Annotated in this window: 48 protein-coding genes and 1 pseudogene; 48 read left to right on the top strand and 1 reads right to left on the bottom strand. The window is 37.6% G+C overall.

Annotation, left to right across the window (positions count from 1 at the left end; translation table 11 throughout):
- Positions 1–18: 18 nt before the first annotated feature.
- The 23 genes from dxr to dapA all read left to right on the top strand — a co-directional run bounded on the left by dxr (position 19) and on the right by dapA (position 27203).
- Positions 19–1170, top strand: coding sequence for a 1-deoxy-D-xylulose-5-phosphate reductoisomerase (gene dxr / locus LRP81_RS02255; RefSeq protein WP_230499620.1), 1152 nt, complete (start codon positions 19–21; stop codon positions 1168–1170).
- Positions 1171–1183: 13 nt separating this feature from the next.
- Positions 1184–2443 (top strand): RIP metalloprotease RseP, encoded by a 1260-nt coding sequence (rseP, locus tag LRP81_RS02250; RefSeq protein WP_230499619.1) that lies wholly within the window; start codon positions 1184–1186, stop codon positions 2441–2443.
- Between the two features lie 359 nt (positions 2444–2802).
- Entirely contained in the window at positions 2803–4497 is a 1695-nt protein-coding gene (locus tag LRP81_RS02245) for a proline--tRNA ligase (protein WP_230499618.1), read from the top strand.
- Positions 4498–4630: 133 nt separating this feature from the next.
- Positions 4631–8932: a PolC-type DNA polymerase III gene (locus tag LRP81_RS02240; RefSeq protein WP_399206967.1), complete on the top strand. Its 4302-nt coding sequence runs from the start codon at positions 4631–4633 to the stop codon at positions 8930–8932.
- 264 nt (positions 8933–9196) lie between these two features.
- A complete protein-coding gene (gene rimP, locus LRP81_RS02235) occupies positions 9197–9667 on the top strand; it encodes a ribosome maturation factor RimP (RefSeq protein ID WP_230499617.1) in 471 nt (156 codons plus the stop codon).
- Between the two features lie 81 nt (positions 9668–9748).
- Positions 9749–10870, top strand: a complete 1122-nt coding sequence (gene nusA, locus LRP81_RS02230; RefSeq protein WP_230499616.1) for a transcription termination factor NusA — start codon at positions 9749–9751, stop codon at positions 10868–10870.
- Between the two features lie 23 nt (positions 10871–10893).
- Positions 10894–11169, top strand: a complete 276-nt coding sequence (rnpM, locus tag LRP81_RS02225) for an RNase P modulator RnpM (RefSeq protein ID WP_230499615.1) — start codon at positions 10894–10896, stop codon at positions 11167–11169.
- A 4-nt stretch (positions 11170–11173) separates the two neighbouring features.
- On the top strand, positions 11174–11473 hold the full coding sequence (locus LRP81_RS02220) for a YlxQ family RNA-binding protein (RefSeq protein ID WP_230499614.1): 300 nt from the start codon (positions 11174–11176) through the stop codon (positions 11471–11473).
- A 17-nt stretch (positions 11474–11490) separates the two neighbouring features.
- Positions 11491–13638: a translation initiation factor IF-2 gene (gene infB, locus LRP81_RS02215; RefSeq protein WP_230499613.1), complete on the top strand. Its 2148-nt coding sequence runs from the start codon at positions 11491–11493 to the stop codon at positions 13636–13638.
- A complete protein-coding gene (locus LRP81_RS02210; RefSeq protein WP_230499612.1) occupies positions 13635–13913 on the top strand; it encodes a DUF503 domain-containing protein in 279 nt (92 codons plus the stop codon). The genes infB and LRP81_RS02210 overlap by 4 nt, the downstream gene beginning before the upstream one ends.
- A 14-nt stretch (positions 13914–13927) precedes the next feature.
- Positions 13928–14287, top strand: a complete 360-nt coding sequence (gene rbfA, locus LRP81_RS02205) for a 30S ribosome-binding factor RbfA (RefSeq protein ID WP_230499611.1) — start codon at positions 13928–13930, stop codon at positions 14285–14287.
- Between the two features lie 72 nt (positions 14288–14359).
- Positions 14360–15274 carry a tRNA pseudouridine(55) synthase TruB gene (truB, locus tag LRP81_RS02200; protein ID WP_230499610.1) on the top strand — a complete coding sequence of 305 codons (915 nt, stop codon included), beginning with the start codon at positions 14360–14362 and terminating at the stop codon, positions 15272–15274.
- Between the two features lie 125 nt (positions 15275–15399).
- Complete coding sequence (gene ribF, locus LRP81_RS02195; RefSeq protein WP_230499609.1) at positions 15400–16371, top strand: bifunctional riboflavin kinase/FAD synthetase; 972 nt, start codon at positions 15400–15402, stop codon at positions 16369–16371.
- 103 nt (positions 16372–16474) lie between these two features.
- Complete coding sequence (gene rpsO / locus LRP81_RS02190; protein ID WP_010193305.1) at positions 16475–16744, top strand: 30S ribosomal protein S15; 270 nt, start codon at positions 16475–16477, stop codon at positions 16742–16744.
- Positions 16745–17069: 325 nt separating this feature from the next.
- Complete coding sequence (gene pnp, locus LRP81_RS02185) at positions 17070–19187, top strand: polyribonucleotide nucleotidyltransferase (RefSeq protein ID WP_230499608.1); 2118 nt, start codon at positions 17070–17072, stop codon at positions 19185–19187.
- Positions 19188–19321: 134 nt separating this feature from the next.
- Complete coding sequence (locus LRP81_RS02180) at positions 19322–20287, top strand: polysaccharide deacetylase family protein (protein ID WP_230499607.1); 966 nt, start codon at positions 19322–19324, stop codon at positions 20285–20287.
- A gap of 30 nt (positions 20288–20317) precedes the next feature.
- Complete coding sequence (locus tag LRP81_RS02175) at positions 20318–21553, top strand: M16 family metallopeptidase (RefSeq protein WP_230499606.1); 1236 nt, start codon at positions 20318–20320, stop codon at positions 21551–21553.
- 79 nt (positions 21554–21632) lie between these two features.
- Positions 21633–21878, top strand: a complete 246-nt coding sequence (locus LRP81_RS02170; RefSeq protein WP_230499605.1) for a YlmC/YmxH family sporulation protein — start codon at positions 21633–21635, stop codon at positions 21876–21878.
- A gap of 392 nt (positions 21879–22270) precedes the next feature.
- The gene (gene dpaA / locus LRP81_RS02165) at positions 22271–23179 is read left to right on the top strand and encodes a dipicolinic acid synthetase subunit A (protein ID WP_230499604.1); all 909 of its coding nucleotides are present in this window, start codon (positions 22271–22273) and stop codon (positions 23177–23179) included.
- Positions 23170–23772, top strand: a complete 603-nt coding sequence (locus tag LRP81_RS02160) for a dipicolinate synthase subunit B (protein WP_230499603.1) — start codon at positions 23170–23172, stop codon at positions 23770–23772. The genes dpaA and LRP81_RS02160 overlap by 10 nt, the downstream gene beginning before the upstream one ends.
- A 100-nt stretch (positions 23773–23872) precedes the next feature.
- Positions 23873–24910, top strand: coding sequence for an aspartate-semialdehyde dehydrogenase (asd, locus tag LRP81_RS02155; protein WP_230499602.1), 1038 nt, complete (start codon positions 23873–23875; stop codon positions 24908–24910).
- A gap of 144 nt (positions 24911–25054) precedes the next feature.
- The gene (gene dapG / locus LRP81_RS02150; RefSeq protein ID WP_230499601.1) at positions 25055–26326 is read left to right on the top strand and encodes an aspartate kinase; all 1272 of its coding nucleotides are present in this window, start codon (positions 25055–25057) and stop codon (positions 26324–26326) included.
- Positions 26319–27203, top strand: a complete 885-nt coding sequence (dapA, locus tag LRP81_RS02145) for a 4-hydroxy-tetrahydrodipicolinate synthase (protein WP_230499600.1) — start codon at positions 26319–26321, stop codon at positions 27201–27203. Before dapG ends, dapA begins: the two co-directional genes overlap by 8 nt.
- 240 nt (positions 27204–27443) lie before the next feature.
- On the opposite strand, the gene LRP81_RS23435 is transcribed toward dapA, so the two are convergent.
- The gene (locus LRP81_RS23435; RefSeq protein ID WP_399206866.1) at positions 27444–27776 is read right to left on the bottom strand and encodes a class I SAM-dependent methyltransferase; all 333 of its coding nucleotides are present in this window, start codon (positions 27774–27776) and stop codon (positions 27444–27446) included.
- Positions 27777–28277: 501 nt separating this feature from the next.
- Between LRP81_RS23435 and LRP81_RS02140 the strand changes: the two genes are divergently transcribed.
- The 25 genes and pseudogenes from LRP81_RS02140 to LRP81_RS23430 all read left to right on the top strand — a co-directional run.
- Positions 28278–29942 carry a ribonuclease J gene (locus LRP81_RS02140; protein WP_230499599.1) on the top strand — a complete coding sequence of 555 codons (1665 nt, stop codon included), beginning with the start codon at positions 28278–28280 and terminating at the stop codon, positions 29940–29942.
- Positions 29943–30246: 304 nt separating this feature from the next.
- Positions 30247–31002 (top strand): ClpP family protease, encoded by a 756-nt coding sequence (locus LRP81_RS02135; protein ID WP_230499598.1) that lies wholly within the window; start codon positions 30247–30249, stop codon positions 31000–31002.
- Entirely contained in the window at positions 30999–31211 is a 213-nt protein-coding gene (locus LRP81_RS02130; protein ID WP_230499597.1) for a YlzJ-like family protein, read from the top strand. Before LRP81_RS02135 ends, LRP81_RS02130 begins: the two co-directional genes overlap by 4 nt.
- Before the next feature lie 273 nt (positions 31212–31484).
- Positions 31485–33830, top strand: a complete 2346-nt coding sequence (locus LRP81_RS02125) for an FtsK/SpoIIIE family DNA translocase (RefSeq protein WP_230499596.1) — start codon at positions 31485–31487, stop codon at positions 33828–33830.
- Positions 33831–34115: 285 nt separating this feature from the next.
- On the top strand, positions 34116–34841 hold the full coding sequence (locus LRP81_RS02120; RefSeq protein WP_230499595.1) for a GntR family transcriptional regulator: 726 nt from the start codon (positions 34116–34118) through the stop codon (positions 34839–34841).
- Between the two features lie 296 nt (positions 34842–35137).
- Positions 35138–36421, top strand: coding sequence for an EF-P 5-aminopentanol modification-associated protein YfmF (gene yfmF / locus LRP81_RS02115; RefSeq protein ID WP_230499594.1), 1284 nt, complete (start codon positions 35138–35140; stop codon positions 36419–36421).
- A complete protein-coding gene (gene yfmH / locus LRP81_RS02110; protein ID WP_230499593.1) occupies positions 36421–37704 on the top strand; it encodes an EF-P 5-aminopentanol modification-associated protein YfmH in 1284 nt (427 codons plus the stop codon). The genes yfmF and yfmH overlap by 1 nt, the downstream gene beginning before the upstream one ends.
- Before the next feature lie 64 nt (positions 37705–37768).
- Positions 37769–38485, top strand: a complete 717-nt coding sequence (gene ymfI, locus LRP81_RS02105; RefSeq protein WP_230499592.1) for an elongation factor P 5-aminopentanone reductase — start codon at positions 37769–37771, stop codon at positions 38483–38485.
- 67 nt (positions 38486–38552) lie between these two features.
- Positions 38553–38810, top strand: coding sequence for a DUF3243 domain-containing protein (locus LRP81_RS02100; protein ID WP_230499591.1), 258 nt, complete (start codon positions 38553–38555; stop codon positions 38808–38810).
- A 164-nt stretch (positions 38811–38974) separates the two neighbouring features.
- The gene (locus LRP81_RS02095; protein ID WP_230499590.1) at positions 38975–39766 is read left to right on the top strand and encodes a DUF3388 domain-containing protein; all 792 of its coding nucleotides are present in this window, start codon (positions 38975–38977) and stop codon (positions 39764–39766) included.
- A 20-nt stretch (positions 39767–39786) separates the two neighbouring features.
- On the top strand, positions 39787–40662 hold the full coding sequence (locus LRP81_RS02090) for a helix-turn-helix domain-containing protein (RefSeq protein ID WP_230499589.1): 876 nt from the start codon (positions 39787–39789) through the stop codon (positions 40660–40662).
- Positions 40663–40931: 269 nt separating this feature from the next.
- Positions 40932–41513 (top strand): CDP-diacylglycerol--glycerol-3-phosphate 3-phosphatidyltransferase, encoded by a 582-nt coding sequence (pgsA, locus tag LRP81_RS02085; RefSeq protein WP_230499877.1) that lies wholly within the window; start codon positions 40932–40934, stop codon positions 41511–41513.
- A gap of 91 nt (positions 41514–41604) precedes the next feature.
- Complete coding sequence (locus LRP81_RS02080) at positions 41605–42852, top strand: competence/damage-inducible protein A (RefSeq protein ID WP_230499588.1); 1248 nt, start codon at positions 41605–41607, stop codon at positions 42850–42852.
- Between the two features lie 517 nt (positions 42853–43369).
- Positions 43370–44413: a recombinase RecA gene (recA, locus tag LRP81_RS02075; protein WP_230499587.1), complete on the top strand. Its 1044-nt coding sequence runs from the start codon at positions 43370–43372 to the stop codon at positions 44411–44413.
- Positions 44414–44796: 383 nt separating this feature from the next.
- On the top strand, positions 44797–46362 hold the full coding sequence (rny, locus tag LRP81_RS02070) for a ribonuclease Y (RefSeq protein WP_230499586.1): 1566 nt from the start codon (positions 44797–44799) through the stop codon (positions 46360–46362).
- A gap of 129 nt (positions 46363–46491) precedes the next feature.
- Complete coding sequence (locus LRP81_RS02065) at positions 46492–47286, top strand: TIGR00282 family metallophosphoesterase (RefSeq protein WP_230499585.1); 795 nt, start codon at positions 46492–46494, stop codon at positions 47284–47286.
- A 133-nt stretch (positions 47287–47419) separates the two neighbouring features.
- On the top strand, positions 47420–47680 hold the full coding sequence (gene spoVS / locus LRP81_RS02060) for a stage V sporulation protein SpoVS (RefSeq protein ID WP_010193268.1): 261 nt from the start codon (positions 47420–47422) through the stop codon (positions 47678–47680).
- A 180-nt stretch (positions 47681–47860) separates the two neighbouring features.
- Positions 47861–48841 carry a dipeptidase gene (locus LRP81_RS02055; protein WP_399206964.1) on the top strand — a complete coding sequence of 327 codons (981 nt, stop codon included), beginning with the start codon at positions 47861–47863 and terminating at the stop codon, positions 48839–48841.
- A gap of 256 nt (positions 48842–49097) precedes the next feature.
- Positions 49098–50831: a 2-oxoacid:acceptor oxidoreductase subunit alpha gene (locus LRP81_RS02050; protein ID WP_317987025.1), complete on the top strand. Its 1734-nt coding sequence runs from the start codon at positions 49098–49100 to the stop codon at positions 50829–50831.
- Entirely contained in the window at positions 50832–51698 is an 867-nt protein-coding gene (locus LRP81_RS02045) for a 2-oxoacid:ferredoxin oxidoreductase subunit beta (protein ID WP_230499584.1), read from the top strand.
- 381 nt (positions 51699–52079) lie between these two features.
- Entirely contained in the window at positions 52080–53120 is a 1041-nt protein-coding gene (gene tdh, locus LRP81_RS02040) for an L-threonine 3-dehydrogenase (RefSeq protein ID WP_230499583.1), read from the top strand.
- A 23-nt stretch (positions 53121–53143) separates the two neighbouring features.
- The gene (locus tag LRP81_RS02035; protein WP_230499582.1) at positions 53144–54322 is read left to right on the top strand and encodes a glycine C-acetyltransferase; all 1179 of its coding nucleotides are present in this window, start codon (positions 53144–53146) and stop codon (positions 54320–54322) included.
- Between the two features lie 644 nt (positions 54323–54966).
- Complete coding sequence (miaB, locus tag LRP81_RS02030; protein ID WP_230499581.1) at positions 54967–56499, top strand: tRNA (N6-isopentenyl adenosine(37)-C2)-methylthiotransferase MiaB; 1533 nt, start codon at positions 54967–54969, stop codon at positions 56497–56499.
- A 3-nt stretch (positions 56500–56502) separates the two neighbouring features.
- Entirely contained in the window at positions 56503–56937 is a 435-nt protein-coding gene (locus LRP81_RS02025) for a RicAFT regulatory complex protein RicA family protein (protein ID WP_230499580.1), read from the top strand.
- Positions 56938–57064: 127 nt separating this feature from the next.
- Positions 57065–57546 (top strand): annotated as a pseudogene (locus LRP81_RS23430) (transposase zinc-binding domain-containing protein); the annotation flags it as partial.
- Positions 57547–57671 lie beyond the last annotated feature (125 nt).

Below are 57671 nucleotides of genomic sequence, written 5' to 3'. Positions count from 1 at the left end.
TTGGAGAGGTGAGTGTTGGTGAGAAATATTAGTTTACTTGGTGCATCAGGATCAATTGGTATACAAACGATTGATGTGATTAGACAGCATCCAGAACATTTTCAATTAGTTGCATTCAGTGTAGGTAAAAACATTGAAATTGTTCATGAATTATTGAACGAATTCACCCCAAAGATTATTTCCGTTCAATCCAGAAATGATTATGAGACATTAAAATTTCAATATGCTGCAAAAAATATTCGGTTTGTTTACGGTGAAGAAGGTTTGATTGAGGTAGCTGTTGCTCAAGAAGCGGATGTTCTTGTAAATGCAGTAATGGGAAGCGTTGGCCTTGAACCAACACTTCATGCAATTGAGCTTGGAAGAGTCATTGCATTGGCAAATAAGGAAACACTTGTAACAGCGGGACATATCGTCATGGAAGCTGCTAAAAAGTATAATGCAACTATTTTGCCAGTGGACAGCGAGCATTCTGCCATCTTTCAATGTTTACAAGGCGAAAAAGAAAAAAATGTCCAATCAATCATTCTTACTGCCTCTGGGGGAAGTTTTAGAGATAAGTCAAGGGAAGACTTGAAGGGAGTTACAAGGAATGAAGCGCTCAATCACCCAAATTGGTCGATGGGGGCAAAAATTACGATTGATTCTGCGACTATGATGAATAAAGGGCTCGAAGTTATAGAAGCCCATTGGTTATTTAATACCTCTTATGAAAATATTCAAGTAGTTTTGCATAGGGAAAGCGTTATTCATTCTATGATAGAGTTCCATGATACTAGTGTTATTGCCCAATTAGGAACTCCGGATATGAGAGTACCTATTCAATATGCTTTAACTTTCCCGGATAGGTTGCCACACCCAACGGGTAAAAGGCTAAACTTTACGGAAATTGGCAAACTGCATTTTGAAAAGATGGATTTTAATCGATTTCTTTGCTTGCAATACGCCTTTGATGCAGGAAAAGCAGGTGGGACGATGCCAACTGTTTTGAATGCTTCCAATGAAGTCGCTGTTGAGGCATTTCTTACAGGAAAAATCGATTTCCTGACGATTGAACAGCTAATTGAATCTGCAATGGCTAGGCATAGCCTGCAGATCAATCCTGACTTGTACACAATTAAAGAAGTGGACAAGGAAACGAGGCAATTTGTTCGTTCACTATTAGATTAGAGGTGAAGATCTGGTGAATACAGTAATCGCGTTTATCATTATATTTGGAGTACTTGTATTTGTTCATGAACTAGGGCACTTAGTATTTGCTAAAAGAGCAGGTATTTTGTGTAGAGAATTTGCAATAGGTTTTGGTCCAAAAGTATTTACTTTTAAGAAAAATGAAACCGTCTATACTATAAGGCTTTTGCCTATCGGTGGATTTGTTCGCATGGCCGGGGAAGACCCTGAAACCATAGAATTAAAGCCCGGCTACCATATTGGCTTGTTGTTTAATGAAGCAGGGGAAGTTAACAAAGTAATTGTAAACAACAAAGATAAGTATCCTGATGCAAAAATGCTGGAAGTAGAGCATGCTGATCTGGAGAAGGCGCTTGTTATTAAAGGGTATGAATTGAATGAAGAAGAAACTCTGAAGGAATATAAAGTAAGTGAGGAAGCGTATTTTGTAATGGATGGACAAGAAATACAAAACGCGCCTTATAACAGACAGTTCGGGTCTAAAACTTTATGGCAACGGACAATGGCCATTTTTGCTGGTCCTATGATGAATTTCATTCTTGCCTTTTTAATCTTTGCTTTTCTAGGAATCGTACAAGGCTACCCAGTTAATGATGCTTTAATTGGAGAATTAACTTCTGATGGCGCTGCACAAGCTGCAGGATTACAGGAAGGCGACAAAGTCCTTGCGATTGATGAAACAAATGTTTCTTCTTGGGAAGAAGTAGTAGGAATCATTCAACAGAGCCCAAATGAAGAGCTGAATTTTAGTATTGAAAGGAATGGGGAAATTCTAACCATTCCAATCACTCCTAAATCAGATACTTTTGAAGGTGAGACTAGAGGGATCATCGGTGTTTATCAGCCGATGGAAAAATCCTTCTGGAATACCATACCGAAAGCTGCAAATGAAACGTATTTTATAACTGGTGAAATCATTAAGGCGTTGGGTAAGATGATTACCGGACAATTTTCAATTGATATGCTCTCAGGTCCAGTTGGTATATATAAATCAACAGAAGTAGTTGCAGAATCTGGTATATTCTTATTAATGAGATGGGCTGCTGTTCTTAGTATAAACTTAGGAATTATTAACCTGTTACCAATTCCTGCTCTTGATGGTGGAAGGCTGATGTTCTTCGCAGCAGAGGCAATTAGAGGGAAACCTGTAGATCGACATAAAGAAGGACTTGTTCATTTTATCGGTTTTGCATTATTAATGTTGTTAATGCTCGTCGTAACTTGGAATGACATTCAAAAGTTTTTCCTGTAAAATAAAATAGAATTCGCACTGACTTGCACCATTTATTGGTGCAGGTCAGTGTCTAGACAAAGTTATTTTTCTTTAGAAGATTGCTATTACTATATCGAAGTGGAAGACGCGAAGACTCCAGCTGGAGTATGGGACAAGGGAAATCCCACAGGGTCAGCCCGAGGAGGTTCCCCCGGACCACCCGCGGAAAGAAAAGCGTCTACAACGAAGATATACCGTTCTATGCAAATCTTGAAAAATTGTGTTTGTCAACAGTCTGACTTGCACCGTTTATGTGGTGCAAGTTCTCTTCATTTATGGCATTCTTTTTATTAGAAAGCTACAAGATATTATTACATATTTATTAAGAGGTGTATGAAATGAAACAAAGCATGACACTAATTCCAACATTAAGAGAAACTCCTTCAGATACAGAAGTGAAAAGCCACCAACTTCTGTTAAGAGCAGGATATATCCGTCAAAATACAAGTGGAATCTATAGTTTTCTTCCTCTTGGAAAGAAAGTGCTTAAGAAAGTGGAGGAAATTGTTAGAGAGGAAATGGATAATGCAGGGGCTGTCGAATTGCTTATGCCAGCTATGCAAGCAGCTGAGCTCTGGAAAGAATCCGGAAGATGGTATTCTTATGGACCTGAATTAATGCGACTGAAAGATCGTCATGACAGAGAATTTGCATTAGGTGCCACACACGAAGAGGTTATTACGACACTTGTAAGGGATGAAGTCAAATCCTACAAGAAGCTCCCTTTGTCTTTATATCAGATTCAAACGAAGTTCCGTGATGAGTTGCGTCCACGTTTTGGATTATTAAGAGGAAGAGAGTTCTTAATGAAAGATGCGTATTCCTTCCATGCTAACCAAGAAAGCCTTGATGAAACATATAACAAAATGTTTACTGCATATTCCAATATATTCACACGTCTTGGCCTGAATTTTCGTGCAGTTATTGCAGACTCAGGTGCAATGGGTGGAAAAGATACACACGAATTTATGGTCCTATCCGAAATTGGAGAAGATACAATCGCTTATTCGACTGAATCAACTTATGCGGCAAATGTTGAAATGGCACCGTGTCTTGTAGCTTATGAGAAAAAAGCCGAGAAAGCTCTAGAGTTGGAAAAAGTAGAGACTCCAAATCAAAAAACAATAGGTGAGGTAGCGGATTTTCTGAACAAAGAAAAGACCGACATAATTAAATCTATTGTTTTTAAAGTGGATGAAAAGTATATTTTAGTTCTTATAAGAGGCGATCATGAAATTAATGATATAAAAATTAAAAATCTCTATCAGGCATCTGTAGTAGAAATTGCAACACCTGAGGAAGTGCAGAAAGTGATAGGCTGTAGTATTGGTTCTATCGGGCCAATAGCACTATATGATAAGGTGGAAGTAGTTGCTGATAGTGCGGTAGAATTTATGGTAAATGCGGTATGCGGAGCTAATGAAGAAGGACATCATTATCAAAACGTAAGTCCTTCCCGAGATTTTGAAGTTGCACAATACGCAGATCTTCGCTTTATTGAAGAAGGAGATCTTTCTCCAGATGGAAAAGGTATTATTAAATTTGCTAAGGGAATAGAAGTAGGACATATCTTTAAGCTTGGAACTCGGTATAGCGAGGCGATGGGTGCGACATTCCTTGATGAGAATGGAAGAGCAAAGCCGATGATTATGGGCTGTTATGGAATTGGGGTCTCTAGAGTATTAGCAGCTGTCGTTGAACAGTATCATGATGAGAATGGTATTGTGTGGCCAAATGCGATAACTCCTTATGATGTGCATGTGATTCCAGTCAATATTAAAAATGATGCCCAAGCAGCACTTGCAGAAAAAATATACAACAACCTCAAAAATGCTAGATTGGATGTTTTATTTGATGACCGTCAAGAGAGACCAGGAGTAAAGTTTGCAGACGCAGACCTAATCGGATTGCCAGTTAGAGTAACAGTAGGCAAGAGAGCTGATGAGGGAATTGTAGAAGTGAAATGGCGAGATAGCGGAGAGTTGGAAGAAATCTCTGTAGAAGAATTAATTCAAACTCTGCAAAAAAAATAGTACAATAGAAAAGAAAGTAATTGGAAGGTACCTCGGTTTTGAGGTACCTTCCATCTTGTCGAAACCTATTATTGAGTCTTCATTACATATAAATTAGGGGAAAGGAGACCTACCATTGCTAGAGCTAGATCAAATCTCACAAGAGAAAAAAGATAGATTTCGCCTTCTTCTTCAGCAGATTGATATGACAAGTGACGAGTTGTTTCCTTACTTTGCAGAAGGAGCCATTGATAAGTTAACTGTTGAAAAAGTAACAAAAAGATGGCATTTTCACTTTATTCTGCATAAAATTCTGCCTTCCCATGTCTATCAATTATTTTATGAAAAACTAAACTCAGCTTTCTCACATATTGCTAATGTTTCCTTTAATCTATCTGTACAAAATCGTTCCTTTGACGAAACTTCTATTAAAGAATATTGGCCATTATGCTTAAAAGAGCTTGATGGATGCTCACCACCATTAATCATGCTGCTTCAAGGCCAGACCCCTAGTATACAAGGGAACAAACTGGTCTTAACTGCAAGAAACGATGCTGAAGCGATCGCAGTAAAAAAGAAACTTACCTCCACGATTTGTACAACTTATGAAGGATTCGGATTTCCTGCATTTCAATTGGAAATAAGTCTCTCCCAATCTGACGAGGAGTATCAACATTTTGTTGAGCAAAAACAGCTTGAAGATAAACAGAAAGCTCTTGCAGCTGTCACTGAAATGCAGAAGAAAGATTCCGCAAAAGAGGACAATACAGTAAGCGGCCCAGTAATGATTGGGTATTCAATCAAAGATGATATGGAAATCAAAACACTCGCTGAAATTGTGGAAGAAGAACGACGAGTAGCTGTTCAAGGATACGTTTTTGATGCGGAAACAAAGGAACTTAGAAGTGGAAGGACTTTGCTTACGTTCAAAATTACGGACTATACAAATTCAATAATGGTAAAAATGTTTTCTCGAGATAAGGAAGATGTTCCTCTTTTACAAGCTATTAAAAAAGGAATGTGGCTGAAAGTAAGAGGAAGCGTGCAAAATGATACTTTTGTCAGAGACTTAGTCATGATGGCAAATGACATTAATGAATTTAAGGGAAAAGAAATAATTGATACTGCACCTGTAGGAGAGAAAAGGGTTGAACTTCACTTGCATTCTCCTATGAGTACGATGGATGCTGTAAGTTCTATTTCGTCCCTTGTAAGTCAGGCGAAAAAATGGGGACATGAGGCGATAGCTATTACAGACCATGCTGTGGCACAAGGTTATCCAGAAGCATATGCAGCGGGTAAAAAAAATGGAATAAAAATATTGTATGGACTAGAGGCAAACTTAGTAGATGATGGAGTCCCGATTGCTTATAATCCTGCACATCGAGAACTTGCCGAAGACACCTATGTTGTGTTTGACGTAGAAACAACTGGTTTATCAGCTATGTATGATACCATCATTGAACTTGCTGCTGTAAAAATAAAAGGTGGAGAAATCATTGACCGATTTGAGTCTTTTGCAAATCCACACCATCGTCTTTCAGCTACTACTATCAATCTCACAGGTATTACCGATGACATGGTAAAAGATGCGCCAGAAGTGGAAGATGTTCTGAAAGATTTTGCAAAATGGATGCAGGATGATATTTTGGTTGCCCATAACGCAAGTTTTGATATGGGATTTCTGAATATCGGGTTCCAAAGGATAGGCATAGGGAAAGCAAAGAATCCAGTAATAGATACGTTGGAACTTGGAAGATTGCTTTTTCCAGATTTGAAAAACCACCGTCTTAATACCCTTTGTAAGAAGTTTGATATTGAATTGACTCAGCATCACCGTGCCATTTATGATGCAGAGGCAACAGGCTATTTATTAGTAAAAATGTTGAAAGACTCTCATGCAAAAGGCATTATCTATCATGATGAATTTAATGAGCATTCCGGAAAAACCGATGCATACAAACGAGCAAGACCATCACATGTTACCTTAATGGCAGTTAATGAAACTGGTTTGAAAAACTTATTCAAGATTGTTTCCATCTCACATATGAATTATTTCTTCCGAGTGCCTAGAATTCCAAGATCTCAGCTTCAAAAACATCGTGAAGGTCTAATTGTCGGAACAGCATGTGATAAGGGTGAGGTTTTTGAAGGGATGATGCAAAAGGCACCTGATGAGGTGGAAAGTATTGCTGAATTCTATGATTATATTGAAGTACAACCTCCAAGCAATTACGCCCATCTCATTGAACTGGAATTAGTTAGGGATGACAAAGCATTAAAAGAAATCATCACCAACATCGTAAAACTTGGAGAGAAAATGGAAAAACCAGTTGTTGCAACTGGAAATGTACATTATCTAAAAGAACAGGATAAAATCCATCGTGAAATTCTTGTGCGTTCTCAATCTGGGGCAAATCCTCTTAATCGACACAAATTGCCTGACGTTCACTTCAAAACAACGGATGACATGTTGGCAGCATTCTCTTTCCTTGGTGAAGAGAAAGCAAAAGAAATAGTTGTGAAGAATACACAGAAAATTGCCGGAATGATTGATGATATTAAGCCAATAAAAGATGACCTCTATACCCCAAAAATAGAAGGTGCAGATGATGAAATCAGGGATATGAGCTATTCGATGGCACGTCGCATTTATGGCGATGAATTACCTGAGATTGTAGAAAAAAGGATTGAAAAAGAATTAAAAAGTATTATTGGACATGGGTTTGCCGTCATTTATTTAATTTCTCACAAACTTGTAAAAAAATCTCTTGATGACGGTTATCTAGTAGGCTCTCGTGGATCTGTCGGTTCTTCTTTTGTTGCAACTATGACAGAAATTACCGAGGTTAATCCATTGCCACCACACTATGTATGCCCATCTTGTAAGCAATCGGAATTTTTTGATGATGGATCTGTTGGATCAGGGTTTGACCTTCCAAATAAAGACTGTCCAAACTGTGGAGAGGCTTATACAAAAGATGGCCATGATATTCCATTTGAAACATTCCTAGGATTTAAAGGGGATAAGGTGCCAGATATAGACCTTAACTTCTCAGGAGAGTATCAGCCAAAAGCTCACAACTATACGAAAGTTCTTTTCGGTGAGGATTATGTTTTTCGGGCAGGAACAATCGGTACAGTTGCAGATAAAACTGCTTATGGATATGTAAAAGGATATGCAAATGACCGTAATCTAATTTTACGTGGAGCGGAAATTGATCGACTTTCTTCAGGTTGTACAGGTGTAAAGCGTACAACCGGTCAGCATCCTGGTGGAATTATTGTTGTTCCGGACTATATGGATATCTTTGATTTTTCACCGATACAATATCCAGCAGATGATCAAAATTCAGAATGGAAGACGACCCATTTTGATTTCCATTCTATCCATGATAATTTATTAAAATTGGATATACTTGGACACGATGACCCTACCGTTATTAGAATGCTTCAAGATCTTAGTGGAATCGATCCTAAAACCATACCTACAGACGACCCTTATGTCATGAAAATATTTAGTGGTACTGAATCTCTAGGTGTAACAGAAGAACAGATTATGTGTAAAACGGGTACGTTAGGGATTCCGGAATTTGGAACACGATTTGTACGTCAGATGTTAGAAGATACAAAGCCATCTACTTTTTCAGAGCTTGTACAAATCTCTGGACTTTCTCATGGTACGGATGTTTGGTTAGGGAATGCACAAGAACTTATTCACAACAATACGTGTACGTTAAGTGAAGTTATTGGATGTCGTGATGACATAATGGTATATCTTATCTATAAAGGTCTTGAACCATCCATGGCCTTCAAGATCATGGAATCTGTCCGAAAAGGAAAAGGTCTGACGGAAGAATTTAAGGAAGAAATGATCAAGAATGATGTACCAGGATGGTACGTTGATTCCTGTCTGAAAATAAAATACATGTTCCCTAAGGCGCATGCTGCCGCTTATGTATTAATGGCTGTGCGTATTGCCTACTTCAAGGTTCATTTTCCGCTTATGTATTATGCGGCATATTTTACTGTTCGAGCAGATGACTTCGATATTGATAATATGGTGAAAGGTTCAGCTGCAATCAGACAAAAAGTTGAAGAAATCAATGCTAAGGGTCTTGATGCAGCACCGAAAGAAAAATCACTTCTCACTGTTTTGGAGCTTTCATTAGAGATGACTGAACGTGGTTTCTCTTTCCAAAAAGTAGATTTGTATAAATCAAGTGCAACTGATTTTTTTATTGAGGGCGAGACACTGATTCCTCCGTTCAATTCTATACCTGGCCTTGGAACGAACGCAGCTATTAATATTGTGAATGCTAGGAAAGAAGGAGAATTTCTTTCAAAAGAAGACCTTCAGCAAAGAGGTAGAATTTCAAAAACCATTCTAGAATATTTAGATAATCATGGTTGTTTGTCTGGTCTTCCTGATCAAAATCAGTTATCACTGTTCTAATTGAAAAAGTGACTTATCCTAGAAACATTTGCATATAGACTCGGGATATGATATATTAACATTGGGAATGCTATATACAGGTAATTAACTAAGAGTGGGGAAACCCACTCTTTCGTATTGTGTCCCCATTATTCTTAACCGATCTGGTTGGAATGCGCATCACTTGTACATAAGCTTGCTTGTTTATGATGCCCTGCTTTTTATAGCAGGGTCTTTTGTTCAGATTTTAAACACATCGTCTCGCTTTTGCGAAGGAGGAAAATGATGAGCAAAACAGTAACAGAAACGGTGGAAGAATTAGCACTTCCAATCGTAGAACAATTGAATGTAGAACTTGTGGATATTGAGTATGTAAAAGAGGGTTCCTCTTGGTTCCTCCGTGTTTACGTGGATAAAGAAGGCGGCATAGATATTGAAGAGTGTGGAAACGTGAGTGAGAAATTAAGCGAAAAGCTTGATGAAATCGATCCGATTCCTCATAATTATTTTCTTGAAGTTTCCTCTCCCGGTGCCGAGCGTCCTTTAAAAAAGAAAGAAGACGTGGAAAAGGCAATTGGGAAATACGTAAACATAAAAACCTATGAACCAATTGATGGATTAAAATCGTTTGAAGGTAACTTACTGGAATTTGATGGTGAAACGGTTAAAATCCAGGTAACGATCAAAACGCGTAAAAAAGAATTCTCGATACCTTACCAAAAAGTTGCCAAGGCAAGATTGGCAGTAAAATTTTAATTTTTTTATATGGATAATCCGTAAAGCTAAAACGGAAACAAAAAATGAAGTAATGGAAATTATTAAGGGGGACATGGTTGTATGAGCAGCGAGTTATTTGATGCTTTAACCCTGATGGAAAAGGAAAAAGGCATTAGCAAAGATATAATTATTGAAGCGATAGAGGCTGCACTTATATCTGCTTACAAACGAAACTTTAATCAAGCACAAAATGTACGAGTGGACATGAACCTTGAAACAGGTACAATGCGCGTATTTGCAAGAAAAGATGTGGTAGAGGAAGTATTTGATTCCCGTTTAGAAATCTCTGTCGGAGAAGCACGCCAAATTAACCCAAACTATCAAGAGAATGATGTGGTAGAGATTGAAGTCACTCCAAAAGATTTCGGTCGTATAGCTGCACAAACCGCAAAACAAGTGGTAACTCAACGGGTAAGGGAAGCAGAGCGAGGAGTAATCTACTCCGAGTATATTGAACGCGAAGAAGATATTATGACTGGTATTGTTCAACGTCTTGACTCTAAATTCATCTATGTAAGTCTAGGCAAAATTGAGGCATTACTCCCTATTAATGAGCAAATGCCTAATGAACATTACAAGCCTCATGATAGAATAAAAGTATTCCTTACAAAAGTAGAAAAAACAACGAAGGGGCCACAGATTTTTGTGTCTCGTTCACACCCGGGACTTCTTAAACGATTATTTGAACTTGAAGTTCCTGAAATCTATGATGGAACAGTGGAAATTAAGTCTGTAGCACGAGAAGCTGGAGACCGCTCAAAAATTTCAGTCCATTGTGACAATCCAGAAGTTGATCCAGTGGGAGCATGTGTCGGGCCGAAGGGTCAAAGGGTTCAAGCAATTGTAAACGAATTGAAAGGGGAAAAGATTGACATTGTCCGTTGGTCTAAAGACCCTGTAGAATTTGTAGCAAATGCCCTTAGCCCATCTAAAGTGTTGGAAGTGCAAGTGAATGAGGAAGATAAAGCTACAACTGTTATCGTACCTGATTATCAACTATCTCTTGCAATAGGTAAGAGGGGTCAGAATGCACGACTTGCCGCCAAGCTAACTGGATGGAAAATCGACATCAAGAGTGAATCAGAAGCAGAAGAATTAGGAATCTATCCAAGTCTTTCATTAGCTAAAAACAATGCAGATGACATGGAAGATTTCTATGATGAAGACTACTCGAAAGAATGATTGGTAAAAGAGGGTGAAGCCAGGTGAACAACCGCAAAAAAATCCCGATGCGAAAATGTGTGGCGAGTCAGGAAATGAAGCCTAAAAAAGAGCTGATTCGAATTGTTCGTTCAAAAGAAGGCGAAGTTACCATTGACTTAACAGGGAAAAAATCTGGCAGAGGAGCTTATCTAGCAAGAAATAAAGATAGCATCCTACTTGCTAGAAAGAAAGATATATTATCCCGACATCTAGAAGTTGCGATTGATGATTCATTGTATGATGAATTACTTCAACTGGTAGAAATGGAGCAAGAATAACATCATGAATAATCAATGGCTATCATTAGTTGGGCTTGCAACGAGAGCGAGAAAAACAATTACAGGTGAAGATCTGGTCCTTAAAGAAGTCAGGGCTGGAAAAGCCAAACTCGTATTGATTGCAGAGGATGCCTCCGCAAATACGAGGAAAAAATTACATGATAAATGTTCGTATTATAATATACCGATAAGAACGGTAGAAAATCGGTATGAACTAGGTCGGGCACTTGGCAAAGATGCAAGAGTATCCGTCGCCATAGTAGATGAAGGATTTGCAAATAAGCTTCTATCGATGCTCGATTAATCTTTGGGGGTGAATGTATGACTAAATTACGCGTGTACGAATACGCTAAACAAAAGAACGTATCAAGTAAAGATGTCATTACAAAACTAAAAGAAATGAATATTGAGGTATCAAATCATATGGCAACATTAGATGAAGACACAATCAACAAACTAAATGGTTCAGGTAAAAAAGAAACACCAAAACAACCTGTAGCACAAAATAGCACATCGGCACCAAAGAATAAACCGACTCAAGGCAATAGCCCAGCTCAAGGGAAAGGTAAAAATAAACCTTTCGCTAAAAAGGGTAACCCAGGCGGAAATCAACAAAACAACAACTTCTCCAAGGGGAAGAAAAAGTCAAATAACAAACAAAACCGTGGGCAACAACACCAAGCACCACAGCAACCAGTAAAAAAGAAAGAGACTCCATCTAAAATTACTTTTACAGGATCTCTTACAGTTGGTGAATTGGCGAATAAACTAAACAAAGAACCATCTGAAATTATTAAAAAATTGTTGATGCTTGGAGTAATGGCTACAATTAACCAAGACCTTGACAAAGACTCCATCGAATTGATTGCAGGTGAGTATAACGTAGAAGTGGAAGAGGAAATTGTATTTGAAATTACAGACTTCGAAGGATATGATTCTGAAGATTCTACAGAAGTGCTAGAAGAACGTCCGCCTGTAGTAACAATCATGGGACATGTAGACCACGGTAAAACCACATTGCTTGACTCCATTCGTAACACAAAAGTGACTGCGGGAGAAGCAGGGGGAATTACGCAACATATTGGTGCTTACCAAGTAGAAGTGGATCAAGGTAAAAAAATAACATTCCTTGATACTCCAGGACATGCTGCATTTACAACAATGCGCTCCCGTGGAGCACAAGTAACAGATATTACGATTCTAGTTGTTGCTGCAGATGACGGAGTAATGCCTCAGACTGTAGAAGCAATTAATCACGCTAAAGCGGCAGAGGTTCCAATCATTGTAGCAGTAAACAAAATGGATAAAGAGGCTGCTAACCCTGACCGGGTTATGCAAGAATTAACAGAGCATGGATTAGTTTCTGAAGCATGGGGTGGGGATACTATATTTGTACCACTATCTGCATTAAGTGGAGAAGGAATTGATACATTGCTTGAAATGATCCTCCTAGTAGCAGAAGTGGAAGAATACAAAGCGAACAAAAATCGTGCAGCAACTGGTACTGTAATCGAAGCCCAGCTTGATAAAGGTAGAGGTTCTGTAGCGACACTCCTAGTTCAGAAAGGTACTCTTCGTGTTGGTGATCCAATTGTTGTTGGTAACACTTACGGACGTGTACGTGCCATGGTGAACGATTTAGGACGCAGAGTAAAAGAGGCAGGTCCATCAACTCCTGTAGAAATTACAGGACTTAATGAAGTTCCTCAAGCAGGTGACAACTTCCTTGTTTTTGCTGATGAGAAAACCGCACGCAATGTTGGGGAAGCACGTGCCCAAAAGCAGTTGCAAGAACAACGTAGTGAAAAATCTCGTGTAACTCTTGATGATTTATTTGAACAAATCAAACAAGGCGATATCAAAGAAATCAATCTTATTGTCAAAGCAGACGTACAAGGTTCTGTTGAAGCGATGGCAGCTTCTCTTCAAAAAATTGATGTAGAAGGAGCTAAAGTGAAAATTATTCACACAGGTGTAGGTGCTATTACAGAATCTGACATCATCTTAGCTTCTGCTTCCAATGCAGTTGTCATTGGCTTCAATGTTCGTCCTGATGCTGGAGCAAAACGTACCGCGGATGCTGAGAATGTTGACATTCGACTTCATCGTATTATCTATAAAGCGATTGAAGAGATTGAAGCAGCTATGAAAGGAATGCTTGACCCTGAATACGAAGAAAAAGTAATCGGTCAAGTAGAGGTTCGTCAAACATTCAAAGTATCAAAAGTAGGGACAATTGCGGGCGCATATGTAACGGAAGGTAAAATCACACGTGATTCTAGTATCCGTTTAATCCGTGATGGCATTGTTATTTTTGAAGGCGAATTAGACACACTAAAACGCTTTAAAGATGATGTTAAAGAAGTTGCTACAAACTATGAATGTGGTGTTACAATTAAAAACTTTAATGATATTAAAGAAGGCGACATCATCGAAGCATATGTTATGCAAGAAATTGAAAGAAAATGATTGGATATGTAGAGTGTGACTGTCATATCTATGATGCCCAGTCTTTAAAAGAGAAAAGAGCTGTGTTGCAGCGTGTTATGACGCGTATGAAGCAGCGGTTTAATATTTCCATTTCAGAGATTGATCATCAGAATGTTTGGCAGCGAACGAAGATAGGGATCGTTTCCGTATCTTCCTCGAAATCCATCACTGAGAAAGAATTGCAAAGAGTGCTTGAATTCCTGGATTCTTTTCCAGAAATTGAACGGGCAGAAACTTCGCTTGATTGGCTTTAAAGAGGTGAAAAAATATGACACTAAGATCAAATCGTGTTGGAGAGCAAATGAAAAAAGAGCTTTCAGATATTATTGGTCGTAAAATTAAGGATCCACGCGTAGGATTTGTAACCGTAACAGATGTGCAGGTTACCGGTGATCTTCAACAAGCAAAAGTGTTTATTTCTGTGCTTGGAGACGATGAAAAACGACAAGATACACTCATTGGCTTGGCAAAAGCAAAAGGGTTTATCCGAAGTGAAATTGGCCGTCGTATCCGATTGAGAAAAACACCAGAGCTTATTTTCGAGTTTGATGAATCTATTGACTACGGAAACAGAATTGAAAGTCTGATACATGAACTAAATAGAAAAGACTCTGATCACGAAGAGTAATAAACAAAAAAAGGATAGGCAGTTATTGTCTATCCTTTTTCTCGATATAAAGAGTTAGGGGGCAGTTCATAAATGGATGGTATTCTCATTTTGAATAAACCAAGAGGGTTAACCTCTCATGATTGCGTATATAAAGTAAGAAAGATATTAAAAACAAAAAAAGTGGGCCACACGGGAACACTAGATCCAGAAGTAACAGGAGTGCTTCCGATTTGTATTGGGAGAGCAACAAAAGTAGTGGAGTTTTTGACGGCAGAAGAAAAAACTTACATAGCTGAAGTAACAATAGGATTTTCTACGACCACAGAAGATCAAACAGGTGAAGTAGTGGAACAGAAGGTGATCGATCAACCTATTCCAAAAGAACAGATTCTTTCAGTTTTACAGAGATTAAAAGGAGAGCTGGAACAAACTCCACCCATGTATTCTGCGGTCAAGATAAACGGGAAAAAGCTATATGAATATGCGCGTGAAGGAAAAGTGATTGACAGACCATCGCGTAAAGTCTTTATCCATGATATCTTCCTAACTAGTGAAGTAGAATATAAAAATGACAATCAAATAACGTTCTCCTTTCAAGTAAATTGCAGTAAAGGTACATATGTAAGGACGCTTGCGGTACAAATTGGAGAAATGTTAGGTTACCCTGCCCATATGTCTCGTCTGAGCCGAATCTCTTCAGGCGATTTTACAATAGACAAGGCAGTTTCTCTTGAAGACTTAACGCAACTAACAGAGGAAAATCGTGTACATGAGGTTCTGTTGCCAATGGAAAACGCATTAACTTCATTGCCTAAGCTTGAAATAAATGATAAAGTAGCAGAGAAAGTAAAGAATGGAGCAGTTTTGCCACTCCCTCAACATTTTGATGAAAATAATGAATTCGAATTCTTTAGTGTTTTTCATAATAACCATTGTTTAGCTATCTATATGAAGCACCCGACAAAACAAGGGTTAATGAAGCCCAAAAAAGTAATTCATTTATAAACGGCTAGTTATCAATGTTTCTTTATCGACACTCGTTAAAGACGACAACAAACATTTATAAAAGAGCCGATAAAAAATGGCTAAAAGCATACTTTTGTATGATCAAATAGACTTAGGTGATAAAAATGAAAGTTGTTTACTTAGAGCACCCTCACTCATTGAAGAATCATAATTGTCCACCTTCTTGTGTTGCACTTGGATTTTTTGATGGAATCCATCTAGGGCATCAAAAGGTTATCTTAGGAGCTCGTGAAAAGGCAAACGAATTGAATCTGGAGTGTGCAGTAATGACATTGGACCCTCACCCTTCTGTTGTTTTAAGAAGGACGGTACAACATGTACGTTATATTACTCCGCTAACGGAAAAAATTCGACTTTTAGAGCAAATGGGTGTAGACACTTTATATGTTGTCAAATTTGATCTTTCCTTTGCTTCCCTTGTACCACAAGATTTTGTAGATCAGTATATAATCGCTTTGAATATAATGCACGTTGTTGCAGGCTTCGATTATTCATATGGTAGTTTGGGGAAAGGAACCATGGAAACATTACCGTTTCATTCCCGAAACCAGTTTGATCAGACGGTCATCGAGAAATATACAACGAATGATTTAAAGGTCAGCTCTACATATATCAGACAACAGTTACAAGAAGGCAATGTTAACGATCTCCCATCTACTTTAGGACGCTTTTATCAAATTAGGGGAAGAGTAGGGCATGGAGAAAAAAGAGGTCGAACTATCGGATTTCCTACCGCCAATATTACACTTACAGAAGATTATGTGATTCCTAAAACAGGAGTTTATGCAGTTCGCATGTACGTATTGGGAAGGTGGCATAATGGTGTCTGCAATATTGGATATAAACCGACCTTCCATGAAAATAAGAAGGATGTCGTTCCCTCCATTGAAGTACATCTCTTTCATTTTCAAGATGTTATCTATGAGGAAGAAGTTACTATTGAATGGCATCAAAATATAAGAGATGAAAAGAAATTCTCCGGAATTGAAGCCTTAGTCGAGCAAATTACGAAAGATAAAGAGACAGCAGAGGACTATTTTCAAAAAAACACATGTGATACTTGCTTTTTAACCTGAAAAGTTGTATGCTAAAAAACGTACGAAAACCATTGCTTGGCAAGTCGAATCACCAACGCTTGCTCGGTAATTGGGGTTTTTAAACGAAATGGAGGTGAATAGGATGGCTATTACACAAGAACGTAAACAAGAACTAATCAATGAGTTCAGAACTCACGAATCTGACACTGGATCTCCAGAAGTACAGATCGCTGTCCTAACAGAACAAATCAACAACCTAAACGAGCATTTACGTACTCACAAGAAAGATCACCACTCTCGTCGTGGTCTATTGAAGATGGTTGGTAAGCGTCGTAACTTACTTACTTACCTTCGTAACAAAGACGTTACTCGTTACCGTGAACTAATTAACAAATTAGGTCTACGTCGATAAGTTTTTCAGAAGAAAGCGGGAGAATTCCCGCTTTTTTATTAGTGTTTAAGAAAATGATATGCAAAATTGCTAATATAGAGCAGTTTTTTCCTATAGATGATGGAAATCTATTGATATGTAATAGTTGTTTCGTTCATACTATACATAATAGCGATACCTTACTTAATTTATTAATATAATTAATAATTGAAACTTGTGCAAGCATTTGATTAGTGATAAAAAGGAAAAAGACACTAGGAGTGCCGGGTAACCAAACATTATCAATAGCCAAGATTAGCAAAGTAATTTTTTACATATGAAAGCTAGAGAGGGGTTTATAAAACTCATGGGACAAGATAAACAAGTCTTTTCTATCGATTGGGCAGGAAGAGAACTATCGGTAGAAATCGGACAATTAGCGAAACAAGCAAACGGTGCTGTAATGGTACGTTATGGAGACACAGCAGTTCTAAGCACAGCGACGGCTTCAAAGGAACCAAAAAAATTGGATTTCTTTCCATTAACAGTTAATTATGAAGAGAGATTATATGCTGTAGGAAAAATTCCAGGTGGATTTATTAAAAGGGAAGGGCGTCCTAGTGAGAAAGCAGTTTTGGCAAGTAGACTAATTGACCGTCCAATTCGCCCATTGTTCGCAGATGGTTTCCGTAATGAAGTTCAGGTTATCAGCATTGTGATGAGCGTGGATCAAAACTGTTCTTCAGAAATGGCAGCGATGTTTGGCTCTTCTTTAGCATTGTCCGTTTCGGATATTCCTTTTGAGGGTCCAATTGCTGGAGTAACTGTGGGAAGAATTAATGATGAATTCATCATTAATCCCAATGTAGATCAATTAGAAAAAAGTGATATCAATCTTGTAGTTGCAGGAACTAAAGATGCAATAAACATGGTAGAAGCAGGTGCAGATGAAGTTCCGGAAGAAATCATGTTGGAAGCAATCATGTTTGGACATGAAGAAATCAAACGTTTAATCGCTTTCCAAGAAGAGATTGTACAAGCTGTTGGAAAAGAAAAACTTGAAATACAACTTTATGAAGTAGATAAAAACCTTGAGCATGAAGTACGTGCATTAGCAGAAGAAAAGATGACAAAAGCTGTACAAGTACACGAAAAGCATGCGCGTGAAGCAGCAATAAAAGAAGTAAAAGAGGAAGTAGTTTCACGATACGTTGAGCAGGAAACAGAAGACGAAACATTAAAACAAGTAAACGAAATTCTTGGTATGCTTGTAAAAGAGGAAGTTAGAAGGCTAATCACAGAAGATAAAGTCCGCCCAGATGGTCGTAAAAGTGATGAAATTCGTCCTTTAGCTTCAGAAGTCGGTTTACTGTCTCGAACTCATGGTTCAGGTCTATTTACTCGAGGTCAAACGCAAGCATTGAGTATTTGTACACTTGGAGCGTTAGGTGATGTACAAATTCTAGATGGTTTAGGGATTGAAGAAGAAAAACGCTTCATGCATCACTATAACTTCCCATTGTTTAGCGTAGGGGAAACAGGTCCAATGAGAGGTCCTGGTCGAAGAGAGATTGGTCATGGAGCGCTAGGTGAGCGTGCACTAGAACCTGTCATTCCTTCTGAGAAAGATTTTCCTTACACAGTAAGGCTTGTTTCAGAGGTTTTAGAATCAAATGGTTCTACTTCCCAAGCAAGTATTTGCGCAAGTACTCTTGCCATGATGGATGCGGGTGTCCCAATTAAAGCGCCAGTAGCTGGTATTGCAATGGGGCTTATCAAGAAAGGGGAGCATTATACAGTACTTTCTGATATCCAAGGTATGGAGGATCATTTAGGGGATATGGACTTCAAAGTTGCCGGAACATCAAAAGGTGTAACAGCACTTCAGATGGATATTAAAATTGATGGGCTTTCCCGTGAGATTTTAGAAGAAGCTCTTCAACAAGCAAAGGTAGGCAGAATGCATATTCTAGATTCAATGTTGGCTACTCTAAATGAGTCACGTAAAGAGCTTTCACCATATGCACCTAAAATCTTAATGCTTTCTATCAATCCTGACAAAATCCGTGATGTTATTGGACCGAGCGGGAAACAAATCAATAAAATCATTGAAGAGACCGGCGTGAAAATTGATATCGAGCAAGATGGTACAGTATTTATCTCATCAATAGATATGGAAATGAACGAAAAAGCCAAAAAGATCATTGAAGATATTGTACGTGAAGTGCAAGTCGGAGAAATCTATCTTGGTAAAGTAAAACGAATTGAAAAGTTCGGAGCATTTGTTGAACTGTTCAGTGGGAAAGATGGCCTAGTACACATCTCAGAACTTGCAGAAGAGAGAGTGAAGCAAGTGGAAGACGTTGTTAAGCTTGGAGAAGAAGTACTTGTGAAAGTAATGGAAATTGACAAGCAAGGCAGAGTAAACCTTTCACGTAAAGTTCTTCTGAAAGAGAAAAAAGAGAAAAACGAACAACTGTCTTAATAACGAAGCCTGGTTTTAATGCCGGGCTTTTTCCAGTATGCTTTTTTCACATGGTGAAAGAATTTTGAAAGGTTTTATTTGTTCTACCTTGTCCCTTTTCTACATAAATTCTAAGTAGAAAGGAGATGGGTAGAATGAAAAGAACAACATTTCAACTATTGGCATTTATTATGATTGCATTTTTTACATATAAAACGGTGAGTCCCCCTTTTCCAGGTGATATAGCTAGTATCTTTGCTGATGACCTAGAAATAGTATCAAAAAATCAAGATGCACTCATGACAGAGATTAGGACTAAAGCACCTGAATATGAGGCGGAACCACAAGATGCAAAAATAGATAAAATTTGGAAAGCACAGCCGGGACTGAACGGTCTTAGGGTAAATATAGAGAAATCCTATGAAAGCATGAAAGAAAACGGTGAGTTTGATGAGAAAAAGCTTATCTTGGAGCAAATTCCTCCAAATGTCCATCTTTCTGACCTGCCACCTTCACCTATTTATCGTGGACATCCTGAAAAAGAGATGGCTGCATTTCTAATTAATGTTGCGTGGGGGAATGAGCATATTCCTGGGATGCTAGAAACGTTGAAAAAACATAATGTGAAGGCAACTTTTTTTCTTGAAGGAAGATGGGTGAAAGAAAACCCCTCCATGGCAAAAATGATTATTGATGCCGGCCATGAAGTTGGAAACCATTCCTATACTCATCCGAATATGAAAACACTTGGGAGTAATGCAGTTAGAGATCAATTGCTAAAAACAAATGAAGTGATTGAGGCAATTTCAGGAAACAAAGTAGTTTGGTTTGCTCCTCCAAGCGGAAGCTATAGAGATGAAGTGGTTTCTATTGCACATGAACTTCATATGGGAACAATTATGTGGAGCGTAGATACCATTGATTGGCAGCGGCCAGAACCTGATGTACTTATCAATCGTGTTGTAAGTAAAATACATCCAGGAGCCATGGTTTTAATGCATCCAACACCTTCTACTGAAAAAAGTTTAGAATCACTTATCACATCCATAAAAGAAAAAGGTCTTGAACTCGGAAGTGTTTCTTCCTTGTTAAGTGAGGAAAGAGTCATTCATCTCAACTAGAATGAACAGATTTGAATAGGAGGATTATCATTGCTGACAAAACATACATGTTCAAACGGAGTTAGGATTGTATTAGAGAATATTCCCCATGTTCGCTCAGTGGCAATTGGGGTGTGGATTGGCACAGGCTCAAGAAATGAAGACCATAAAAATAATGGGGTATCCCATTTTCTTGAACATATGTTTTTTAAAGGGACTAAAACAAAGAATGCTCGAGAGATAGCGGAAGCTTTTGATTCCATCGGTGGTCAGGTTAATGCTTTTACTTCTAAAGAATATACGTGCTATTATGCAAAAGTAATGGATGAACATTCTTCATATGCCCTTGGAGTATTGGCTGATATGTTTTTTCATTCGGTGTTTGATGAAGAAGAACTTAAGAAAGAAAAAAATGTCGTGTATGAAGAAATAAAAATGTATGAAGATGCACCAGATGACATTGTTCATGATGTATTAGCCAGGGCTTCTTTTGGAAATCATCCACTTGGGTATCCGATACTTGGGACAGAAGACAGCCTTTCTGATTTTAATGGAGATACACTAAGAGATTATATGAAAGAAACATATACACCTGATAACGTAGTCATTTCAGTTGCAGGAAATATCGACGATTCTTTTGTAAAAGAGATTGAAAAGCTATTTGGTAACTATGAAACTGGACATACGAAAAAGGAATATGTGAAGCCTGTATTTGAAACGGGTCGTATTGCCAAGAAAAAGACGACAGAACAGGCTCATCTTTGCATAGGTTATAATGGTTTACCAATAGGAGACAAGGACATTTACAATTTAATCGTACTTAATAATGTTTTAGGTGGAAGTATGAGTAGTAGGCTATTCCAAGATGTAAGGGAAGAAAGAGGACTTGCCTATTCTGTTTACTCCTACCATTCCACTTTCCAGGATAATGGTATGCTTACTATTTATGGTGGAACAGGCAGCAATCAATTAGATCTACTATTTGAGACAATCCAGCAAACATTAGAAACATTAACAAGAGATGGAATTTCTCATAAAGAACTCGTAAATAGTAAGGAACAAATAAAAGGCAGCCTAATGCTCAGTCTGGAAAGTACTAATAGCAGGATGAGCCGAAACGGAAAAAATGAACTCCTTTTAGGTAGACATCGCAGTTTAGATGATATCTTAGAAAGAATTAATAGCATTACTGAGGAGTCAGTTAATAGTCTGGCTGAAAGTATATTTACAGACGATTATTCTGTAGCACTCATTAGTCCAAGTGGCGAAATGCCAAAATCAATATAAACATTGTACCTGTCATGTTGGATTGGCAGGTATTTTTTATGTATCCCTCCTAATATATATAGGTAGGGGGTGAATAAGCATGAGACTAAGTGAGATGAGCGGTAAGGAAATAGTTGATGTAAAAAGAGCTGAAAGGCTAGGTGTACTGGGTCATACGGATTTGGAAATAAACGAAAATACCGGGGAGATCCGATCGTTGATTATTCCCTCGTTGAAATGGTTCGGTTTCAAAAAAGAAGGAAATGAGATTCGTGTGCCTTGGAATCATATTAAGAAGATCGGAACAGATATGATTATTATAGATATACCTGATGATGATGAATGAACCATCATCCTATAATTTCCATAACAATTCAAACTGTAGATATTCTCGAGATACTTCGAGGTTGTCTACAGTTTTTTTTTGTACCTAGTAGATTACAAAGACCGTTGATTTCCGTTTCAGGGACTATTCTTCCTACTGGTTGACCTTGTCCCTTTATGAAGAAGGTTCATTATCCAAACATGAAGTGTAACCTAAGGTGAAACCAATGTTTCTAACCAGTTCGCCTTATCTTGTCAGTAGTAAAACGAGGTGCTTCTCCTTTTCTACATGACTGTTTGCTTTCTCTACAGATTTAATCACAGATTAAATTCCGAATACATAAGATGTGTAAGTAAGAAAAACTTGAGACAGAAATAAAAATCATTCATGAAGTAGAAGAAGGTGACCTATATATGCTGACCGGTATGCACATAGCTGTCATTGGCGGTGATGCAAGGCAGCTGGAAGTTATACGTAAGCTGATTGAGCTGGATGCAAAGCTCTCTCTAATAGGATTTGACCAGCTGGATCACGGGTTCACAGGTGCATCAAAAGAACAGTTAGATGAAGTAGATTTTTCAACAGTTAGTGCCATAATCCTGCCTGTTCCTGGAACGAATCTAGAGGGGCAAGTAGACAGTATATTTTCAAATGAAAAAATCATTCTCTCAAAGGAAATTCTAGGGAGCACTCCTGAACACTGCACCATTTATTCAGGGATTACTAATGCATATTTAGATCAATTAGTGGGGAATACAAACCGAAAACTAGTGCAGTTGTTCGAAAGGGACGACGTTGCAATTTATAATGCCATTCCAACAGTTGAAGGCACTATTATGATGGTTATTCAGCATACGGATATTACCATTCACAATTCCAAGGTTGCTGTGCTTGGACTTGGAAGAGTAGGCATGAGCGTTGCGCGGACATTTTCTGCATTAGGAGCGAATGTTAGAGTGGGTGCTAGAAAATCGGAGCATTTAGCACGAATATTTGAAATGGGGCTAACGCCCTTTCATTTAGAAAATCTTGCTGAGAATGTGACAGAAGTGGATGTTTGTATCAACACTATTCCTTATCAAATAGTCACATCAGATGTAATTTCCAAAATGCCTGCTCACACGCTGATTATTGATTTGGCTTCCAAACCTGGTGGGACAGATTTTCGGTACGCAGAAAAACGTGGCATCAAAGCATTATTGGCACCAGGTCTACCAGGCATAGTCGCACCCAAAACGGCTGGTCAAATTGTGGCTAACGTACTTTCGCAATTACTTAGTGAAGATTTGTCAGGAAAAGAGGGGAATGAATCATGCAATTAAAAGGTAAAAGGCTAGGCTTTGGTTTAACAGGTTCTCATTGTACTTACGATGCAGTAGTACCAGAACTTCAGAAGCTTGTAGATGCTGGCGCAGAAGTTCTACCCGTGGTCACTTCAACCGTTCAACATACAACCACTAGATTTGGGCAGGGAGAGGACTGGATAAAAAAAATTGAAGAGATTACAGGTAATAAAGTAATTGATTCTATTGTAAAAGCAGAACCTCTTGGTCCCAAAATCCCCTTAGATTGCATGATAATAGCTCCTCTTACGGGTAATTCCATGAGTAAACTTGCGAATGCACTGACTGATTCACCTGTATTGATGGCTGCTAAAGCGACTTTGAGAAATCACCACCCTGTAGTTTTAGGAATATCGACAAATGACGCATTGGGTTTAAATGGGATAAATCTAATGAGATTGATGGCTACTAAAAATATCTATTTTATACCTTATGGACAGGATGCACCTGAGAAGAAACCAAACTCAATGGTTGCAAGAATGAATATGCTTGTGCCGACTGTCCTTCATGCTTTGGAGCATAAGCAAGTTCAACCAGTGATTGTAGAAAGGTATAAAGATGATCAACAATAAATTTATGTTAGAAGAGAAGAAAGTATGATTTTCTTCTCTTCTTTATTTCAGTAGTATGATAAAATGAAAAAATATATGTAAAAAAGAGGTGCATTTATAAATGGGTTATCATGTAGCAGTAGTTGGAGCAACAGGAGCAGTAGGACAACAAATTCTAAATACGTTAGAGCAAAGACAATTTCCTGTAAGTAAATTGACCTTATTGTCTTCAGAACGATCAGCAGGCAAAAAAGTGATGTTTAAAGGGCAGGAAGTTACGATAGAAGCCGCAACTCCAAATAAATTTGAAGGAGTGCAAATCGCTTTATTCAGTGCTGGTGGAAGTGTCTCAAAAGAGCTAGCACCAGAAGCGGCAAAGAGAGGCGCAGTTGTAGTTGATAATACAAGCTTTTTTAGAATGGATCCAAACGTTCCACTTGTTGTGCCAGAAGTGAACGAAGAAGATATCAGAAACCACAATGGCATCATTGCGAATCCGAATTGTTCCACCATTCAAATGGTTGTCGCTTTAGAGCCTATTCGGAAATCTTTTGGACTTAAAAAAGTTATTGTAAGTACTTATCAAGCTGTTTCAGGAGCAGGGGCAGCGGCAATTGAAGAGCTGAAATCCCAATCGCAATCTATTTTAAACAATGAAGACTTTACACCTTCCATCCTGCCTGTTAAAGGGGATGATAAGCATTATCAAATTGCATTTAATGCCATCCCGCAAATTGACAAGTTTGAAGAGAATGGATTTACATTTGAAGAACTAAAAATGATAAATGAGACAAAAAAAATAATGCATGATCAACAACTTCAAGTTGCTGCTACATGTGTTCGTCTTCCAGTTGTAACAGGACATTCTGAGTCGGTATATATTGAAGTAGAAGACGAAAATGTGACTGTTCAAGATATGAAGATGTTACTAGAAAAAGCTCCAGGAGTTGTTCTACAAGATGATCCGAATGAACAGCTTTATCCAATGCCTGCAAACTGTGTCGGTTCCAATGATGTGTATGTTGGCCGCATAAGAAAAGACCTTGATAATGCTAAAGGCTTCCATCTATGGATTGTTTCTGACAATCTTCTAAAGGGAGCTGCTTGGAATTCAGTACAAATTGCAGAAAGCTTGGTACGTCTTGGAGTAGTAAAGTAATGGAAAAGGGTCTAATATAGACCCTTTTTTCAAGAACACACAGCCTTGAACAATACTCACTTGTTCCTAAGGAACAGGTACTATTTTGTGCACATATTTCGTATGTATTATGGATGTTTCTAAACCACGATGAGGTGTCAAAATATGAAAATTGTTGTTCAAAAGTTCGGTGGAACGTCAGTAAAAGATGAAAAAAGTAGAAATGCAGCAGTAAAACATATTCAAAGGGCTGTTCAAGAAGGCTTCAGAGTGGTGGTCGTTGTTTCTGCTATGGGACGTAAAGGGGATCCATATGCCACTGATACTCTGCTGAATATAATTGATCAGGAAAAGAAGCTCGTATCTAAACGGGAGATTGATATGCTTTTATCCTGTGGGGAGATTATCTCTTCCATAGTGTTTAGTAATCTTTTATTAAATCATGGTATAACAGCAACTGCGCTCAACGGTCCACAGGCAGGTTTTCGTACGAACAATGATCACACAAATGCCCGTATCATTGAAATGAAATGCGAAAAGTTATTGGAAATGTTAAAATATCATCAAGTAGTAGTAGTTGCTGGATTTCAAGGTGAATCAAGGAACGGGAATATCAGTACAATTGGCAGGGGGGGAAGCGATACCTCTGCAGCTGCACTTGGTGCAGCACTTCAATCAGAATGGATAGATATATTTACAGATGTGGAAGGTGTAATGACTGCTGATCCCCGAATAGTTGAAGATGCGTTCCCTCTACCAGTTGTCACTTACAATGAGATTTGTAACATGGCATACCAAGGAGCGAAAGTTATCCACCCTAGGGCAGTAGAAATAGCAATGCAGGCGAAAATCCCGATCCGGATCCGTTCCACCTATTCCAATTCACCAGGAACATTAGTCACCTCTCTTGATAAAACAGGAAAAGGTACTGACGTGAAGGAACGAATAATCACTGGAATTGCCCATGTACCAAATGTCACACAAATAAAAGTGTACGCAAAAGAAGGAGATTACGGTATCCAAACCGAAGTTTTCAGATCGATGGCTAATGAACAGATAAGTGTGGATTTTTTTAATATATCTCCAACTAGTGTCGTATACACAGTATCAGATGATATGAGTGAGAAGGCTGTGAGCGTATTACAAAAATTAGGATATGAACCTAAAGTGAATAGACACTGTGCAAAAGTTGCGACAGTAGGTGCTGGTATGTCCGGAGTTCCAGGGGTTACTTCTAGAATAGTAACAGCTTTATCTGAACTTGGAATTCAAATTTTGCAATCTGCAGATAGCCATACAACCATCTGGGTCTTAGTGAAGCAAGAGGATATGATTAAGGCTGTTAACGCTTTGCATAAAGCATTCAACCTTGCGAGAAAGAAAGTAACGGTACTGCAACCTGTAGTAGATGAAGGAGAGAAGAAAGTACATGATTAATTTTGGTAAAGTATCAACTGCAATGGTAACCCCTTTTGACAATAAGGGTAATATCGACTTCAATAAAACAACTCAGCTCATTAATTACCTCATTACAAATGGAACCGATTCACTTGTAATCGCTGGAACAACTGGTGAATCCCCCACCCTTTCAACAGAAGAAAAACTAGCTTTATTTGAACATACAGTAAAAGTTGTGGACGGCAGAATTCCTGTTATTGCAGGTACAGGTAGTAATAATACACGTGCTTCTATAGATTTAACTAAAAAAGCTGAAGCGTTAGGCGTGGATGCAATTATGCTCGTTGCTCCATATTATAATAAACCAAATCAAGAGGGATTGTATCAACATTTTAAAGCTATTGCTTCTGAGACGAATCTTCCAGTGATGCTTTACAATATTCCTGGTCGTTCAGTAATTAATATGGAAGTTGACACAATCGTAAGACTGTCAGAAATTAAGAATATAATTGCTGTCAAAGAGGCAAGTGGAAATCTTGATGCTATGACAGAAATTATTGCAAAAACCTCTGATGATTTCGTTCTTTACAGTGGAGATGACGGTTTAACTATTCCTGTACTTGCTATAGGTGGGAAAGGTGTTGTTTCTGTTGCATCTCATATTATTGGAGATAGCATGCAAGAGATGATTCAAGCATTTGAAACAGGAGAACATGCTCAAGCAGCTAAATTACATCAATCCTTGCTCCCGGTTATGAAAGGATTATTTAGCTCGCCATCCCCAACACCAGTTAAGACAGCATTACAATTAAAGGGACTTGATGTAGGTGGTGTACGACTTCCTTTAGTTCCTCTTACTGAAGAAGAAAGAGTTACTCTGACAAATATTTTGAACTATGATTCTGTCAAGAGATAATTTAGAAAACGAGTTAAAATAAAAGGATCCTTGTGGTCCTTTTGTTTGTTTTAAAAAAAGTACTTCCTAGTCAGGGGTTTGTCGTAGTTCTAATTGTAAGGAGGAACACTCAGCCTTTACTTAAAATGCATAATCTTAAAAAGGTTTATAGCCAACAATAGCAATTGTATGGAATTGTCTAGACAATGGCCCACCTATCCTTGCCACTTTAGAAAAGCCTACTTTCGTCAACCATCTTTTTTATATCTTCCAAACAACGTTATTTTTCCCTTCGCATAAGGTAATTACAAAAAATCCCCCATGTTTCATCACCCTGTAAGTTTCTGATAAAGTAACAAATATACTCTCCCAAAAATAAATGGTATGTATACTAAAGACTCTGTCAAACTGTTTATTCTCGAACGGCAATTTATTTACATTTGCTTGAACTAATTTTGCTTTTTTAGTTTTGATTGCGTTTTTATTTCTAATTGCAGCGGAACGTATGAAGGTTGAAAAAAGAACCAAACCAACAACGTTTTCTACTTTATAGTTTTCATTGCAGATCCAGCACCACAACCTAAGTCTCACCATGCACAAGTTCTAGTAAATCTATAGTCCAAAAAGTTTCACTCTTATGTCGCCGCACCATTTTTTCACCAATGTATGTCCAAAAATAGACCTTGTGGGATTCCATATTGTCTTTCGATTAAATTCTTAAAAAGGATTAATCAAACATATCACTCCTCTTTATATATTTTTCTTTGGAATTCCCCCTGTTATAAACGACCATTATAGAACAAATGTTCTGACGGTACGAAAGGTAAAAGATGCAACAAAGTATTCGGAAATGGTCTTAAGTTAGTGCAATATCACTTGTTAGTAACTTCCTCTGCCTAGATAGGAAAAAGATACTGAAAATCACGATATACAATAATCCTTGTATTCCAATTCTTGCATACGTTATAATATTTTCAAATGACATGGAGCGGATATTCATTAAGTATAATCAGGTTGATTGTATGATAAATCTCTATATGCATACATGCATGTTCGTCATAATTTGGATGGGAACTAATTCTAGGAGGTAAAAAAGTGAATACACCACAGACAGAGAAGCTTAAGGTATTTGCCCTTGGGGGGATAGGGGAAAACGGAAAAAATATGTATGTCCTTGAGACAGATGATTCAATCTATATTATGGATACTGGCGTGATGATACCGGAAGACGGAATGTTTGGGATTGATAAGGTCATTCCGGATATAACTTATCTTGAAGAAAATAAACAAAAAATCGAAGGTATCTTCTTAACACATGGACATGAAGAGCATATGGGAGCATTGGCATATATTTTAAGGAAGATACCAACACCAGTTTATGCAACAAAACTTACCATTGCCTTTGCTAAAGAGCTTATTAAGGGAATCGGAACACCTAAAAAGGTTAATTTTCAAGAAATAAATGAAAATTCAGTTTTGGAAATGCGGAATGCGGTAGTCACGTTCTTCCGAACAAATCATAGTATTCCAGACTCTGTTGGAATTTGCTTTCACACCTCACAGGGAGCGATTGTCCATACAGGTGATTTTAAATTCGATCAATCTCATTTGTCGCAAAATTCCGATTTAGGGAAAATTGCTGAAATTGGCAATAAAGGTGTGTTATGTGTATTAAACGATAGCACGAATGCAGAAAAGCCAGGCTATACACTTTCCGAAACTGTAGTGAAACAAGAAATCACAGACGTAATTTATAATGCAAAGGGAAGGGTATTTGCTGCATGTTTATCTACCAACGTCGGACGTATTCAACAAATTATCCAAGCAACAATAGATAATAATAGAAAACTAGTAGTCGTCTCCCCTCCAACAGACCGCAACTTTGATATTGCAATAGAGTTAGGATATTTAAGCATGCCAGAGGGCTTACTTGTTCCAGTCCACGACATTGGAAAACAAAATGATAATCAATTAGTTATTTTAACAATTGGGACACATTCGCAATTAATGTCATCAATGATGAAAATGGCAAATGGTGCACATAAATATGTACATATTAAAGAGCGAGATATTGTAATAATTGCTGCATCTCCAACTCCTGGTACTGAAATAACAGTGGCTAAAGTAATAGACAAGCTGTATCGTTCCGGTGCAGTAGTCATTTACGGTCAGAAAAAAATTCATTCCTCCGGACATGGATGTCAAGAAGAATTGAAATTAATGTTGAATTTGTTAAAACCGCGTTATGTCATTCCGATACAAGGCGAATTCAAGATGCAGCGTGCTCTTTCAAAGGTTGCAGAAAGTGTGGGCATTCAGAAGGAAAACATTTTTTTACCTAACAAAGGAGACGTCATCGAATTTACAGATGGTGAAGGTAAATATAGTGGAAAAGTTCCTGTAGGAAATGTGCTTATAGATGGACTTGGTGTAGGTGACATTGGAAATATTGTGCTTAGGGACAGAAGGTTATTGTCACAAGATGGGATACTTATTATTGTCGTTTCCATAAGTAAAGCTCAGAAAAAAGTTGTGGCAGGGCCTGAATTAATTTCAAGAGGATTTGTTTATGTAAGAGAATCGGAAGAATTGTTAGAAAAAGCAAACGATATTGTAGCGAAAATATTAGATAATGCGGTTAAAGAACAGGTATTAGAATGGTCGAGCCTTAAACTAAAGATTAGAGAGTCCCTCAACCAGCATTTATACGAAAAAACAAAACGTCGTCCAATGATCCTTCCAATTATTATGGAAGTTTAATATTCAAGAACAGAAAACCGCAGAGAGGTAGCTCACTGCGGTTTTCTGTATTGGTTTTGTTTGCAAATTTGGTTGTTTTTTTCCTATTACATTAAATATATCTCCTATAGTCCATGCAATAAGTTTAGAAAATGCAAGTTTTCATTATAAATATTGGTAATAGCATGTATATAATTTTTTTACATAGAAAAGAGCCTTGTTTTTAATTATTATTATGCTCCTATGCAATACGAATGAAATAATGTCAACCGTCCATACTAGAATAAGAATAGAATACTTATTAGGGATGGAAGGAGATCTTCATATGTCCGATTTTACATACGAATCATCTGATCAGCCTCAGCAAGAACCAAATAAACAAGATGCAGGCAAGGATTCCTTGGTAAATAAAATCCAACAACTTGGACAGACAAATGTCCCTCAAATGCCATCAGATTCAAAAATACATTGCCTTACTATTGTTGGGCAAATTGAAGGACATGTTCAATTACCGCCACAAAATAAAACAACGAAGTACGAACATGTCATTCCACAAATTGTGGCAATTGAACAAAATCCAAATATTGAAGGACTACTTGTAATATTAAATACAGTTGGTGGGGATGTGGAGGCAGGATTAGCCATTTCAGAAATGCTAGCATCCTTGTCAAAACCTACTGTCTCCCTTGTTCTTGGTGGAGGACATTCCATTGGAGTCCCTATTGCCGTATCTTGTGATTATTCTTTTATCGCGGAAACCGCAACGATGACAATCCATCCAGTCAGACTAACTGGTCTTGTAATTGGTGTCCCCCAGACGTTTGAATACTTAGATAAGATGCAAGATCGAGTCATAAATTTTGTGACAAAGAATTCAACCATTACTGAGGAAAAATTTAAAGAGCTGATGTTATCTAAAGGGAACTTAACAAGGGATATAGGTACGAATGTAGTTGGAGCGGATGCTGTGGAGTTTGGGTTGATTAATCAAGTTGGTGGTGTGGGGGAAGCAATCAAAAAATTGAACGAACTAGTGGAAGAAAGGGAAGATAAGAAAGCGGAAGGAAAGATGTTACAATGATACTATACACGACAATGCCTCAAGAACTAATATTTCCCCCAGAAGATGGGGTGTATGATAATGTAAAGATTATTGATTACAATGGGGTTTCACTTATCGTCCAACGAACCGAAATGAATACGTACCAAATTGTCCGTAATTTAAGTACAGATCCATCTCATTATTTAAATCAGGAATTCTCACCAGGACAGACGATTAATTTTATTTAAGATCCTTTCATGTTTACATGCTTGTGATATAATACAAGCAACAGAGGAAAAAGTAGCCAATAGTATCTCTGTTATAATGTGTAGACTATGAATAACAAAATACTGCTTTTTACAGACTGATTAAAAACGCTTGTCAGTCGATGCATATGTCCTTACGAAATAGCTTCCAAAAAAGGACGAGTAACGAAGAAAATCGAGCGTTTACTAATTGTCTGAAGCAGCCAACAATATGGCTGCTTTCGTCTTATTAATAAAGTAGATAGGTGAGTAAAAATGTCAAAACGCAAAAAAAGACAACGTAAATCTAAAAACAGGGACGAATGGAAACGGACAGTCACCTTTGAGGTAATGGGGTTACTGTTGTTGGCAATTACATGCATTGCCATTGCAAAACTGGGAATGGTAGGACATGCCTTTGTTTTAGTATTCCGATTTTTCAGTGGCGAGTGGTATATGCTTATGTTGTTAGGATTATTAATATTATCGTGTTACATAATTTGGAAACGAGACTTACCAACGTTTTTTTCCAGACAGTTAGTAGGAATATATGTAATTGTCATGTCAGTCTTATTAATCAATCATGAATCTCTTTTTAGAACATTATCAAGAGGAGGGGATTTTGCCAACCCTTCGGTGATCGGTAATACATGGAACTTTTTTTGGCAGGAAGTAAATGGAGAAATTAGTACACCTGAATTAGGTGGAGGAATGATTGGTGCTGTATTATTCGCGCTGTTCCATCTTTTGTTTGATGCAACAGGGGCACGCTGGATTGCGATGATCTTTATTGTCATAGGGATTATTCTTGTGACAGGCAAGTCATTAAATGATACAGTATTAAAAATTGCGATTGGGATATTTACCTTTATCAAAAACCAGTGGATAGCTTTCATCGATGACATGAAAGGCTGGAGGGAAGATAGCAATAAGAAAAAAGAAAAATTGGTTAAAGAGAAGAAAAAGAAAGAAGAGAATAAAACCCAAGAAGAAAAAGTTGTGGTAGTGGAAGAGAATGAAGCAGAAGAGGTAATATCTCCACCTATTATTTCCTCATTTAACGACAGGGAAGCAGTTATAGATCACAATGAGCGAATAATTGATCAAAGCAACGTTTCTAAAAATGAAGAGTCATCAAAAGAAGAAAATGGAGAGCTCATCACAAGTCCAATGGCTTTTACGGAAGTAGAAAATAAAGAATATGTATTGCCATCATTAGACTTGCTGAATAAGCCGATAGCAAACCATCAGACTACTGAGCATGAAAATATTTATCAAAATGCAAGAAAGCTTGAAAAAACCTTTGCAAGCTTTGGTGTTAAAGCAAAAGTTACTAAAGTTCATTTAGGGCCAGCTGTCACAAAATATGAAGTATATCCTGATGTTGGTGTAAAGGTAAGTAAAATTGTGAATTTAAGTGATGATTTAGCTCTTGCCCTTGCAGCGAAAGATATTCGTATCGAAGCACCAATACCTGGAAAGTCTGCGATAGGAATAGAAGTTCCAAATAATGAAGTAGCTATGGTTTCCTTACGTGAAGTTTTAGACACGAAACTTGCAGATAAACCAGACTCTAAGCTATTAATCGGACTTGGTCGTGATATATCAGGAGATTCAGTTGTTGCGGAATTAAACAAAATGCCTCACTTGCTTGTGGCAGGGGCAACTGGAAGCGGTAAAAGTGTTTGTATTAATGGTATTATTACAAGCATTCTCGTACGTGCCAAGCCTCATGAAGTAAAAATGATGATGATTGACCCAAAGATGGTTGAATTAAATATGTACAATGGTGTACCACATTTATTGGCACCAGTTGTGACAGATCCGAAAAAGGCTTCACAAGCATTAAAGAAGGTTGTAAATGAAATGGAAAGACGTTATGAGTTATTCTCTCATACTGGTACTAGAAATATTGAAGGGTATAATGATTATATAAAAAGACATAATCAAGACGAAGAGGCAAAGCAACCATCGTTACCATATATTGTGGTAATCGTCGATGAACTTGCTGATTTAATGATGGTGGCATCAAGCGATGTCGAGGATTGTATAACAAGACTTGCACAAATGGCTCGGGCAGCAGGCATCCATTTAATCATTGCTACACAGCGTCCATCAGTCGATGTCATTACAGGGGTCATTAAAGCAAATATTCCATCAAGAATTGCCTTTAGTGTGTCCTCTCAAACTGACTCAAGAACAATCCTTGATATGGGTGGTGCAGAGAAGTTATTAGGTAGAGGAGATATGTTGTTTCTGCCAGTTGGTGCTTCCAAACCCATTAGGGTACAAGGTGCCTTTTTATCGGATGAGGAAGTAGAGCGAATAGTTGATTTTGTCATTGAACAACAAAAAGCACAATATCAAGAAGAAATGATTCCACAAGATGTTAACGATGAAGTAGAAGAAGTCGATGATGAATTATATGACGATGCGGTCCAATTAATAATAGAAATGCAGACTGCATCCGTATCCATGCTTCAAAGACGGTTCAGAATTGGATATACAAGGGCAGCAAGGCTTATAGATGCTATGGAGATTAGGGGTGTAGTCGGTCCGTATGAAGGAAGCAAACCACGAAATGTCCTTGTTTCCAACCATAATGAAGATGTAGGCTCTTAATTTTAGTAGTGGGGGGTGTTAGATGGTCAAATTTTACTGACTTTCTAGCATCCTTTTTTGATGAAATATCGCTGTCGATCTTACACTTCTCGAGGTAGAATAAAAAAATACAATCAGGGTTGTTGGTGGTTGCCCCAAAGAGTCTCGCTTATTGGGAATAGGAAAAGGGTGAAAAAATCAAAATTATCATTTTTCTATTTATTTTAATGTCGAAAAGTGGTATATTATTTTGGATTAATAGGAAACGTGAGATATTTTTGTAAACGGTTAATTGGGGGATCAGTTATGTCCATACGGTCAGATAGTAGACACCTGTATTTACTTGTTGTCGATAAACTAAAACAGGATATTGAAAACAAGGTATATAAAGAAAAAGAAAAATTGCCTTCAGAATTTGAATTGTCTAGAAGTCTTGGGATAAGCAGAGCAACATTAAGGGAAGCTCTTAGAGTATTGGAGGAAGAAAACATCGTTGTTAGAAGACATGGTGTTGGAACTTTCGTCAATTCCAAACCAGTCTTCTCCTCGGGTATTGAGCAGTTAAATTCGGTTACAGAAATGATTTCACAAGCTGGGATGAAACCAGGGACAGTCTTTTTGACGTCCACCATCGAAACACCATCTGAAGAAGAACTTAAAAAGTTCGGAAACGATGAGATTAACGAAATGCTTCATTTTGAACGTGTCCGTACGGCAAACGACCAGCCTGTTGTGTATTGTATAGATAAAATACCAACTACAATCGTAGAAGACTACCACTCTTATAAAAATGAATCATTGTTAGATCTATTAGAAGAACAAGCGGGTCGCTATATCTCATATGCTGTTACACATATTGAGCCCATTGGATATCATGATAAAATTTCTCCAATATTAGAATGTGAGCCTGAAACTGCTCTTCTAGTGCTAAAGCAAATGCATTACGACCAAAATGATGAGCCGATCCTTTATTCATTAAATTATTTTAGAGCAGATAAGTTCAGCTTCCATGTATTAAGAAAACGTCCATAATGAAAAATTCCATCAAAAGCTTAGTTGCTTAAGATGGTTTTTTTGCGAGAAAAATTAAAATTAACTATAATATTGTTATGTAAACTATTAAGTGTGTATAACATTCCTATGATATCCCTTCCAACTTGAAAATCTTAACTATATAACGTTATATTGGAATCAGGACTATTTTTTGAGTAATAAAGAAAGAATAGTACTATCTTTCTTTATATAACCTAAGATTAAAGAAGATACAGGCAGGAAAATAATAATGATGTACGTCATCTTCCATTCATGGAAGCGAAGGAGGAGATTTCGTGAAACTAGTCGATGAAAGAACGTATGCTCTAAATGGGATAACCGTACATACAATCCCGACCGATAAATTTAAAACGAATACCCTTTTACTAAAAGTGAAGGCACCATTGACTAAAGAGGATATTACTTTAAGGGCACTGCTGCCGTATGTGTTACAAAATGGAACGGCATCATATCCTAAATCATCCGAGTTCAGAGCCTATCTTGATGAATTGTATGGTTCCAATCTTGCTGTAGACCTAAGTAAAAAAGGAGAAGATCATATCATCTCCTTTCGCCTAGAAATTGCAAATGAAAAGTTTTTAAAGGATTCTACTCCGCTACTAGAAAAAGGGATTCACTTGTTAAGTGAAGTACTTCTTAAGCCAGTAACAGAAGGTAATGGGTTTGTCGCGTCCACTGTGGAAAAAGAAAAGAGGGCATTAAAGCAGCGTATTCAATCTGTTTATGACGATAAAATGCGTTATGCAAGTCAGCGTTTAATAGAAGAAATGTGTGCATCCGAACCATATAGGTTACCTGCAAACGGAGAAAAGGAACAGGTCGACTCTATCACTGCCGAATCTTTATTTGAATATTATCAGGAAATGCTCAAGCGAAATGATATTCATCTTTATCTAGTTGGTGACATAGTGGAAGAGGAAGTTGATAAATATATTAAAAAATATTTTGTATTGCCGGAACAACTAAATAAAGTAAAGTCTTCTATTACTCAACCTCATAATAAGAACCAACAATCGAATGAAGTTATCGAGCGACAAGATGTAAAACAAGGAAAACTAAACATTGGCTATCGAACTAATGTTACTTTTAAAGATGATTTGTATTATGCACTACAAGTGTTTAATGGCATTTTCGGTGGATTTTCTCACTCCAAGCTATTTTTAAATGTTAGAGAAAAAGAGAGCCTTGCCTATTATGCTGCTTCAAGGGTAGAAAGTCATAAAGGATTACTCCTAGTTATGTCAGGAATTGATTTTTCCAATTACGAAAATGCCGTCAACATTATTAATGAACAGCTTGAAGCAATGAAACGAGGTCAATATAATGAAAACGAAATTGCCCAAACAAAAGCCGTTATTAAAAATCAAATACTAGAAACGATTGATACTGCAAGAGGATTAATAGAAATTCTATACAACAATGAAGTGTCGGAAGTGAATAAACCTGTAGATGCATTTCTAGAAGGTATCGAAAAGGTAACTAGTGAAGAAATCCAAGAAGTGGCGAAATTAGTGGAACTAGACACGACCTATTTTCTCGCTGGAAAGGAGGAGAAATAATGGAGAAAATTGAGTTTTCCCAGTTATCTGAAACTTTATATCATGAAACTTTGGAGAATGGTTTGAAAGTATATTTGCTACCAAAGGCTGGTTTCCATAAAACATACGCTACATTTACAACTAAATATGGGTCCATTGATAATAAATTTGTTCCAATTGGGGAAAAAGACTTTCTTGCTGTTCCTGACGGGATTGCCCATTTTTTAGAACATAAATTGTTTGAAAAGGAACATGGAGACGTTTTTCAAGACTTTAGTAAACAAGGTGCATCAGCCAATGCTTTTACTTCCTTTACCAGAACGGCATACTTATTTTCAAGTACATCTAAAGTAGAAAAAAATTTAGAAACATTATTGGACTTTGTTCAAGAACCTTATTTTACGGAAAAAACGGTAGAAAAGGAAAAGGGTATTATCGGCCAGGAAATTACAATGTACGAAGATAATGCCGATTGGAGAGCATATTTTGGGATAATAGAAAGTATGTTTCATCATCATCCTGTAAAAATTGATATTGCAGGTACGATAGATACCATCTCCAACGTGACGAAAGATCTCTTGTACACTTGCTATGAAACCTTCTATCATCCAAGCAATATGCTGTTATTTGTAGTTGGACCAATGGATACAGAGCATATGATGAATTTCATTAAAGAGAACCAAGGAAAGAAAAGCTTTAAGAAGCAAGAGGAAATTAAGCGGAAATTTGAAAATGAACCTTTAACTGTATATGAAAAAAAGAAAGAGCTGAAAATGAATGTCCATACATCGAAATGTATGGTGGGAATTAAGGAGACATATCCTACGAAGCAAGGAAAAGAATTACTGAAGCATGAATTGACTGTCAATATTATCCTTGATTTTCTTTTCGGCAAAAGTTCTGATATTTACCAAAAAATGTATGAAGCGAATCTGATTGACGAAACATTTGCCTATGATTATACAGGTGAAAATGGCTTCGGTTTTGCCATACTTGGTGGCGATTCATCAAAGCCAGATGAATTAGCGCAAAAGATTCAAGATACATTATTGGATTTTGACCCTACTTCTGTTAAAGAAGTGGAATTAGAGAGGATAAAAAAGAAGAAGATTGGATCATTTTTGCGTGCTTTAAATTCACCTGAATTTATCGCTAATCAATTTACCCGTTATGCTTTTAATGATATGGATCTCTTTGAAGTAACACCAATGCTTGAGAATATCACATTGGAAGACGTTAAAATTGCTGCAAAAGATTTTATAAAAAAAGACGCTTTTGCAGTTTGTCAAGTTGTGCCAAAATAAGTGAGAAACATCCGGTTCGATATGTTCGAGCCGGTTTCTTCATTGTTCGAGGAGTTGGAGAAAAATGGTAAAGAAAGCTTTGGTAGTAGGGGCAAGTGGAGACATTGGAACTGCAATTGCTAATGAACTTCTTAATCAAGGATACTTTACGTACTTACATTATAATAAAGATAAAAAATCAATAGATGGCTTGTTGGAAAAATACGGAATGGAGCAAATAACATCGATTCAAGCAGATTTGAGTTGCGATGAAGGGGTCAATATATTAAAACGGAGTATTTATACACAAATAGACACGATTATTTATAATGCCGGTTACACTTATTATGGGGTAATGACCGATATCGACGATAAAACTAAGCAGGATATGATTCAACTTAACATAACATCATTATATTCAACTGTTCAATCTTTTTTACCTGAAATGATTAGAAATCACAATGGTAATGTGATAGTCATTTCTTCCATTTGGGGTGAAGTTGGAGCGTCATGTGAAGTGCTCTATTCCATGACAAAAGGAGCACAGATTTCCTTTGTGAAAGCGTTGGCGAAAGAGGTAGCACTAAGCGGTATACGGGTGAATGCTATCACTCCAGGTGCAGTTGCTACAAAAATGTTGTATAACTTTAGCGAGGAAGAAAAAATGGATCTATGTAAGGAGATACCAATTGGTAGACTTGCAGACCCACATGAAGTGGCTGATGCAGTTGGATATTTGATATCAGGAAAATCGACCTACATAACAGGACAAGTTCTTGGCGTAAATGGTGGATGGAATTAACAAATGCATAATAATTTCGATCCTATGACATACTAACTCATGATCATATGTAGAAGGAGGAGTTAATATGTCGGTGCTTGAAAACTGGGAACAATGGAAAGGCTTTTTAGGCGATCGCCTAAACCATGCTGAGCATGAGGGAATGGACAACCATGCTATATCTCAGCTTGCATATGAGATTGGTGACTATCTTGCAAAAGAAGTAGAAGCCAAAAATCCACAAGAAAGAGTGTTAGCGGATTTATGGAGAGTGGCTAGTCCTGAGGAGCAACATGCTATCGCAAATATGATGGTTAAATTAGTACAAAATGAAGGATCACATTAAGAGAGGCCAATACCTCTCTTTTTTTTTATAATTAAACCTCTTCGTTTTCATGAAAAAACAGAGATTTTTTCACAAGGAATCTCTTTCTTATTACAACGTTATTGGATATTATAGAAGTAACATAATATATAGAACGAAACGTTTTGATGGCTAGGAGGGGTTTGATGGAAAAAAAAGAGTGGTATTTAGAATATGAAATACATATAAATCGACCAGGTCTGCTCGGTGACATTGCCTCGCTACTAGGTATGCTCTCCATTAATATTGTTACCATTAATGGAGTCGAGAATGCAAGGCGTGGAATGCTTTTGTTGAGTGATTCAAATGAGCAAATAGTTAGGCTTGAATCTATTTTAAATACAATGGATAATATAACTGTTACAAAGCTTAGAGAACCGAAGCTAAGGGATAGATTAGCAGTAAGACATGGAAGATATATACAAAGAGATGCTGATGACAAAAAAACATTCCGTTTTGTTAGGAACGAGCTAGGTCTATTAGTAGATTTCTTAGCTGAACTTTTTAAACAGGATGGGCATAAACTTATCGGTATTAGGGGAATGCCAAGAGTAGGGAAAACTGAATCCATCGTTGCATCAAGTGTTTGTGCAAACAAAAGGTGGTTGTTTGTATCAAGCACACTTCTTAAACAAACGATAAGAAGTCAATTAATTGAAGATGAGTATAATGTAGACAATCTTTTTATTATTGATGGCATTGTTTCTACTAAGCGTGCAAATGAAAAACATTGGCAGCTTATTCGAGAAATTATGCGTATATCTGCAGTTAAAGTAGTGGAACACCCTGATATATTTGTTCAAAATACAGAATATAAGCTTGATGATTTTGATTATATAATTGAACTGCGGAATAGTGAAGAGGAAGAGATTACGTATGATGTCGTTCAACCAAATAATCTTTTTGAAGATAACCCGTTCGGGGGCTTTGATTTTTAAAATGTTGGAAGGTGTAAGAAGTGACTGAATTAGGAAATAAATTAAAACAGACGAGAGAAGAGAAAGGTTTATCATTGGATGACCTACAGACAATAACTAAAATACAGAAACGATATTTAATAGGTGTAGAAGAAGGTAACTATGATATAATGCCAGGACAGTTCTATGCTCGTGCTTTTATTAGACAGTATTCAGAAGCTGTAGGGCTTGATCCAGATGTGATGTTCGAGGAATATGCGAATGATATCCCTGCAAATGAAAAGGAGGAAATCCCACCTTTATCTAGAGTGAAAACGAAAAAGCAAGTGCCTTCATCCAAAAACACGAAGGTATGGAACTTTATTCCAAAAGTATTATTGTTTCTTGCTTTAATTGCTGTTATTGCTATTATTTATGTAATCATTCAAAATGTTGGTTTAGGGAATTCACCGGGATCTCAGCCAGATAAAGAACCAGTATTAATAGATACTGGTGATACAGGTAATGAGGACCAGGATGATCAAGAAGGAGAATCTGGCCAACCCGATGACACAGAAGAAAACTCTGCTAATGAACCATTGTCTAGCGGTGTTTTATCTGAAGTTTCAACAAGCGGATCGAATGCAACACTAGAACTAAGTGAAACCGATAAATTTGAAGTGGAGCTAGCTTCAACGGGGCGTACATGGGTAGGTATTTCAAATGCAGCAGGAGAGACATTCCTTAGTGCTGAACTAGCAGAAGGTGACACTGAGTCATTTGATTTTACAGACGAAGAAGAAGTTGTCTTTAATGTTGGATGGGTCCCTGACACACAAATTACCATCAACGGGGAGCCCTTTGAATTCCCATTTCCGGTAGATCAAGTTACCACCCAGAGAATCACTATTAAATTTCTACCAAATGGAGAACAATAAAAGTCATCACGATGATGGCTTTTTTTGTACTAATTTAAGAACGTTTATATTTTTTATTTAGGGGCAATTCCAAGCACCTCGAGGTCATAAACCAATCTATCAAGAATGTGAAACCCATTTTCCCCACACCTCACTTCGTGCTTATCGGGGCTGGTTAAGGCGCTTGCGCTGTGGCTGACATTATGCAGTTTATTGGACTAGTCAATCATTAGACAAACTTTCATATTTTATGTATAGTGAAAAAGCAATATTTGAATGCTGGAGGAATGATTGTGAACTTACCTAATAAAATTACAGTTTCGAGAATATTATTGATTCCTATCTTTATGGTCCTATTGTTGGCTCCTTTAGATTTTGGAATTTTTGAACTTGGAGAAGTGCAAATCCCCATCACACACTTATTGGCAGCATTTATCTTTATAATTGCTTCTATTACTGATTGGGTCGATGGATATTATGCAAGAAAGTTGAACCTTGTTACAAATCTAGGGAAGTTTCTAGACCCGCTCGCAGATAAATTGCTTGTTTCCGCTGCCTTAATTGCATTAGTCCAACTAGATCTTGCCCCTGCTTGGATCGTTATTATCATTATCAGTAGAGAGTTCGCAGTAACTGGACTCCGTCTAGTGTTAGCTGGAGAAGGAGAAGTAGTGGCAGCAAACATGCTTGGGAAAATAAAAACATGGGCTCAAATTATCGCTGTATCTGCATTACTATTACATAACATACCATTTGCATGGATAGGATTTCCATTTGATATGCTTGCATTATGGGTAGCGATGTTTTTCACTATTGTATCTGGATGGGACTATTTTTATAAAAACAAAGATGCATTATTACATTCAAAGTAAAAATTTGTTTCTGCTATCATGCTAAAAGGTTACGGGTTACCATGTATGTGTCATTGTAATTACAGCCTTTTAATAAAAAGGGGAGAAGTAAATGACTTGGAAAAGTGAGATAATAGCAGTTGGCTCAGAATTATTACTAGGTCAGATTTGTAATACTAACGCTCAGTTTTTGTCAAAGCAACTAGCTGAAATCGGTATAGATGTCTATTTTCATACAGTAGTTGGAGACAATCCAATTAGACTTCAAGAAGCAATTACAAATGCGAAAAAACGATCAAACCTCCTTATTCTCACAGGAGGGCTTGGACCGACAAAAGATGATCTTACAAAAGAGACCATTGCTACTATGCTTGATAAAAATCTTATAATGGATAATGACGCACTCGCTAATATCGAGGCCTATTTTCAAAAAACCAATCGCATAATGAGTGAAAATAACAAAAAACAAGCTTTAGTTTTGGAAGGCTCTACAATATTAGCAAATGATTATGGAATGGCCCCAGGAATGGCCCTTACGGAAGCAGGGTTTACATATTTGTTATTACCAGGTCCTCCAAAGGAGCTTCAACCAATGTTTAATCATTATGGTCGTGAGTTTCTGCTGGATAAACTTGGTGTAAAAGAACAGATTGTTTCTAGAGTATTGCGCTTTTTTGGAATTGGAGAGTCGCAGCTTGAGACAGATATTTTGGATTTAATAGAAAGTCAAACCAACCCTACGATTGCCCCGCTTGCTGGCGATAATGAAGTAACGTTAAGACTAACTGCTAAACATCACTCAATTGATAAAGCTAATCACTTAATTAACGTGGTAGAAGAGCAGATATTGAATAGAGTCGGTGAGTTCTTTTATGGATATGAGGAGGACACAATCTTCTCAGTTGTATTTGAAAAAGTACAACAGTCCAAATACACACTGAGTAGTGCCGAGAGTCTTACTGGTGGGTTGTTTTCTGAAAGATTGACAAGTTTTCCAGGGGCATCTGAAGTAATCGAGGGGGCTGTTGTCTCCTATACGAATGATGTAAAGGAAAACGTACTTGGTGTTTCAAAACAGACACTTGATACAGATGGTGCTGTTAGTAGTAAATGTGCATTGGAAATGGCAGAAGGTGTGAAGCGACTATTAAAGACAGATATAGGGATTAGTTTCACAGGCGTGGCTGGTCCAGGTACAATGGATAATCAACCTGTAGGAACTGTTTATATAGGTATCGCATTACCAGATAGAGAAACAATTGTACATAAAATCCAACTTGTAGGTACAAGGGATGGAATTAAACAACGCTCAGCGAAATACGGTTGCCACTTTCTTTTGAAAGAATTGTTTAAAAAGTAGTTGAAGAGATAATTTTGTAGACAAAGGGGCTCAGAATGGTCACATTCCGATCCCCTTTTTAGATTCATTGGGGATATTTTATGAGGATTGATTGTTGCTTTATTTAAGCCATCGCTGTTCATCTCCTTGACAAGTTGCCACGTTGATAAAGATTGTTTCCTAAATGATCATTATCCCCTCACGTGAATAATTTATCTTTCACAAAAGGTAGGAAACTCAAGTGATGGAAGTGGAAGGCACGGAGGCTCCCAGAATGCCCGAAGAAAACGCGGTGTCTGGAACAGACTTTATAAATAGGACATAAAAAATAATAAAAAAGCTTTTTCTATTTCTTTTATATAGAGGAACAACATATTTCCTCTATACGAAAATATTCTTTTAAAGGAAATATGCCACACAAAAAAACCGAATGGATGTTCGTTTTTTTGTTGCCAAAGATAATGAAAAAAGGTATAGTAATAGTAGATAATAGATAAAAGATACAAATTAGTTTCATAGATAAGAAGGAGGAAATAGTGTGAGCGATCGTAAGGCTGCATTAGATATGGCGTTAAAACAAATAGAAAAACAATTTGGTAAGGGATCCATTATGAAGCTTGGAGAACAAGCAGAACGTAAAATCTCCACAGTGCCAAGTGGTTCCTTGGCATTAGACGTAGCATTGGGAGCTGGCGGATATCCACGTGGGAGAGTAGTGGAAATTTATGGACCTGAATCTTCCGGTAAGACAACGGTTGCTCTTCATGCGATTGCAGAAGTACAACAACAAGGTGGACAGGCTGCTTTTATCGACGCAGAGCATGCCCTTGATCCAGTTTATGCTCAAAAGCTAGGTGTTAATATTGATGAACTTTTACTTTCTCAGCCTGATACTGGTGAACAGGCTTTAGAAATTGCTGAGGCTCTTGTTAGAAGTGGCGCGGTTGATATTATCGTTATTGATTCTGTAGCCGCACTAGTACCAAAAGCAGAGATTGAAGGAGAGATGGGGGATTCCCACGTTGGCCTTCAAGCGCGATTAATGTCTCAAGCACTAAGAAAGCTTTCCGGTGCCATTAACAAGTCTAAAACTATTGCCATCTTTATCAACCAGATCCGTGAAAAAGTTGGAGTTATGTTTGGAAATCCTGAAACGACTCCTGGTGGGCGTGCGCTTAAATTTTATTCTTCTGTACGTCTTGAGGTTCGTCGTGCAGAGCAATTAAAGCAAGGCCATGATATTGTTGGGAATAAAACAAAAATTAAAGTTGTAAAAAATAAAATTGCTCCTCCATTTAAAGTTGCAGAGGTAGATATTATGTACGGAGAAGGGATATCAAAAGAAGGCGAAGTAATTGATATGGCGTCAGATTTGGATATCGTTCAAAAAAGTGGTTCCTGGTATTCTTATAATGAAGAAAGATTAGGACAAGGTAGAGAAAATGCTAAGCAATTCCTAAAAGAAAATAAAGATGTATTAAAAGATATTCACCAACAAGTTCGTGACCACCACGGTTTGGATAAAGAAGTAACAGCTCCACCTGAAGATGATTTGGACAACCAAGAAGAATTGGAATTTTAAGAACTTCTAAAGTGGAAAAAGACCGAATGCACAACATTTTTTTTGAGTTTTTTGTAAAATTCTCAAAAACAACAAAGCTTGCAAAACAGCCTTTTTTAAGACCCTGTATATCTTTACAGGGTCTTTTATGAGTCCTCGCCTTAATTGAATGACAATCATAAATAGGTTTACATTCCCATATTGGGCATATCCTTACTAGGACAGGCTTGACAATAATTTTTCACAGATTTACAATTAGTATGTATAATTTACACATTGTTAGAATTTTAGAGCTATAAAAAAGCAAAAGCCCTTGAGCTGTATATTGATACACACGGGTACAATGTACATGCCGACAATGAAATCTAGCAAGAAACAAGTTCATAGCAAGAGGAGGTGTAATGATGGAAGATTATATGCTAATCATTATCTCCGCTTTGCTTGCCCTAATCGTCGGTGTAGTTGTTGGCTTTTATGTTCGTAAATCCATTGCAGAACAAAAGATACATGGCGCCAGAAGTGTAGCTGATCAAATTGTGGAAGATTCAAAGCGAGAAGCAGAGTCACTGAAAAAGGAAGCCCTTTTAGAAGCAAAGGACGAAATTCACAAGCTCCGAACGGAAGCGGAACGTGAGATTCGGGACCGTAGAAGCGAACTGCAAAAACAAGAAAATCGTTTAATGCAAAAAGAGGAGAATCTTGATCGAAAAGATGAATCGCTTGATAAGCGGGAAGTAGCATTAGAAAGGCGTGAAGATTCTTTAAACGATAGACAACAGCATATTGAAGAATTAGAAAGCAAAGCGGATGATATGGTGCGTAAACAGCAAGAAGAGCTAGAACGCATTTCTGCGTTAACGCGTGATGAAGCGAAGAATATCATTCTTGAACGTGTTGAAAACGAATTATCCCACGACATTGCTCTTATGGTCAAAGAAAGTGAAAACAGAGCGAAGGAAGACGCGGATAAAAAGGCAAGAGAAATTCTTTCCTTGGCTGTTCAACGTTGTGCTGCAGATCATGTAGCTGAAACAACAGTTTCCGTCGTTAACTTACCAAATGATGAGATGAAAGGGCGAATTATTGGTCGTGAAGGACGTAATATTCGGACGCTTGAAACTCTGACAGGTATTGACCTCATTATTGATGATACTCCAGAAGCGGTTATATTATCTGGTTTTGATCCAATCCGACGTGAAACTGCACGTATCGCATTAGATAAGCTGGTACAAGATGGACGCATCCATCCTGCACGCATTGAGGAAATGGTTGAAAAATCAAGACGTGAAGTGGACGAATACATCCGTGAAATGGGAGAGCAGACAACTTTTGAGGTTGGTGTACACGGTCTACATCCAGACCTGATTAAGATATTAGGTCGTTTGAAATTCCGCACAAGTTATGGTCAAAATGTCTTGAAACATTCGATGGAAGTTGCTTTCTTGTCTGGTTTAATGGCAGCAGAGTTAGGTGAAGACGCGACATTAGCACGCAGAGCAGGTTTGTTACATGATATTGGTAAAGCGGTTGACCATGAAGTAGAAGGAAGTCATGTGGAAATTGGTGTAGAGCTAGCAACTAAGTATAAGGAGCACCCTGTTGTAATCAATAGTATTGCTTCTCACCACGGTGATTCCGAGCCTACATCCATTATCGCAGTCTTAGTTGCTGCATCAGATGCACTTTCTGCCGCAAGACCTGGTGCTAGAAGTGAAACGCTGGAAAACTACATCCGTAGACTTGAAAAGCTGGAAGAAATCTCAGAAAGCTACGAAGGTGTTGAAAAGTCCTTTGCCATTCAGGCAGGTCGTGAAGTTCGTATTATGGTTAAACCGGATACAATTGATGACTTGGAAGCACACCGTTTAGCAAGAGATATCAGAAAGCGGATTGAAGAGGAATTAGACTATCCAGGACATATTAAAGTGACGGTTATTCGTGAAACGAGAGCTGTGGAATATGCAAAATAAAGTGGTGCTTGCACCGCTTTATTTTTTTTGGAGGGATGCAATGACTTTATCTAAAATGTTCATTTGCATCCTAATCATACATATGTAAAACTAATAACAAGAACCCTACGCAAGAAAGGAATTATCATATTGAGAATATTATTTGTTGGAGACGTAGTAGGTTCACCAGGAAGAAGCATGGTGGACGAATACTTACCAAAACTTAAAAGTAAATATAACCCTGCCGTAACAATTGTGAATGGTGAAAATGCTGCAGGGGGAAAAGGAATCACGGAAAAAATCTATCAAGGCTTCTTAAAAGCTGGCGCAAATCTTGTCACTCTTGGAAATCACACATGGGATAATCGTGAAATTTTCGAATTTATTGATGGGGCCAAATACATGATCCGCCCTGCGAATTTCCCCAGTTCAAACCCAGGGAAAGGAATTGCTTATTTACCTTTTGAAGGGAAGGAATTGGCAGTTATCAATCTACAAGGTAGGACCTTTTTACCTCCGATTGATTGCCCGTTTGAAAAAGCGGATCAACTAGTTGAAGAAGCCAAAAAGCGTACTCCTTTCATTTTTGTTGACTTTCACGCAGAAGCAACAAGTGAAAAGCTGGCTATAGGGTGGTATTTGGACGGTAGAGTAACAGGAGTAGTAGGTACACACACGCATGTCCAGACAAGCGACTACCGTATTCTTCCAGAAGGAACCGCATACATGACAGATGTCGGGATGACAGGCCCATATGATGGAATATTAGGGGTTCAAAAAGAAGCGGTTCTTAAGCGTTTTATAACAGCACTTCCAGTAAGGTTTGAAGTTGTAGAAGGAAGAGCGCAATTAAATGCAGTGTTAATTGATGTTGATATGAAGACTGGGAAAGCAAAGAAAATCATGCCAATCATTATTAATGATGACCACCCATTCTTTGATTGAATATTTAGATATTTATCTGATAGGTTAAGGAATACATCTCTCTCCTCCTGAATATAGTAGGAATGAAATTATTGCATTTCATTCACCTATGGATCTTTCATCATATAGTGCAAATGTTAAGGAGGAGCTAGAAATGGAAATATTAAAGGTTTCAGCCAAGTCTAACCCAAACTCGGTAGCAGGAGCTTTAGCAGGAGTTTTACGAGAACGTGGTGGTGCCGAGATTCAGGCAATTGGCGCGGGAGCATTAAATCAGGCTGTTAAGGCTGTTGCGATTGCCAGAGGCTTTGTTGCACCAAGTGGTGTAGATTTAATTTGTATTCCGGCTTTTACTGATATTTTGATTGATGGAGAAGAACGAACGGCCATTAAGCTTATAGTAGAGCCGAGATAAAAGGCTGTTTTCGTACATTAAGTTGCTTTTGGGTATGTTATCAGTAATTCCGGAGATGTTCTTTTCCTGCATTTAGTATTTTTTGAATTGTAGTGTGAAGAAATGCCCAACAGGCTATTTATTACGAGTAAATAGCGAAGAAAGATAAAAAAAATAAATTTTTTGCCTGTTTGCTTGAGTTTGCAAACAGGTTTGTTTATGTTAAAAGATGAAGTAAGAATGGAGGGAAATCAGCTGAAAATATTCGATGGGCATTGTGATGTATTGTGGAAGATGTGGGAAAACGATGATGTATCATTTAGTGATAATAATCATTTGCATGTTACGTGGGAAGGGCTAGAAAAGGGAAATGCTAAAGTGCAATGTTTTGCCATATATGTGCCAGAAAAAATTAAGGGAGAGTCTGCTTTTCAGGTCGCGTTAGAAATGGTGGCGATTTTTAATAAGAAAATACTAGACAGATATTCTAATATGAAACTAGTAACCAGCAAAAGTGACATAGACAGTTTGAAGGAAAATGAAATAGGTGCCATCCTTACATTGGAAGGTTGCGATGCAATAGGATCTGATTTGTCGCGTCTTCGAAAGCTTTACGGATATGGCGTGACGTCAGTTGGATTGACTTGGAACTATGGCAATGCAGTGGCTGATGGAATTCTAGAAACAAGAGGTGCCGGCCTAACAGAATTCGGAAAAAGTGTAGTGGAAGAGAACAATAAAAATTCTGTATGGACAGATGTATCGCATTTATCGATAAAAGGATTTTGGGATGTAATGGAGAGCGCGGACTATATCATAGCTTCCCACTCAAATTGCCATAAAATATGTAATAACCCAAGAAACCTTCTAGATGACCAAATAAAAGCGTTAATACAAAAAAATGCAGCAATAGGGGTGACTTTTGTCCCGCAATTTCTAACAGATTCACAAAAATGTACAATAACGGATATTCTCAAACATGTGGAACACTATTGTAGTCTTGGTGGTCTCCGTAATATAGGATTTGGATCAGATTTTGATGGGATTAGTAGTACGGTGGAAAATCTACATAGTTTTAAAGAGTATCATAATTTAGTCAACACTTTGTTGAAATACTATTCGGAAACTGATGTGAAAGGCTTTTTATTCGATAATTTCTACAATAAATATCCTAAGGTATAATCTTAAAAAAATAGAAAAGAAGAGGACAATATTATCTTGGTAAAATATCCAAATTTTTAGAATTAAATTTATTCAAATGCTTGTATTTTTAAAAGAATAAGTCTACAATGAAAGCGTTTAGTACATATACCGTAGTTCTTTCACGTAATAGTTATTTTTAAGTAGATGAAATATAGTTTATTAAAGAGAATAGTGCTACAATGAGAATTGTACTGTATATTCTGACAATGAACGTAATTAAAGGGGTGTAAGGCACATGATCAATCAACTTTCATGGAAAGTTGGAGGGCAACAGGGGGAAGGTATTGAAAGTACCGGTGAAATTTTCTCTATTGCATTAAACCGGTTAGGCTATTACCTATATGGGTATCGCCATTTTTCTTCACGTATCAAAGGGGGGCACACGAACAACAAGATTCGTGTAAGTACGACTCAGGTTCGCTCCATTTCAGATGACCTTGATATATTAGTAGCATTTGACCAAGAAACGATCGATGTTAACTACCATGAACTTCGTCAAGGTGGGGTCGTAATTGCAGATGCAAAATTCAAACCAACTATCCCTGAGGATGGCAAAGCGATATTATATTCTGTACCATTTACTGAGATTGCATCTGAATTAGGAACTTCATTGATGAAAAACATGGTAGCTGTCGGTGCGTCTAGTGCAATTTTAGACCTTGATGCTGAATCTTTCCGTGAAGTAGTGCAGGAAATTTTCGGTCGAAAAGGTGAATCCATTGTAGAAAAAAATATGGAAGCAATCCGAGCAGGTGTTCAATTTATTAAGGATCAAGGCGAAAGTGTCGAAACAATGCAGTTGGAAAAAGCAGACGGTAAAAAGCGTCTGTTTATGATTGGAAATGATGCAATTGCATTAGGTGCCATTGCTGCAGGATCCCGCTTTATGCCTGCATACCCAATCACTCCTGCTTCTGAAATTATGGAATACCTCATTAAAAAGCTTCCTAAATTTGGTGGTACAGTCATTCAAACAGAGGACGAAATTGCCGCTTGTACGATGGCAATAGGAGCAAATTACGCAGGTGTTAGGACGCTTACTGCTTCTGCTGGACCAGGACTTTCGCTTATGATGGAAGCAATTGGCTTATCTGGTATGACAGAAACACCTCTTGTAGTCGTTGACACACAGCGTGGAGGCCCAAGTACAGGTCTTCCTACGAAGATCGAGCAGTCTGACTTGATGGCGATGATCTATGGCACACATGGCGAAATCCCTAAAGTCGTGATGGCTCCTAGTACGGTTCAAGAAGCATTTTACGATACGATAGAGGCTTTTAATATTGCTGAAGAGTACCAAGTACCTGTAATATTACTTACTGATTTACAACTTTCTTTAGGGAAACAGTCTGTGGAACCTCTTGATTATAGTAATATTGAAATAAGACGTGGAAAGCTTGTTACAGATGATATACCTGCTACAGAAGACAAAGCTTATTTCAAACGTTATGAAGTAACAGAAGATGGAATCTCACCACGTGTGCTACCTGGAACGAAAAATGGCATTCACCATGTGACAGGTGTAGAACACGAACAAACTGGTAAACCATCTGAGGTCGCAGCAAACCGTCAAAGTCAAATGGACAAGCGACTAAGAAAATTAGATAATCTTACTTTTAACACACCAGTTTATGTCAATGCAAAGTATGAAAATCCTGATGTGTTAATAGTAGGTTTCAACTCCACTCGAGGTACAATTGAAGAAGCAATTGAAAGGTTGGAATTAGACGGAATAACTGCTAATCATGCGCAAGTACGTTTGATTCATCCATTCCCTACAGATGAGATTGCACCTCTAGTAAAAGCTGCGAAAAAAGTAATTGTTGTGGAATACAATGCTACTGGACAACTAGCAAGCATCTTAAAAATGAATGTTGGTAACCATGAAAAAATAAGTAGCATCTTGAAGTATGATGGAGATCCATTCTTACCGAAAGAAATCCACACAAAATGCAAGGAGTTGTTATAGATGGCAACGTTTAAAGACTTTCGTAATAATGTAAAACCAAACTGGTGTCCTGGGTGTGGAGATTTCTCTGTACAAGCTGCCATTCAACGTGCTGCTGCAAATGTCGGGTTAGACCCTGAGAACCTTGCTGTTGTGTCAGGTATTGGATGTTCAGGTCGTATTTCAGGATATATCAACTCTTATGGATTCCATGGAATTCATGGGCGTTCCCTTCCGATTGCCCAAGGTGTAAAAATGGCAAACAAGGATTTAACCGTAATCGCTTCAGGTGGTGATGGAGACGGATTTGCAATTGGTTTGGGGCATACAATCCATGCAATCCGCCGTAACATTGATGTAACTTATATTGTAATGGATAACCAAATATATGGCCTCACAAAAGGTCAAACATCTCCAAGAAGTGAAGTAGGATTCAAAACGAAGTCAACTCCACAAGGTTCCATTGAATCATCCTTATCTGTTATGGAAATGGCTTTAACTGCTGGAGCTACGTTTGTTGCACAAAGCTTCTCCACAGATTTGAAGGACTTGACTTCTTTAATTGAACAAGGAATCAATCATAAAGGGTTTTCTTTAATTAATGTTTTCTCCCCATGTGTTACATATAATAAGGTAAACACATATGACTGGTTTAAAGAAAACCTTACAAAACTCGCTGATATTGAAGGATACGACCCAAATAATAAAGTTACAGCAATGCAAACGTTAATGGAGCACAATGGACTTGTAACTGGATTGATTTATCAGAATACAAATCAGCCATCTTATCAAGATCTCATTCATAACTTCAGTGAAGATCCACTTGCAAAAGCAGATCTTCAATTAGGTAAAGAAGAGTTTAATCAATTAGTTAAAGAATTTATGTAATTAGAAAAGCATAAGTCATTGGAGCTGTTCTAATTTTAAAAAGGATACTTTCTTAACATGACCAAGGCCCTGGCAAAATTGCTAGGGCCTTTGTTTTCGAGCAAATATATGATTTGAAAATGAATTTAGGCATTCTCATAAATATTAAAATCATCTAAAGTCTGCAGTCATATATTATCGTTAAAAGGCAATGAAATGGAAGCGTTTTCTAAAAACTATTCTCCAAGTAATATATTTACTAAAAATATTGTAACTTTTTCATTTCACATAGCCATTTGTTCTTTTCAGGAGGACAGCATTATTTACACATAACCTTATAGATGGTACACTTTTACTAGTATTATATATTATTATTATTTTTCTAATAAGGGAGTGTTCTCTGTGAATGGAAAGATGAAAGCAATTATAAAGCATCACCGTGGATATGGAGCGGAGCTGCAAATGATAGATATTCCTAAAATTAAAGAGGATGAAGTTTTAATAAAAGTAAAGGCAACATCAATATGTGGGACAGATGTGCATATTTATACATGGGATGAATGGTCACAAAGCCGTGTCAACCCCCCATATGCCTTTGGACATGAATTTGCTGGCGAAATTGTAGAAGTTGGAAACAAAGTAACGAATGTTCAGTTAGGTGATCAAGTGTCCGCGGAAACACATATTGTATGTTACGAGTGCCCGCAATGTTTAACAGGAGATTATCATATCTGTAAAAATACCAAAATTATTGGGGTAGATACTCAAGGGTGTTTTGCTGAGTACGTCGCACTTCCTGCAGTAAACGTTTGGAAGAATCCAAAAGAGATGCCATACGATGTTGCTTCAGTTCAGGAACCGATGGGGAATGCTGTGCATACCGTGCTTGCTGGAGATGTTGCCGGTAAAACTGTTGCGGTTATTGGTTGTGGGCCAATTGGTATCATGGCAGTAGGTGTTGCGAAAGCAGCAGGTGCATCTCAAGTGATCGCTATTGACTTAAATGAATACCGTCTAGACCTAGCAACGAAAATGGGAGCTTCCACTGTCATTAATGCCAAAGAAAAAAATCCTGTTGATGAGGTTTTGAACTTAACCGAAGGCCACGGTGTGGATGTGGTTTGTGAAATGTCTGGTCATCCAATAGCGATGAACCAAGGCTTTAAGATGATTACGAATGGTGGAAGAGTGTCGATTCTAAGTCTGCCTGTTCGTCCAGTTGAGCTTGATATTACAAATGATATCGTGTTTAAAGGTGTTACTGTACAAGGAATAACAGGTCGGAAAATGTATTCAACATGGCAACAGGTTTCCCGACTATTAAAATCTGGTCAAGTAGATGTGCAACCAATGATTACGCATCATTTTCCATTAGAAGAATTTGAAAAAGGCTTCGATTTAATGATTTCAGGTCAATGTGGTAAAGTAGTTTTACATCCATAACGCTAAAATTAGGAGGGATAACCATGAAAGGTTTTGAGTATTTACAAGAAGAATTAGATCAAATGAAAGAACAAGGTACATTCCGTAAATTGGTACCACTTGAATCCGACCAAGGATCAAAAGTTGTTATCAACGGAAAGGAAGTAATTCAGCTTTCCTCCAATAATTATCTAGGTTTAACATCTCATCCCCGTCTCCGTAAAGCGGCGCTTGAAGCAGTAGAAAAATACGGAGCAGGTACAGGGTCTGTTCGTACGATTGCAGGTACTTTTACCATGCATGAAGAATTGGAAGAAAAACTTGCGAAATTTAAACATACAGAAGCATCCCTTGTTTTCCAATCTGGTTTTACAACGAACCAAGGAGTGCTTTCTGCGATTCTTTCACCTGAAGACGTTGTTATCTCTGATGCATTAAATCATGCTTCAATCATTGATGGTATCCGTCTTACAAAGGCTGCTCGTAAAGTATACAAGCATGTTGATATGGAAGATTTAGAACGTGCATTAAAAGAATCTGCTGATTATCGTAAGCGACTAATCGTAACAGATGGTGTCTTCTCCATGGATGGAAATATTGCTCCGCTTGATAAAATTGTAGAGTTAGCAGAAAAATACGATGCCCTTGTGATGGTAGATGACGCTCATGCTTCTGGTGTACTCGGGAAGAATGGAAGAGGTACCGTTAATCACTTCGGTCTGGATGGAAGAGTACATATACAAGTGGGAACTTTAAGTAAGGCAATTGGTGTGTTAGGTGGATATGTAGCAAGTTCCCGTTCATTAATTGACTATTTAATCCATAAAGGCCGTCCTTTCTTATTCAGTACTTCTCACCCGCCAGCGGTTACTGCGGCTTGTGATGAAGCAATCCAAGTATTATTGGAGGAACCGGAATTAATTGAAAAGCTTTGGGACAATGCTAACTTCTTCAAAGAAGGATTAATGAAGCTTGGGTTTAATACAGGAGAAAGCGAAACACCTGTAACACCAGTGATTGTAGGCGACGAGTCATTATGTCATCAATTCTCTGACAAACTACTTCAATATGGTGTATTCGCTCAAGGAATCGCGTTTCCAACTGTAGCAAAAGGATTGGCCCGTGTTCGTACAATCGTTACGGCTCAACATACGAAAGAAGAGCTTCAAGAAGCATTAAATATATTTGAAAAAGCAGGTAAAGAGCTAGGTATTATCCAATAATTAACATGCTCTTTTGAGTTTCTCAATTAACGAAACCAATTATTCGTTATACGAGTTTGAGGATTTCAATTATTTCCAATGACCAATTTTTTTCAGCTAAATGATTACTGAAAGGAGAGACACCATAAAGTGTCTCTCTCAGTGTGTAGACAAAGGTACATTTTTATTTAAATCAATGCAATTCCCTGTTGATCGTAGTGTAAGACGCGCAGACTCCTGCGGGAGGAAGGGACATGGGAAACCCCACAGGGCGCAGCCCGAGGAGGTTCCCGGACCGCCCGCGGAAAGCGAAGCGTCTGAAACGAAGATCAACAGTTAAATGCAAATCTAAAAATAATTTGGGTTTGTCAACAGTCTAGGAGAGACACCATAAAGTGTCTCTCTTCTTGTGTCAAAAATATGTCCTTTTCCGTAATCTTGTCTATAATTATTGTTTAAAAAGCCATAAAATTATATACTATGTTAATGTGTAGAGATTTTTTGTCTTTTTTATAAGAAGAAACTATTAGTAATTGAAGTTGGACAAAGCCATGCATTTTAGGAAAGAAGGTTTATGCATCCTTTTATGTACGCCGAGCTGTCTTATGCTAGATGAGGCTGGCTGAAAGGTGCTAACGCTTTTCTAATGGAAAGGAGTTTTCATAATGAATGAGAAACAAAGAGTGGAAAATGCACAAGTAGCGATTGGAAATCCATCGGACAAAAAATCCGAGAAGGATTTTAGTCAATACTTTCAAACTGTATATACTCCGCCGTCTCTGAAAGATGCGAAGAAACGCGGAAAAGAAGATGTAGCCTACCAAGAATTTGCTATTGATGAAGAATTTAGAGGTCTTAGGGACGGGAAGAAATTTTATATCCGAACATATGGCTGTCAAATGAATGAACATGACACAGAAGTAATGGCTGGAATATTTTTGAGTTTAGGTTATGAGCCTACTGACACTGTTAAAGATGCTGATGTCGTTCTACTTAATACATGTGCAATCCGTGAAAATGCGGAAAATAAAGTATTTGGAGAACTTGGTCATCTTAAGCCTTTAAAGAAAGCTAATCCGAATTTACTAATTGGGGTTTGCGGGTGTATGTCCCAGGAAGAATCTGTGGTAAATAAAATATTAAAAACATATGACCAAGTTGATATGATATTTGGAACTCATAATATTCACCGTATCCCTAACATTTTGAAGGAAGCATATATGTCCAAAGAGATGGTAGTGGAAGTGTGGTCAAAGGAAGGGGATGTCATTGAGAATCTTCCTAAAAACCGTAAAGGTGAAATTAAAGCATGGGTAAATATTATGTACGGCTGTGATAAGTTCTGTACGTATTGTATCGTTCCATATACACGAGGAAAAGAAAGAAGCAGGCGTCCTGAAGATATTATTCGTGAAGTTCGTCACTTAGCTGCACAAGGTTACAAGGAAGTTACGTTACTTGGACAAAATGTAAATGCATACGGAAAAGATTTTGAGGATATGAACTACGGACTGGGGGACTTAATGGATGAGATCCGAAAAATAGACATACCTCGTATCCGTTTTACAACCAGTCATCCTAGAGACTTTGACGATCGGTTGATTGAGGTGTTGGCTAAGGGTGGTAACTTACTAGACCACATTCATCTTCCAGTCCAATCTGGTAGTTCTGAAATCTTAAAATTAATGGCACGTAAATATGATAGAGAACGATATCTAGAATTGGTAAGGAAAATTAAAGAGTCAATGCCAAATGCAACATTAACAACAGATATTATTGTTGGTTTCCCGAATGAAACTGATGAGCAATTTGAAGAAACCTTATCATTATATCGCGAAGTGGAATATGACACAGCTTACACGTTCATTTATTCTCCACGAGAAGGTACTCCAGCTGCAAAAATGGAAGATAATGTTCCAATGGAGGTTAAAAAAGAACGCCTTCAACGCTTAAATGCACTAGTAAATGAAATCTCTGCAAAGAAATTAAAAGAATATGAAGGTAAGATAGTGGAAGTATTGGTCGAAGGGGAAAGCAAGAAAAACCCTGATGTTTTAGCGGGATACACAGAAAAAAGTAAGCTTGTTAACTTTAAAGCTCCTAAATCAGTCGTTGGTAAGATTATTAAGGTAAAAGTGACAAAAGCAAAAACCTGGACACTAGACGGTGAACTTGCAGAAAGAACATTGGAGGTATAAAATATGGAAAAGTTTACGAGAGAAGACATTGTAGCAAGAGCGAAAGAACTTGCACAAATGATTGCTAATACAGAAGAGGTAGAATTTTTCAAACGTGCAGAAGAGCAAATCAACGAAAATCAAAATATCAAAGAGAAAATTGCAAGTGTGAAAAGCTTGCAAAAACAAGCCGTTAACTTTCAACATTATGGGAAAGCAGAAGCGTTGAAAAAAACAGAAGAAAAGCTGGACAATCTTTTGAAAGAATTGGATGAAATTCCAATTGTACAAGAGTTTAAGTCTTCCCAAAGTGATGTGAATGACCTTCTACAATTAGTTTCTTCATATATTTCTAAAACAGTCACTGATGAAATCATTGTTTCAACTGGTGGCGATGTGCTACGTGGTGAAACAGGTTCATATGTAAAGAACACTCACTACGGAAGTAGTTGTTCATAATGAAGTTTACAGCATGGATGAATATTCGTGCTGTTTTTTTGTTGTTTAGGAAATTATAAAATAATCGAATTGTGGATAAGTGTCCGGTATAATTTATGATACATAAATAGTAATTGGAAGAATGACTATGAAAAACATCAAGAGTGGAGTTATTAAACAAATACTTAAAGATCATTTTGATGGTTATTGGAGAATGCATGGAAACTCGTACCCAGAAACATATCGTGATGATATTAAAGAAACGGTTCAAAAAGCGATTAGGTGTGGAACAACGGATCTTGGATATGCTCGATATGAATGTTTTGGTTGTGAAAAGAATTCCCAAACAAAGTTTGTATGCTTTACATGTAAGAGTCGTTTCTGTCATAAATGTGGTAAAAAGTACACCGATGATTGGTCAGAAAAACAACAGCAAATAATTTTAAATGTTCCTCATAGACATATGTTTTTACGATACCTAAGGAAATCAGAACGTTGGTCTTTCAAGATCGGAAAAAGTTGAACGAACTTAGTAAAAAAGTGTCCGAGCTATTCCAATTCTACTTTAGGAGAAAAAGTAAAAAAAGGCATCTTCAAGTTGGTGTGATTACCGTTATTCATACGTTTGGAAGTCTCTAGCGGAAGTGTATCATGGTGATTATGGATACTTGTATCACTATATGGACGATATGAAAATTATTAAAGCGAAAGGAATGAAGAAGAGTGGCAAAGAAAAAAGAGCTGGATGATAGTGA

The organism is Sutcliffiella rhizosphaerae (genome assembly GCF_917563925.1).
Classification (GTDB): domain Bacteria; phylum Bacillota; class Bacilli; order Bacillales; family Bacillaceae_I; genus Sutcliffiella_A; species Sutcliffiella_A rhizosphaerae.
The sequence above is the reverse complement of the archived record's forward strand: the minus strand, read 5'-3'. Positions and strand labels throughout refer to the sequence as shown.

What these genes read in the sequence shown, in the direction of transcription:
- LRP81_RS02245 (WP_230499618.1), top strand. Translation starts at nt 2,803, where the DNA reads ATGAAACAAAGCATGACACTAATTCCAACATTAAGAGAAACTCCTTCA.
- rimP (WP_230499617.1), top strand. Translation starts at nt 9,197, where the DNA reads ATGAGCAAAACAGTAACAGAAACGGTGGAAGAATTAGCACTTCCAATC.
- nusA (WP_230499616.1), top strand. Translation starts at nt 9,749, where the DNA reads ATGAGCAGCGAGTTATTTGATGCTTTAACCCTGATGGAAAAGGAAAAA.
- LRP81_RS02220 (WP_230499614.1), top strand. Translation starts at nt 11,174, where the DNA reads ATGAATAATCAATGGCTATCATTAGTTGGGCTTGCAACGAGAGCGAGA.
- infB (WP_230499613.1), top strand. Translation starts at nt 11,491, where the DNA reads ATGACTAAATTACGCGTGTACGAATACGCTAAACAAAAGAACGTATCA.
- LRP81_RS02210 (WP_230499612.1), top strand. Translation starts at nt 13,635, where the DNA reads ATGATTGGATATGTAGAGTGTGACTGTCATATCTATGATGCCCAGTCT.
- rbfA (WP_230499611.1), top strand. Translation starts at nt 13,928, where the DNA reads ATGACACTAAGATCAAATCGTGTTGGAGAGCAAATGAAAAAAGAGCTT.
- truB (WP_230499610.1), top strand. Translation starts at nt 14,360, where the DNA reads ATGGATGGTATTCTCATTTTGAATAAACCAAGAGGGTTAACCTCTCAT.
- ribF (WP_230499609.1), top strand. Translation starts at nt 15,400, where the DNA reads ATGAAAGTTGTTTACTTAGAGCACCCTCACTCATTGAAGAATCATAAT.
- rpsO (WP_010193305.1), top strand. Translation starts at nt 16,475, where the DNA reads ATGGCTATTACACAAGAACGTAAACAAGAACTAATCAATGAGTTCAGA.
- pnp (WP_230499608.1), top strand. Translation starts at nt 17,070, where the DNA reads ATGGGACAAGATAAACAAGTCTTTTCTATCGATTGGGCAGGAAGAGAA.
- LRP81_RS02180 (WP_230499607.1), top strand. Translation starts at nt 19,322, where the DNA reads ATGAAAAGAACAACATTTCAACTATTGGCATTTATTATGATTGCATTT.
- LRP81_RS02170 (WP_230499605.1), top strand. Translation starts at nt 21,633, where the DNA reads ATGAGACTAAGTGAGATGAGCGGTAAGGAAATAGTTGATGTAAAAAGA.
- dpaA (WP_230499604.1), top strand. Translation starts at nt 22,271, where the DNA reads ATGCTGACCGGTATGCACATAGCTGTCATTGGCGGTGATGCAAGGCAG.
- LRP81_RS02160 (WP_230499603.1), top strand. Translation starts at nt 23,170, where the DNA reads ATGCAATTAAAAGGTAAAAGGCTAGGCTTTGGTTTAACAGGTTCTCAT.
- asd (WP_230499602.1), top strand. Translation starts at nt 23,873, where the DNA reads ATGGGTTATCATGTAGCAGTAGTTGGAGCAACAGGAGCAGTAGGACAA.
- dapG (WP_230499601.1), top strand. Translation starts at nt 25,055, where the DNA reads ATGAAAATTGTTGTTCAAAAGTTCGGTGGAACGTCAGTAAAAGATGAA.
- dapA (WP_230499600.1), top strand. Translation starts at nt 26,319, where the DNA reads ATGATTAATTTTGGTAAAGTATCAACTGCAATGGTAACCCCTTTTGAC.
- LRP81_RS23435 (WP_399206866.1), bottom strand. Translation starts at nt 27,776, where the DNA reads ATGGTGAGACTTAGGTTGTGGTGCTGGATCTGCAATGAAAACTATAAA.
- LRP81_RS02135 (WP_230499598.1), top strand. Translation starts at nt 30,247, where the DNA reads ATGTCCGATTTTACATACGAATCATCTGATCAGCCTCAGCAAGAACCA.
- LRP81_RS02130 (WP_230499597.1), top strand. Translation starts at nt 30,999, where the DNA reads ATGATACTATACACGACAATGCCTCAAGAACTAATATTTCCCCCAGAA.
- LRP81_RS02125 (WP_230499596.1), top strand. Translation starts at nt 31,485, where the DNA reads ATGTCAAAACGCAAAAAAAGACAACGTAAATCTAAAAACAGGGACGAA.
- LRP81_RS02120 (WP_230499595.1), top strand. Translation starts at nt 34,116, where the DNA reads ATGTCCATACGGTCAGATAGTAGACACCTGTATTTACTTGTTGTCGAT.
- yfmH (WP_230499593.1), top strand. Translation starts at nt 36,421, where the DNA reads ATGGAGAAAATTGAGTTTTCCCAGTTATCTGAAACTTTATATCATGAA.
- ymfI (WP_230499592.1), top strand. Translation starts at nt 37,769, where the DNA reads ATGGTAAAGAAAGCTTTGGTAGTAGGGGCAAGTGGAGACATTGGAACT.
- LRP81_RS02100 (WP_230499591.1), top strand. Translation starts at nt 38,553, where the DNA reads ATGTCGGTGCTTGAAAACTGGGAACAATGGAAAGGCTTTTTAGGCGAT.
- LRP81_RS02095 (WP_230499590.1), top strand. Translation starts at nt 38,975, where the DNA reads ATGGAAAAAAAAGAGTGGTATTTAGAATATGAAATACATATAAATCGA.
- LRP81_RS02080 (WP_230499588.1), top strand. Translation starts at nt 41,605, where the DNA reads ATGACTTGGAAAAGTGAGATAATAGCAGTTGGCTCAGAATTATTACTA.
- rny (WP_230499586.1), top strand. Translation starts at nt 44,797, where the DNA reads ATGGAAGATTATATGCTAATCATTATCTCCGCTTTGCTTGCCCTAATC.
- spoVS (WP_010193268.1), top strand. Translation starts at nt 47,420, where the DNA reads ATGGAAATATTAAAGGTTTCAGCCAAGTCTAACCCAAACTCGGTAGCA.
- LRP81_RS02050 (WP_317987025.1), top strand. Translation starts at nt 49,098, where the DNA reads ATGATCAATCAACTTTCATGGAAAGTTGGAGGGCAACAGGGGGAAGGT.
- LRP81_RS02045 (WP_230499584.1), top strand. Translation starts at nt 50,832, where the DNA reads ATGGCAACGTTTAAAGACTTTCGTAATAATGTAAAACCAAACTGGTGT.
- LRP81_RS02035 (WP_230499582.1), top strand. Translation starts at nt 53,144, where the DNA reads ATGAAAGGTTTTGAGTATTTACAAGAAGAATTAGATCAAATGAAAGAA.
- miaB (WP_230499581.1), top strand. Translation starts at nt 54,967, where the DNA reads ATGAATGAGAAACAAAGAGTGGAAAATGCACAAGTAGCGATTGGAAAT.
- LRP81_RS02025 (WP_230499580.1), top strand. Translation starts at nt 56,503, where the DNA reads ATGGAAAAGTTTACGAGAGAAGACATTGTAGCAAGAGCGAAAGAACTT.